This window comes from Inquilinus limosus DSM 16000 (assembly GCF_000423185.1).
GTDB classification, from domain to species: domain Bacteria; phylum Pseudomonadota; class Alphaproteobacteria; order DSM-16000; family Inquilinaceae; genus Inquilinus; species Inquilinus limosus.
This window is the reverse complement of sequence record NZ_KE383988.1, coordinates 1-56,544: the sequence shown is the minus strand read 5'-3', so window position 1 is coordinate 56,544 and position 56,544 is coordinate 1. Positions and strand designations below refer to the sequence as shown.

Below are 56,544 nucleotides of genomic sequence, written 5' to 3'. Positions count from 1 at the left end.
CGATCTCGCCATGGTCCTGGCGCCGCTCGGAATGGCCGACGATGACATGGCTGCAGCCGAGATCGGCCAGCATCCGCGCCGCGATGTCGCCGGTATGGGCGCCGTCCCGCGCGCTGTGGCAGTCCTGGCCGCCGACCAGGAGGCCGCTGCCCTGCACCGCGTCGGCGATCGGCGCGATCAGCGTCGCCGGCGGGCAGATCAGCAGGTCGAAAGCCGGATCGACGGTGCGGGCCAGCCGCAGGGCGAGGTCGCGGGCCAACGCCGTGCCCTCGTTGCGCAGCAGGTTCATCTTCCAGTTGCCCGCGATCAGCTTGCGCGCCATCGACCTCTCTCCGGCTGGTCCTCGATGTTGCCCTTCATGTACCAACCCGAGCGCGGCGACGCCACAGCACTCCTTGTGCATTGCTGCCCGGGAAGGCCGCACCTATGATGCGCGGCCCAACCGCCCGGGAGACCGGCGCGGCCTCGCCCTTTGTTTACGGTCGTCATGCTGCAGATCCTCCGCCACAAGGCCGGCTCCATCATCGTCAAGGTGCTGTTCGTCCTCCTGATCCTGAGCTTCGCGGTCTGGGGGATCGGCGATATCTTCCGCAACCGGGGCCAGTCCGACACCGTGGCCACGGTGGCCGACCAGACGATCAGCCTGCAGCAGCTCGACAGCCAGTTCCGCTCCCTGGCCCAGAGTCAGCAGCTGCCGCTGTCGGTCGCCCAGCAGCTCGGCCTGCCCCGGCGGGTGCTGGACAACATGATCTCCGGCATGCTGTACGACCGGCTCGCCGCAGATCTGGGCTACGACCTGTCGAACGAGGCGGTCGCCGACGCGGTGCGCGTCGATCCGCGGTTCCGCGACCCGGCCACCAACCAGTTCAGCCGCGACCGCTTCCTGCAGCTGCTGCAGTCGGCCGGAACCAACGAGGCCGCCTTCATCGCCTATCAGCGCGGCCAGATGCAGCAGCAGCAGGTGATGCGGGCGCTGTTCAGCGGCGCCGAACCGCCGCAGGCGCTGGTCGACCCGATCTACAAGTACCGCCGCGAGACCCGGGTGGCGGACACGATCACGCTGCGCAACGCCGACCAGAGCAACGTGCCGCAGCCGACCCAGGCCGATCTCGAGGCCTATCACAAGGAGCACGGCGACAAGTTCCAGTCGCCGGAATACCGGACGCTGAGCATCGTGCTGCTGAACACCGACGAGTTCGCCAAGGACGTCACGGTGTCCGAGGACGAGGCGCGCACCGCTTACGATAAGAACCAGGCCACTTATCAGAAGCCGGAGATGCGCCGCTTCGACCAGGTGATCGCCCCGACCAAGGATCTGGCGGAGCAGATCGCCACGGCGGTGCGCGGCGGCAAGCCGGTGCAGCAGGCGGTGGACGAGTCCGGCAACGCCGCGGTCAAGCTGATCCCGGTCGACTTCACCGCCAAATCGGCGATGCCGATCCCGGCCTTGGCCGATCCGGGCTTCACCCTGTCCGAGGGCCAGGCGACCGACCCGGTGCAGTCGCCCTTCGGCTGGCACGTGCTGGTGCTGACCGGCATCCAGCCGTCCCGCACCGTGCCCTTCGAGGAGGCGCGGGCCGAGATCGAGACCCAGCTGAAGCAGAGCAAGGCGGCCGACGCCCTCTACGACGCTGCCAACAAGTTCGAGGATGCGCTGGCCGACAACGTGCCGATCGACAAGGCGGCGCAGGAATTCGGCTTCACCGTCACCGCCGTCCCGGCCGTGGCCCAGGACGGCACGACCCAGAGCGGCCAACCGCTGCCGCCGCTGCCGGGCCAGGCGCAGATCCTGCAGGCCGCCTTCCAGCTGCAGCAGGGCGATGTCAGCCCGATGGGCACGATCGACGACAAGACCTCCTTCATCGTCCGGGTCGACGGCATCGTGCCGCCGGCGACCGAGCCGCTGGCCAAGGTGCGCGACGAGGTCGCCGCCGCCTGGACCGAGCAGAAGCAGGCCGAGGCGAGCGCTGCCCTGGCCGCCGACATCGCCAAGCGCCTCGCCGCCGGTGAGGCCGCGGCGGATGTCGCCAAGGCGGTGGGCGGGCAGTACGCCGAGAGCCCGGCGCTGCTGCGCGACGGCAGCAACGCCGGCGCCCTGCCGGCGGCGCTGGTGCGCGACCTGTTCGCCGCCCAGGTCGGCGGCACGGCGACGGCGGAGACCCCCGGCGGCCGGGTCGTCGCCCGCGTGGCCAAGATCGAGCCGGCCAAGCCGGACCCGGCGGCCGAGGCGGCGGTGAAGCAGGACCTGCGGCGCGGCCTCGCGGTCGATGTCGGCGGCGGCCTGGACCAAGCGCTGCGCGCCCGCTATGGAGTGACCATTGACGAGGCGGTCCTCGCCCGGCTGAACTACCAGGAATGATGTCGATGCTCCCCCTCGCGGCGTCGCTGCGCCCCCTCGCCGGATCCCGTCCGGCGGCCCCGTCCTCTCCGCGCGGAGAGGCAAAGGGCTGGCGCTGGGCGGCCGGCACGAGGGGCTCGGCCTGGCGGAATCGGGCGGGTGCGTGGGAGCGATGGCGTGGCGGCGACCGTTCCGCCCTCGCCGATCCCTTCCCCATCGCCACAGGTCACCGCCATGCCGGATTCCACGGCTTTTGACGCCTTCGCCGACACCTACCGCGCCGGCAAACCCCAGGTCGTCTGGACCCGCCTCGTCTCCGATCTCGACACCCCGGTCTCGGCCATGCTCAAGCTGGCCGGGGACGAGCCCTATTCGTTCCTGCTCGAATCGGTCGAAGGCGGCGCCGTCCGCGGCCGCTACAGCGCCATCGGGCTGCGCCCCGACCTGATCTGGCGCTGCCGCGGCGACGTGGTCGAGATCAACCGCAAGGCGCTGTCCGACCTCGATACGTTCGAGCCGGTCGCGCAGAAGCCGCTCGACAGCCTGCGCGGCCTGATCGCGGAATCGCGCATCGACCTGCCCCGCGGCTTCCCGCCGCTGGCCGCCGGGCTGTTCGGCTATCTCGGCTACGACATGGTCCGGCAGATGGAGAGTCTGCCGGACGCCAATCCGGACACGCTGGGCGTGCCGGACTCGATCATGATCCGGCCGACCATCGTCTGCGTCTTCGACACCATCGCCGACGTCGTCACCATCGTCACCCCGGTCTTCCCGGACCCGGCGGCGACGGCGGAACAGGCGCATGAGGCGGCCTGCGAACGGCTGTCGGACGTGGTCGCGGCGCTCGAATCCAGCCTGCCGCACCGCGAGGCGGCGGCCGAGGGCACGCTGCCGGCCCTGCCCGAGCCGAGCTCGAACATGACGCGCGAGGAGTATCACGCGATCGTCGAGCGGGCGAAGGAGTACATCCGCGCCGGCGACATCTTCCAGGTGGTGCTGTCGCAGCGCTTCTCGCTGCCCTTCGCCCTGCCGCCCTTCGCACTGTACCGGGCGCTGCGGCGGCTGAACCCGTCGCCCTTCCTGGTGTTCCAGAACTTCCGCGATTTCGCGATCGTCGGGTCGAGCCCGGAGATCCTGGTCCGGCTGCGCGACGGCGAGGTGACGATCCGGCCAATCGCCGGCACCCGCCCGCGCGGCGCCACGCCGGAGGAGGATGCGGCGCTGGAGCAGGACCTGCTGGCCGACCCGAAGGAGCGCGCCGAGCATCTGATGCTGCTCGACCTCGGCCGCAACGATGTCGGCCGGGTGGCGCAGATCGGCACCGTCAAGGTGACCGATCGTTTCATCATCGAGCGCTATTCCCACGTCATGCACATCGTTTCCAACGTCGTCGGCCGGATCGCGCCGGACAAGGACGTGGTGGCGGCGCTGGCCGCCGGCTTCCCGGCCGGCACGGTCAGCGGCGCGCCGAAGGTGCGGGCGATGGAGATCATCGACGAGCTGGAGGTAGCGCGGCGCGGCGTCTATGCCGGGGCGATGGGCTATTTCGGCGCCAATGGCGACATGGACACCTGCATCGCGCTGCGCACCGCGGTGGTGAAGGACGGCACCCTCTACATCCAGGCCGGCGGCGGCGTCGTCGCCGACAGCAGCCCGGAGGGTGAGTACCAGGAGACCCGCAACAAGGCGCGGGCGCTGGTGCGCGCCGCCGAAGATGCGGTACGCTTCGCCAACCGGCCGCGCAACGGCAACCGGCCCATGGGACATGTCTAGAGATCGCAGCCTTTCGCAGCAGCATCGCCCCCTGCTGCATCGATGGTGAGGCCGGCCGGATCCCCGCCGCTCCTCTCCATTCCTTTGCCTCGAAAGGGCGACTCCCATGCTTCTGCTGATCGATAACTACGACAGCTTCACCTACAACCTGGTGCATTACCTCGGCGAGCTCGGGGCCGATACCGATGTCCGCCGCAACGACGCGCTGACAGTCGACGAGGCGCTGGCGCTGCGGCCGGACGGCATCGTCATCTCGCCCGGCCCCTGCGACCCGGACAAGGCGGGCATCTGCATGGATCTGATCCAGGCCGCCGCCGGCCGGGTGCCGGTGTTCGGCGTCTGCCTCGGCCACCAGGCGATCGGCCAGGTCTTCGGCGGCCGGATCGTGCGCGCGCCGGAGCCGATGCATGGCAAGATCAGCCGCGTCCACCACCATGGCGGCGGCGTGCTGGCCGGGCTGCCGGATAATTTCGAGGCCACGCGCTACCACTCGCTGACCATCGCGCCCGGCAGCATGCCGGACGAGCTGGAGGCCACGGCCTGGACCGAGGACGGGGTGATCATGGCGCTGCGGCACAGGACCCTGCCGATCCACGGCGTGCAGTTCCATCCGGAAAGCATCGCCTCGCAATACGGCCACAAGATCCTGCAGAACTTCCTGGCCATCGCGGAACGGCGGAACGCGGCATGACCACCGGCATCGACAGCCTCAAGCCGTTCGTCGCCAAGGCCGCCCTGGGCCGGCCGCTGGACGCCGCCGACGCCCGCGCCGCCTTCGAGATCATCATGTCCGGCGAGGCGACGCCGGCGCAGATCGGCGGCTTCCTGATGGCCCTGCGCGTGCGCGGCGAGACGCCGGAGGAGATCGCCGCCGCCGCCCGGGTGATGCGCGACAAGGCGGTGACGATCGACGCGCCGGAGGGCGCCATCGACTGCTGCGGCACCGGCGGCGACAATTCCGGGTCCTTCAACGTCTCGACCGCGGTCTCCTTCGTCCTGGCCGGCGCCGGGGTGCCGGTGGCCAAGCACGGCAACCGCGCCGCCTCCAGCCTGACCGGCGCCGCCAACGTGCTGGCCGAGCTGGGGGTCAATGTCGAGGCGCCGCCGGAGGTGATGCGCGATGCGCTGTGGGAAGCCCATATCGGCTTCCTGTTCGCGCCGCTGTACCACAGCGCCATGCGCCATGTCGGCCCGGCGCGGCAGGAGCTGGGCACCCGTACCATCTTCAACCTGCTCGGGCCGCTGGCCAACCCGGCCGGGGTGAAGCGCCAGCTGCTCGGCGTCTTCGCCGAGGCGTGGGTCGAGCCGGTGGCGCAGGCGCTGAGCCAGCTGGGCAGCGAGACCGCCTGGGTGGTGCATGGCAGCGACGGGCTGGATGAGATGACGACCACCGGACCGACCGCGGTGGCCGAGCTGCGCGGCGGCCAGATCCGGCGCCTGACGGTGACGCCGGAGGATGCCGGGCTGCCCCGGGCCACCCCGGACCAGCTGAAGGGCGGCGATCCGGAGACCAACGCCGCCGCACTGCGCGCGGTGCTGGGCGGCGCCCGCGGCGCCTACCGCGACATCGTGCTGCTGAACGCCGCAGCCTGCTTCATCGTCGCCGACCGTGTCTCTACACTGACCGACGGCGCCGCGCTCGCGGCCCGCATCATCGACGACGGATCGGCCGCCCATGTGCTTGAGCGGCTGGCCCGGATCACCAGCCAGGGAACGGCATGAGCGACACCCTCGCCCGCATCGTCGCCGACAAGCGCAGGCATGTCGAAGTCCGCAAGGAAGCGGTGCCGCCGGCGGAGATCGGCCGGCTGGCGGATCTGGCCGACCGGGCCGTACCGCCGCGCGGCTTCCTGGCGGCGCTGCAAAGGGCTCGGTCCGAAGGCCGCTACGGCCTGATCGCCGAGATCAAGAAGGCCTCGCCCTCCAAGGGGCTGATCCGGCCGGATTTCGACCCACCCGCCCTCGCCCGCGCGTACCGCGACGGCGGCGCCACCTGCCTGTCGGTGCTGACCGACGCGCCCTATTTCCAGGGCGCCGACGAATACCTGACCGCCGCGCGCAACGCCGTCGACCTGCCGGTGCTGCGCAAGGACTTCATGATCGATCCGTACCAGGTCGTCGAGGCCCGGGCGCTGGGCGCCGACTGCATCCTCTTGATCATGGCGGCGCTGGACGACGCCACCGCCCGCGAGCTGGAGCAGGCGGCGATCGACAACGGCATGGACGTGCTGGTCGAGGTGCATGACGCGGCGGAGCTGGACCGCGCGCTGACGCTGCGCTCGCCCCTCATCGGCATCAACAACCGCAACCTCAAGACCCTGCAGGTCGACCTCGCCACCACCGAGGCGCTGGCGGCGCAGGTGCCGGCCGACCGGCTGCTGGTGGCCGAGAGCGGCCTGTTCACCCCGGCCGACCTGGCCCGGATGGCCCGCGTCGGCGCCACCACCTTCCTGATCGGCGAAAGCCTGATGCGCCACGCCGACGTCGCCGCCGCCACCCGCGCGCTGCTGGCGCGTGATGAAAGGTCGAGCGCTGCATGACCGGGCCGCAATCTTCTCAGGATCGAGCTGGCCTAACCCTTTGTGTCGCCTCTCCCGCGGGGAGGGAGAGGTCGGACGCCCGCCAGAGCGTCCGGGTGAGGGCTGGCACTGGCCTCGACAAAGGGCCCTCACCCGGAGCCGCTTCGCGTCTCCGACCTCTCCCGCAAGCGGGAGAGGCAACGCGGTGTGCAGGGTGGGCTCCGTGACCAGCGGCCTGACCCATTTCGACGCGGCCGGGCAGGCGCGCATGGTCGACGTCTCCGACAAGGAGGCGACGGTGCGGATGGCGCGGGCCGGCTGCCGGGTCGAGATGAAGCCGGAGACGCTGGCGCTGATCGCCTCCGGCGGCCACGCCAAGGGCGACGTGCTGGGCATCGCCCGCATCGCCGGCATCATGGCGGCCAAGCGCACCGCCGACCTGATCCCGCTGTGCCATCCGCTGCCGCTGTCCAGCGTCGAGCTGGCGCTGCGCTGCGATGCCGAGCACAGCCGGGTCGAGATCGAGGCCACGGTCAAGGTCACCCACCGCACCGGGGTGGAGATGGAGGCGCTGACCGCCGCCTCGGTCGCCGCCCTGACCGTCTACGACATGTGCAAGGCGGTCGACCGCGGCATGGTCGTGACCGATCTGCGCCTGCTGCACAAATCCGGCGGCCGGTCCGGCACCTATGAGGCCGCGCCGTGATCCCGGTCGCCGAGGCCCGCGCCCGCGTCCTTTCCGCCTTCTCCGCCCTGCCGGCGGAGACCGTGCCCCTGCCCGCCGGTCTGGGGCGGATCCTGGCCGAGCCGGTGGCGGCGCGGCTGACCCAGCCGCCGCTCGACGTCTCGGCCATGGATGGCTGGGCGGTGCGGGCCGCCGATGTCGCCACGGTGCCGGCGACGCTGCGCGAGATCGGCCGCGTGCCGGCCGGCGGCCGCTTCGAGGGCTCGGTCGGGCCCGGGCAATGCGTCCGCATCTTCACCGGCGCGCCGCTGCCCGACGGCGCCGATGCCGTGGTGCTGCAGGAGGATTCGGACGCCGAGGGCGACGGGGTCACCGTGCGCGAGGGCGTCGCCGCCGGCCGCCACGTGCGCAGAGCCGGACTCGACTTCCGCGCCGGCGACGTGCTGCTGCAGCCCGGCCGGCGCCTCACCGCGCGCGACATCGGCATCGCCGCCTCGGCCAACCATCCCTGGCTGCGGGTGCGCCGCCGGCCGCGCGTGGCGGTGCTGGCGACCGGCGACGAGATCGTTCTACCGGGCGAGGCGCTGGGGCCGAGCCAGATCGTCAGCTCCAACAGCCACGCCCTCTCCGCCCTGATCCGCAGTTGCGGCGGCGAGCCGGTCGATCTCGGCATCGCCCGCGACGACGCCGAATCCCTGACGACGTTGGCCGCCGGCGCCCACGGCGCCGACCTGATCGTCACCACCGGCGGCGCCTCGGTCGGCGAGCACGACCTGGTCCGTTCGGTCCTGGGCGAGCGCGGCCTGACCCTGGATTTCTGGAAGATCGCGATGCGGCCGGGCAAGCCGCTCATCTTCGGCCGGCTCGGCGACACGCCGCTGCTCGGCCTGCCCGGCAACCCGGTCTCGACCATGGTCTGCGGCTGGCTGTTCCTGCGCCCGGCGCTCTGGGCTCTGCAGGGGGCCGAGGCGCCGGAGAACCGAATCACCGCGACGCTCGGCCGCGACCTGCCGGCCAATGACCGGCGCGAGGATTATCTGCGGGCGCGGATCGAGCGGACGGCTTCGGGATACGTCGCCACCCCGTTCCCGACCCAGGACAGTTCGATGCTGTCGCTGCTGGCCGCGGCCGACGGGCTGGTCGTCCGCCCGCCGCACGCGCCCGCCGCGGCGCGGGGCGAGACCGTCGAGGCGGTGCTGTTCGGCGACGGGATCTGACCCGGTGATCGTTACAAGGAAGTAAAGAACCTGCTGCGACACAGTTAGACGCTTGTGTTTTTGTTTTGTTCCTCCTATCTTCTCCCTCAGGGATTCGGCCGCGCCGCGGCCTTTGCGAACGGAGGAAGCCTTGCTGACGCGAAAGCAACAGGAGTTGTTGTTGTTCGTCCACCGCCGCCTGGAGGCGGACGGCGTCAGTCCCTCCTTCGATGAGATGAAGGATGCTCTCAATCTCAAGTCGAAATCGGGCATTCATCGACTGATCACGGGCCTCGAGGAGCGCGGTTTTATTCGGCGACTGCCGCATCGGGCGCGGGCGCTGGAGGTGCTGCGCCTGCCGGAATGCCTGAAGACGGACGCGCCCTCCACGGCCCCGGCCGAGGACGACAACGTCGTCCCCTTCCGGCCGCCGCGGTCGGACGCCGCCCTGCCTGGCCGCAAGCTGGAGCGCGCCGATCTCGCCGGCCCTGAGCATGGCGTCCGCCTGCCGCTCTATGGCCGGATCGCGGCCGGCATGCCGATCGAGGCGCTGCGCGACCATTCCAACTACGCCGAGATCCCGGCGTCGCTGCTCGGCCCGGGCGAGCACTATGCGCTGGAGGTCGCCGGCGACAGCATGGTCGAAGCCGGGATCCTGGACGGCGACACCGTCATCATCAAGCGCTGCGACGCGGCCGATGCAGGCACCATCGTCGTCGCCCTGGTCGACGAGAACGAGGTGACGTTGAAGCGGCTGCGGAAGAAGGGCAGCTCGGTCGGTCTCGAGGCCGCCAACTCGGCCTACGAGACCCGCTATCTGACGCCCGACCGCGTCCGCATTCAGGGCCGCCTGGTCGGGCTGCTGCGGACCTATTCCTGACAGGCTGACCGTCCCGCCGCGAGCGGCCGGGACGGTCCTCCCGATTGATTCCAGGTGTTGCCGAAATCCGGTTTGTTCGGCCATCTGTGCAGCGTTCTGTCGAGACCAGAAAGCCTGGGCATGACTCTGCATCGATGGGTGGTCCGCCTGCTGGCATTGATCCTGTCTAGTGCCGGTGCCCTTGCCGGCGCGCCGGCCGAGGCGGCCGGCACCTACCGCACCTCCGGCGACTGCGACGGCTTTCCGAAGGTCTCGCTTCGCACCCCGCCCGGGCTCTGCGTCGGCCTGGTCGCGACCAGGCTCGGCTTCGCGCGGGGCGTGGCGGTGATCGGCACCGACATCTATGTCGCCGACATGGGAAGCTGGGAGAAGGGCCGCGGCCGCCTGCTGCGGATCCCCGACGGCGGCCGCGCGGCGCCGCAGGTTCTGCTGACCAGGCTGGATCGGCCGAACGCCCTGGTGCCGGCCGGGGACGGCCGGCTGCTCCTGGGCCTGGCCGGCCGGGTGGTGGCCGTCGACCCGCAGGCGGAGCAGCCGGCGGCGACGCTGCGCGACGTCGTGATCGGCCTGCCGAATGACGGCCGGCATCCGCTGTCGGCTCTGGCTCTGGCGCCGGACGGCGCGCTCTTCGTCAATGTCGGCTCCGCGACCGATCATTGCGAGCGCGACGACGACTCGGCCCCGGATCCCGCCAAACCGTGCCCGGAGACGGAAAGCACGCCCCCGCGCGGCAGCGTTCTGCGCCTGGCGCCCGACGCCTTGCCCGCGGATGCACGCAAGCTCGCCCCCTTCGCACGCGGCCTGCGCAACAGCATGGCACTCTGGGTGCTGCCGAACGGCACGCCGCTGGCCCTGGTGAATGCGCGGGACGCCATCGACCAGGCCGACCCGAAGCTGTCGGACGAAGCGCTGCCGCACGACTTCTACGCCGTGCTGCGTGAAGGCGCCGACTATGGCTGGCCGTATTGCTATGACGAGCGGCGGCCGAGCCCCGAATACCCGCGCTTCGATTGCGGCAAGACACAGGCGCCGACCTTGCTCCTGCCGCCGCACGCCGCCCCGCTCGGCATGCTCGTCTATCGCGGATTGACGCTGCCCGGGCTCGATGGACGGCTGCTGATGACCTATCACGGCTATCGCGACACCGGGCACCGTGTCATGACGTTGGCGATCGACGATCAAGGAACGCCGCAGGGCGAGCCGCAGCCGCTGGTCTGGGGCTGGGACGCCGCCAAGGGCGTCCGGCCGCAGGGCGCGCCGCTCGGGCTCGCCGAGATGGCCGACGGCAGCGTCCTGATCACCGAAGACCACAACGGCACGCTGCTGCGGCTCGCCCGCGCCCGGCCCGACTCGCCTTGATCGGGCGACCTTCCGGGCCGGAAAGCCTCCGTTTCGGAGGCGCACCGTGAGCGGCCGGGCCGGGCAGCGGCCCCCCCGGTCGGAGCGGGTCACGGCACAGCAGGTCGCCGAGGCTGCCGGCGTCTCGATCTCAGCCGTCTCCCGGACCTTCACCAAGGACGCCAGCGTCTCGCCCCGGATGCGGGCCCGCGTGCTGACTGCGGCGAAGGCGCTGGGCTATCGCCCCAACCAGCTGGCGCGCAGCCTGATGACCGGCCGGACCGAGCTGGTCGGGCTGGTCTCGAGCCATTTCGCCAACCCCGCCTTCATGGATGTGTTCGACCTGTTCACGCGGGAATTGCAGCGCCGCGGGCTGCGGCCGCTGATCGCCAACCTGTCGGACGACGGCGGCGCCGATTCCGCGCTCGACATGATGCTGCAATACAGCGTCGATGCGGTGCTGATCGCCACCTCCGCGCCGCCGGAGGGCTTCGCCGACTCCTGTGCCCGCGCCGGGCTGCCGGTGGTGCATGTGTTCGGCCGGGCCGGGCCGGAGACGCCGGTGCCGGTGGTGACGGTCGACAACGCCGCCGGCGGACGCCTGGCCGCCGAGGCGATGCTGGTGCGCGGCCTGCGGCGCCTGGCCTTCCTGGGCGGCGCTGAGACCGACTCGTCCTCCATCGATCGCGCCGCCGGCTTCACGCAGCGCCTCGCCGAGGCCGGCCTGCGGCCGGTGGCCTCGGCGTTCGCCGGCGACTACTCGCATGAGCACGGCCGATGCGGCATGCACGCCCTGCTCGACCGCGACCGGCCACAGGCGGTGTTCTGCGGCGACGACATCCTGGCGCTCGGCGCCATCGACGCCTGCCGCGAGCGCGGGCTCGTGGTGCCGGGGGAGATCGGCGTGGTCGGATTCGACGACATGCCTCTCGCCGCCTGGCCCGGCTATCGCCTGACCACGATCCGCCAGCCCATGGCTGAGATGGTGCGCCACGCCATCGACCAGATCGCCGCCCGTCTGGCCGATGCCGATCACCGGATCCAGGGCCGGCTGTTCGATATCGCCCTGGTGGAGCGCGGCAGCCTCTAAGGACCGGTCCGCAGCCCCTCCAGGCACCGCATCAGCTGCCTAGCGCAGGCTTCCAGCGGCGCCGCGTCCTGCTGCGCCTTGGCCTGCGCCATCGCCCCGGAATAGGCGGCGACGATGAAGGCGGCGAGGTCGTCCGCATCCGCTGCCGCCAGTCGGCCGGCCGCCTGGTCGGCCCGCAGCCGCTCCGCGATCGCCGTCCGCCAGGCCTCGAACACCGCCTGTGTCGCCGCGCGGAACTCGGGATCGGCCAGCGACAGCTCCAGCGCCAGATTGTTCAGCGGACAGCCTGCGACGGCGCCGCGCTGCCGCAGCCCCGCGGCGATCCGCTCGAACACCCCGGCGATGCCCTGCAGCGCGTCCGGCGCCGCGCGGACGGGCTCGATCCAGGTCTCCTCCACCTCCCGCGCCACACGGTCGTGGATGACCGCGAGGCCGAGCGCCTTCTTGGTCGGGAAGTGATGGTACAGCGCGCCGCCCGTCACCCTGGCCTCGCGCATCAGCTCATGCATGCCGGTGACCTGATAGCCGCGGGACTGGAACGCCTCCGCCGCAACGTCCAGCAGGCGCCGCCGCATCCCTTCGGGGTCGTAGCTGCGCTTCCGCGTGTTTCCGCTCGCCGTCTCGGTCATGCCGCGACCCTAGCATATTGACTCAACCGGACAATCAGTCTGCTTTAGAACCGGACAACCGGTCTGTTTTCAGGGAGACGCATGGTGGGAGCGATTCGGAGTTTCAGCCCGATCGTGGAGCTGCGGCGCTACACGCTGCGTCCCGGGCAGCGCGAGGCGCTGATCGCGCTGTTCGACCGGGAATTCGTCGAGACGCAGGAGGCGGTCGGGATCGACGTCATCGGCCAGTTCCGCGACCTCGACGCGCCGGACCATTTCGTCTGGCTGCGCGGCTTCCCGGATATGCATTCACGGACGGAAGCGCTGCGCGCCTTCTACGGCGGACCCGTCTGGCAGGCGCACCGCGACGCCGCCAACGCCACCATGATCGATTCGGACGACGTCCTGCTGCTGCGGCCGGCGCATCCGGAAGCGGGGTTCCGGCTCGACTGCGACCGTCCTGCCCCGGGTCAGGGCGCGCTTCCCGGCGGGATCGTCGTGGCCACCATCTGGCATCTCGACCCGGCGGCAGAGGCCGGATTTCCGAAGGTGTTCGAGACCGTCCTGACCCCCGCGCTGCGCGATACCGGCGTACCCATCCTGGCGGCCTTCGTCAGCGAGCACGCCGAGAACGGCTTCCCGGCCCTGCCGGTTCGTGCGGACGCCCGGGTCTTCGTCTGGTTCTCCCGCTTCCCCGACCGGGCGGCCTATGATCGCCACGCTGCCCTCGCCCCCGGCTTCGCCGCGGCGCTATGGCCGCATCTGGCCCGGCCGCCCGAGGTGGCGCTGCTGTCGCCGACGGCGCGGTCGCGGCTGCGCTGACCCTCAGACCTCCGCGATCCGCACCCAGGCGCGCTCTCGGGCCGAGCGCAGGGCGGCGGCCACGACCCGGTCCACCTCCCAGCCGTCGCGGAAGGTCGGCCAGACCGGGTGGCCGGTCGCCACCGCCTCCAGGAAGTCGCGCGCCTCGATCGCGATCTGCTCGTTGTAGCCGGTGCCGTGGCCGACGCCCTGGTTGAAGGCCAGGTAATCGGGATGCGACGGTCCCGTCAGCAGGCGCTGAAAGCCTTGGCGCGCCGCCGGTCGCGCGGCGTCGTAGAGCCACAGCTCGTTCTGGTTCTCCTGGTCGAAGGCCAGGGCGCCCTTGGTGCCGGTGATGCGGTAGGTGTAGCCCATCTTCCGCCCGGCGGCGACGCGGCTGAAGCTGAGCGAGCCGGTGGCGCCGCTGACGAAGCGCAGCAGCATCTGGCCTTGGTCGTCGTTCTCGACCCGCTCCTCGCCCTCAGGCCCCGGACGCACCGGCTGGATGATGTCCAGATCCGCCACCAGCGACTCGATCGGCCCGACCAGCCGCAGGCAGGCATTGATAATGTGCGGGGCGACGTCGCCCAGCGCCCCGGCCTCGGTGCCGGTGGCGATCCGGGTTCGCCAGGAGGCCGGCGCCCGCGGGTCGTGCAGATAGTCCTCGACATGCTCGGCCGTGACCTGGATCACCTCACCGATCTCGCCGGCATCGATGATCTGCTTGGCCAGCTGGCTGGCCGGGGTTCGAATGTAGTTGAAGCCGACCATGGCGGCGACGCCCGCTTCCTCCGCCGCCTCCACCATCGCCCGGGATTCGGCCGGGTCACAGCCCAGCGGCTTCTCGCAGAACACCGGCTTGCCCAGACGCAGCGCCTCGGTCGCCATCGCCAGGTGGGTGCGCGGCGGGGTGGCGATGATGACGGCGTCGACCGCCGGATCGGCCACCAGCGCCCGCCAGTCCGCGGTCGAGCGGTTCCAGCCCCACGCCTCGGCGTGCCTGGCCGCGCCCTCCTCCGTGGTGCTGCAGATCATCTCGCAGACCGGGATCAGCGGCGGCTGGAACGCCGTGCGCACCAGCTGCAGGCCGATGGTGTGGGCCTTGCCCATATAGCCGGCGCCGATCAGCCCGATCCGCAGCGTTCCCGTCATTTGAACCTCCCTGGCCCGCCCGTTCTCCCGACTCTATCGGCCTTCACCCGATTTGCAAGCGCTTGCAAATCGGCTACGCTGCATCCGAGAAAGGGAGGAACGGCATGAAGACCTTTACCCAGGATACGCTGGACCCGGAGATGATCGTCGGTGAGCTGCTGGACGGCCCGGGCACGGTGCTGCTGCGCGGCCTGTTCACCCCGGCGGAGATCGCCGAGGCGCGCGCCGTGGTGATGCGCGAATCCGAGAGCGGCGCCCCCAAGGTCACGCATTTCCAGGGCGCGGCCGAGCAGGAAGGCCGGATCGACCTGCAGCGGCGGGTGTGGAACCTGCTGGCCAAGGGCGAGGTGTTCTCGCGCATGGCGGCGCATCCGGCGCTGATGGCGGTGATGCGGGCCTTCCTGGGCAGCGAGTTCATCATGGGGTCGATCGCCGCCAACCGCATCCTGCCCGGCGGCCCGGGCCAGGAGCCGCATATCGACTATCCCTACTGGGACATGCACAAGCCGGAATCGCATCCGGTCCGGATCAACGGCTCCTTCCCGCTGAACGCCCAGGCGACGATCCTGCTGGACCCCTTCACCGAGGAGACCGGCGCCACCGCCTATGTGCCGGGGACACAGAAGGCGCTGCGCTACCCGGCCGAAAGCGACCGCTTCCACGAGCGCTGCGCCCGCATGCTGGGCGAGCCGGGCGACACTGTCGTGTTCTTTGGCGCGGTCTGGCACTGCGCCATGCCGAACCGGTCGCGGCAGGACCGGTCGGCCATCCTGATCCAGTACCTGCCGAAGTTTGTGAAGCCGATGGAGGACATGCCGGCCGCCCTGCCCCGTGCCTTCGTCGAGCAGGCCAGCCCCGACCTGCGCCAGCTGCTGGGGCTGAACTACCCCTATCCCGAGGTGCTGGACGCGGCCAAGGCCGGCAACGCCGAAGGCCGGATGATGGCGACGACGCGCTGACCGGTCACTCGGGCGCCGCCGCGCGGAACGGCGCCGGGGCCCAGGGGCGGTCGCCGACCGCCTCGGCCACCGTGGCCACCTCCGGCTCCGGGCCGGACAGATCAACGGCGATGCCGCCGGCGCGGCGCAGGTCGAAGCGGTCCCAGACGCCGAAGCGCGGCCGGCACCAGCGCGGCGCCACCAGATCGGTGATCACGAGATCGGCACCGGCGCAGTCGTCGTCGAAGCCCTCGCCGCCGCGGGTGAAGGCGACGGTCCTGTCGCCGAAGCGGTAGACGCAGCCGCGCGGGTCGCAAGCCAGCCGCCCGCCGGCCGCAGCGCCCTGCGGCAGCCAGGGCGCGTCCTCCGCCGCCGCCTCGGCCCGCAGCCAGATCTCGCGGATGAAGCGCTCGCTGCGGCGGGTCGAGAAGGCGAGGCTCCCGTCCGGCACCCGCACCGCCGCCAGCCGGCCGGTGGCGTCGACCAGGATCTGCGGCTGCGGCGCCGACAGCGCCGCCGCCAGGATTGCCGGCAGGGCGAGCAGCCCCAGCAGGCGCAGCCGCCCCGCGGCGAGGCAGAGCCACAGCCCGCCGACCGCGCCGGCGACCAGCCCCCAGGCCGGGATCGCCGGCACCGCGAAGGCGGCCAGCGGCCAGGCGGAAACAGTGTTCGCCACCCACAGCATCGCCTCGATGCCCCAGCCCAGCAGCGGCAGCACCAATCCGTCGAGGCCCAGCAGCATGGCCGGATAGGCCAGCAGCACGCAGGGCATGATCCAGAGCGAGGTCAGCGGGATCGCCATCAGGTTCGCGGCCACCGCCAGCGGGGCGAAGCGCTGGAAATGGAAGATGGCGAAGGGCGTGGTCGCAATCGTGGCGACCAGCGTGGTCAGCACGATGCCGCCGAGATAGAGCAGGACGCGGCGGGCGGGCCCGGCCTCGCCCCGCCATCGGGCGAGATGCGGCCGCAGCGCCTCATAAGCCGCGATCAGCGCGATCACCGCGGCGAAGGACATCTGGAAGCTCGGTCCCGGCAGGGCTTCGGGCACGGTCAGCAGGACCACGGTGGCGGCCAGGGCGACCAGTCGCATCGAGATCGCCACCCGGTCGGCCATCACCGCCAGCAGCACCACGCCGGTCATGACGCAGGAGCGCACGGTCGGCACCGAGGCGCCGACCAGCACGGTGTAGACGATGATGCCGAGGAGGGCGACGCCGGCCGCCCATTTCTTGATCGGCCAGCGCAGAGCCACCGGCTCGACCAGCGCCAGTCCCAGCCGGATGCCGCCGAGCAGCAGGATCGCCACCAGGCTGATATGAATGCCGGAGATCGACAGCAGATGGGCCAGGCCGGAATCGCGCATCGCCTCGTTGGCCTGGTCGCTGATCCCGGCCCGCTCGCCGGTCAGGAAGGCGACGGCGATGGCGCCGGCGTCGCCGCCGATCTGTGCCCGCACACGGGCGGCGATGCCGTCCTGCAGCCGGGCCAGGCCGGACGGCGCCGGGTCGACGGCATCCAGCCGCTCCACCCGCCCCATGGCGAAGCCGGTGCCGCCGATCCCCTGGAAGAACAGCTGCCGCCGGAAATCGAAGCCGCCCGGATAGGCCGGGCCGTCCACCGGCGCCAGCGTCGCCCGCACCCGGATCCGGTCCCCGGCCGCGGGTGCCTGCTCGGCGCCGAGCAGCCGCAGCCGCACCGCCGCCGGGGTCGCCTCCGGCGCCAGCCCCTCCACGGCAAGATCCCCGAGCACCACGCGCACGCCGTGAGGGAGCAGATCGATGCTTTCGACCGTTCCGGTGACGAGGCCGCGATGCTCGCGGTCGAGCAGCGGCGCCATCACCATCCGGGTGCGCAGCTCCGCTGCCAGGAAGCCGACCGCGACCGCCAGCAGCAGCGCGGCGAAGCACAGCGCCCGCGGCCGCCGGCGCAGCAGCAGGGCGAGCAGGCCGGACAGGACCAGCGCGGCCAGCCCAGCGGCTAGCGGCGGCTCCGACGGCAGGGCGAAATAGACGCCGATGCCGGTGCCGAGGCCGCAGGGGACCAGCAGCACCAGCCGGCGCCGCACGCCGCCGGCCAGTGCATCGAACATCCCCGCCCAATCCGGCCGGGCGATCCGCCATCCGCCGGGGCCGAGCCGCCGCAGCGACGCCCGCACGGACTTCGGAACTCCGACCGATGCCCCCGCATTAGCCATGGGCCGAAGGCCTATGCTATGGACCTCTCGCATTCATCGTAGCAGCCCCTGTGGAATTTGGCCCATGACGGTCGTGACCCGTTTCGCCCCCTCCCCGACCGGCTACCTGCATATCGGCGGGGCCCGGACGGCCCTGTACAACTGGCTCTATGCCCGCCACCACGGCGGCGTCTTCCGCCTGCGCATCGAGGACACCGACCGCGCCCGCTCCACCGAAGACGCGGTCCGGAAGATCATCGACGGGCTGGCCTGGTTCGGGCTGGACTGGGATGGCGAGATCGTGTCGCAGTTCGAGCGGCGGGAACGGCACGCCGCCGTGGCCCGGCAGCTGCTGGCCGAGGGCAAGGCCTATCACTGCTGGCTTTCGCCGGCGGAGCTGGAGGCGATGCGCGAGCGGGCCAGGGCCGAGGGCAAGCCGCTGCACACCTACACCAGCTACTGGCGCGACCGCGACCCGGCCGAGGCGCCGAAGGGCGTCGACCCCGTCATCCGGCTGAAGGCGCCTCGGACCGGCGAGACCACGGTCGAGGACAAGGTCCAGGGTCAGGTCACCGTGCGCAACGACCAGCTCGACGACATGGTGCTGCTGCGCGCCGACGGCACGCCGGTCTACATGCTGTCGGTGGTGGTCGACGACATCGACATGGGCATCACCCAGATCATCCGCGGCGACGACCACCTGACCAACACCTTCCGCCAGGTCCAGCTGTACAACGCGATCGGCGCCGCCCCGCCGGCCTTCGCCCATATCCCGCTGATCCACGGGCCGGACGGAGCCAAGCTGTCGAAGCGGCACGGCGCGCTCGGCATCGAGGCCTATCGCGACATGGGCTACCTGCCGGCGGCGCTGCGCAACTACCTGCTGCGGCTCGGCTGGGGCCATGGCGACGACGAGGTGATCCCGACCGAGAAGGCGATCGAGTGGTTCGACTTCGACGGCGTCGGCCGCTCGCCCTCGCGGCTGGACTTCGCCAAGCTGGAGAACCTGAACGGCATCTACATGCGCGAGACGCCGGATGCCGAGCTGGTGGAGCGGATCACGCCGAATCTCGAGACCGCGCTCGGCCGCTCGCTCGGCGATGCCGACCGCGCCATCCTGCTGCTCGGCATGAACGGCCTGAAGCAGCGGGCCAAGACGCTGGTCGAGCTGGCCGACAGCGCGCTGTTCTATCTTCGCTCCGGCCCGCTGCCGATGAACGAGGCGGCGCAGAAGATCCTGACCGGCGACGCCCGCGCTCTGCTCGGCCGGCTGCTGGCGGCGCTGTCCGGCCTCGCCGACTGGACCGAAACGGCGCTGGAGGCCGAGGTTAACCGCTTCGCCGAGGCCGAGGGGCTGAAGCTGGGCAAGGTCGCCCAGCCGCTGCGCGCCGCATTGACCGGATCGAACGTCTCCCCGGGCATCTTCGAGGTCGCCGCGATCCTCGGCCGCGACGAGACGCTGCGCCGGATCCACGATGCTGTCGGCGCCTCTGAGGAAGCACCAACAACAGGTTGATCTGGCTGCACAATTCGGAAGGAGCCTAAAAAACAGGCGATCGAAATCCGTCGTCGGGAGGACCCAAGTCGCGTTGATCTTGCTCCGCCGGCCGACTATCCTCGCGACCGACGGAGCGGATGATCTGCGTTTCCAGTACGAAGCCCCCGCTCAAGGACATCGTCATGCCCGATACGAAGACCCCCGTGGCGCAGAAGACCGTCACGCTGACCGACAACTCGACCGGGAAGTCGGTGGAGTTGCCCGTGATCGACGGGACCATGGGCCCGAGCGTCATCGACATCCGCAAGCTGTATGCGGAGACCGGGATGTTCACCTACGACCCAGGCTTCACCTCGACCGGCTCCTGCGACAGCCAGATCACCTTCATCGACGGCGACGAAGGCATCCTGCTGCACCGCGGCTACGCCATCGACGACCTGGCGGAGAAGAGCAACTTCCTCGAGGTCTGCTACCTCCTGCTCCATGGCGAGCTGCCGAATGCGGCCCAGGCGGCGGAGTTCGAGCACACCATCACCCGCCACACGATGGTGCATGAGCAGATCCACCACTTCTACCGCGGCTTCCGCCGCGACGCCCACCCGATGGCGGTGCTGTGCGGCGTCACCGGCGCGCTGTCGGCCTTCTATCACGACTCGACCGACATCCATGATCCGCGCCAGCGCGAGGTCGCGTCGCACCGGCTGATCGCCAAGCTGCCGACCCTGGCCGCGATGGCCTACAAGTACTCGATCGGCCAGCCCTTCATGTATCCGCGGAACGACCTCAGCTTCGCGGAGAACTTCCTGTACATGACCTTCGCCGTCCCGGCGGAAGAGTACAAGATCAACCCGGTCCTGGCCCGCGCCATGGACCGGATCCTGATCCTGCACGCCGATCACGAGCAGAACGCCTCGACCTCGACCGTCCGCCTCGCCGGCTCCAGCGGCGCCAACCCCTTCGCCTGCATCGCCGCCGGCATCGCCTCGCTGTGGGGTCCCGCCCATGGCGGCGCCAACGAGGCGGTGCTGAAGATGCTGGGCGAGATCGGCACCAAGGACCGCGTCGGCGAATACGTCAAGCGGGCCAAGGATAAGGACGATCCGTTCCGGCTGATGGGCTTCGGCCACCGCGTCTACAAGAACTACGACCCGCGCGCCAAGGTGATGCGCGCCACCTGCTATGAGGTGCTGGGCGAGCTCGGCATCAAGGACCCGCTGCTCGACCTCGCCATGGCGCTGGAGAAGATCGCGCTCGAGGACGAGTACTTCGTCGAGCGCAAGCTGTATCCGAATGTCGACTTCTACTCGGGCATCATCCTGAAGGCGATGGGCTTCCCGACCAGCATGTTCACCGTGCTGTTCGCGGTGGCGCGCACCGTCGGCTGGATCGCGCAGTGGACCGAGATGATCGGCGACCCGCACCAGAAGATCGGGCGGCCGCGCCAGCTCTTCACCGGGCACACGCCGCGCGATTTCGTTCCGCTGAGCGAGCGTGGCTAATCGAGGCACCCAGATCGACCGCACCGGCCCGCGCGCCACGGGGCGCCCGGGCCGGCCGGTCGGCATTTCGACCATGCCGCGGCCGGTGCCGCGGGCCGCGAACTCGAATCGGCCCCCGCTGCGTGCCGTGCTCCGCTCCGCCGCCGCCATCCTCATGGTTCTCGCCGGGGCGGCGCTGCTGACCTATCTGTTTTCCTGACCGGCGCCGGGCCTCCGTCGCCCCTGCCGGATCACGTCCAGGACCACCTGGGCCGCCCGGTCGCCGGGCACGGCGCCGTCCGGCAGCAGCATCATCTTCGCCACCTCGTCATAGGCCGCGCGCTGCGCCGCCGCCACCGCCGGATCGGTCAGCAGTCGGTCGACCGCGGCGGTCAGCTTCTCCGCCGTGCAGTTCTCCTGCAGCAGCTCCGGCACCGCCGGGTGGTCCAGCATGATGTTGACGAGGTTGGCGTATTTCGTCGTCAGCATGCGCCGGACGACGAAGGCCGAGACCGGATTGACGCGATAGGCGATCACGCTCGGCACCCGGGCCAGCCCCAGCTCCAGCGCCACCGTGCCAGAGGCGGCGAGCGCCGCATCGCTGGCGGCGAAAGCGTCGTATTTCTCGGCGTCACCCTCGATCACGATCGGGTCGCCGGGCCAGGACCCGACCGCCTCGCGCACCGCCGCCGCCACGGTGTCGACCGTGGGCACCGCAAGGCGCAGCCCGGGATGCCGGGAAGCCAGCGCCCGCACCGTCTCGCCGAAGACCGGCAGCAGCCGCTGGATCTCGCCGCGCCGGCTGCCGGGCAGAACGGTCAGCAGCTTGGCCTCCGGCGCGATGCGGTGCGTCTGGCGGAAGCGGGCGCCATCCCCCTGCCCCGCCGCTGTCTCGATGATCGGATGGCCGACATAGGTGGTGGCCAGCCCCTCACGCTCGAACCAGGGCGGCTCGAAGGGCAGCTGCACCATCAAATGGTCGACCAGCTTCGCCAGCTTGCGCGCCCGGCCCGGCCGCCAGGCCCAGACCTTGGGCGCGACGAAATGCACGATCGGGAAGGTCCGGTCCGCCAGCCGCGCCGCCACCCGGGCGTTGAAGGCGAGGCCGTCGATCGACACCATCGCATCCGGCTTCGCGGCCAGCGCCGCCTCGGCGGTGCGGCGGATCCGGTCGAACAGCCGCGGCAGCTGCGGCACCAGCTCGACCGCGCCCATCACCGCGATGTCGGCCAGCGGGAACAGGCTCTCCAGCCCTTCCGCCGCCATCCGGGCGCCGCCGACGCCGCTGAAGCGCACGCCGTCGCCGCAGCGCCGCTTCAGCGCCGTCATCAGGCTGGCGCCCATCAGGTCGCCCGAGGGCTCGGTCGCCACCAGGAAGATGTGAGGCGCCATCACTCGCCCTCCGCCAGGCAGAGCACGAAAAGGCCATGCCGGTCGGCCGCCTGCCGCACCGCCTCGACGTCGATGATCATGGCGCCGCCGGCCTCGACCACGATGCCTCTGAGGCCTGCGGCGGCGGCGAGCTCGACCGTGGTGACGCCGATCGTCGGCGGATCCAGCCGGACATCCTGCTGCGGCTTCTTGGCCTTGACCAGAACGCCGCCCGGGCCGGGGCGGGCCAGCGGGCCGCAGCGGCGCAGCATCGCGTCGGTGCCCTCCGCCGCTTCGACCGCCAGGACGTAGCCATGCTGCACCACCGCGCCCTGGCCGATGTCGAGCCGGCCGATCTCACGCGCGATCTCCCGCGCCTTGGCGATATCGGCCTGCGCCATCTCGTCCGGCGCCGCCCTGGTCAGCAGGCCGGGCTTGGCCAGGAAGTCGTCGATCACCTCGTGCAGGGCGACGAGGTGGAATCCCTCATCCTGCAGCACCCGGCGCAGCGCGGTCAGCAGCGCATCGTCGCCGAGCGAGGAGAAGCCGATGCGGCTGAGGATCCGAACCGCCTTGAAGTCCGGCATCAGCTCGAACAGGCTCGGCCGGCGGATGTTGCCGACCGGGCACAGGGTCATGGCGCCCCGGCGCTTCAGCTCGTCGATCCAGCGGCCGGCGGCGCCCAGCCGGGTCCAGAAATGCGGAATCCCATCGCCCTCGACCAGGGCCGGGTCGGTCATGCCGCGATAGGCGACGACGACGAAATCCCGCCCGGCCTGGCGGCACGCCTCGACCAGCCGCCCGGGCAGCGGGCCCGCGGCGGCAAGAATGCCGAGCTTATCCGGCATGCCGTCGGCGGGCGGGTTGCATCACGTTGCGGCCGGCATCGGCGTCGATGAAGGCCAGGATGCGCTGCACCACCTCGTTGTCGCCGAACTTCTCGCGCGTGGCCTCGACGCGCTCGGCGAACTGGGCGTCGCCGTCGAACAGCGTGCGGTAGGCGGCCAGCAGCGACTGGATCTGCGGCTTGGTGAAGCCGCGGCGCTTCAGCCCGACCAGGTTCAGCCCGTTCAGCGTCGCGGTTTCGCCGATCGCCAGGCCGAAGGGGATGATGTCGTTGCGCACCGGCGTCATGCCGCCGATGAAGCAATGCGCGCCGAGGCGGATATGCTGGTGGATGGCGCTGTTGCCGCCGATGATGACGTGGTCCTCGATCGTCACATGGCCAGCCAGGACGGCGTTGTTGGCCATGATGATGTTGCTGCCGAGGATGCAGTCGTGCGCGACATGCGTGTTCACCATGAACATGCAGTTGTCGCCGACCACGGTCTTCATCTTGTCGCCGCGCGTGCCCGGATTCATGGTCACGTGCTCGCGGATGACGTTGTTGGCGCCGATGATCAGTTGCGACTTTTCGCCGGCGAATTTCAGGTCCTGCGGCGGCAGGCCGAGCGAGACGAAGGGGAAGATCCTGGTCTTCGGGCCGATGCTGGTGCGGCCGGCGACGACGACATGCGAGATCAGCTCGACCTCGTCGCCGAGTTCGACCTCGGGGCCGACTGTGCAGAACGGACCGATCCTGACGCCGTCCCCGAGCTTCGCCGCGGGGTCGACCAGGGCCATCGGGTGAATGATAGCAGAACTCATAGATCGTCCATGATCATGGCGGCGAATTCGGCCTCCGCCACCAGCGTGCCGTCGACCTTCACCTCGCCGGAGAACTTCCAGACGTTGCGGCGCTGCTGCAGCTTGCGGACATGGACCCGCAGGCTGTCGCCCGGCGTCACCGGACGGCGGAAGCGGGCGCTGTCGACGGTCATGAAATAGACCAGCTTGCCCTTGGCCTCCTCGCCCAGCGTCGCCACCACCAGCACGGCCGCGGTCTGCGCCATGGATTCGACGATCATCACGCCCGGCATGACCGGGTAGCGGGGAAAGTGGCCCTGGAAGAAACCTTCGTTGATGGTGACGTTCTTGATCCCGGTGCAACTCTCGTCCGGCACCACATCGACCACGCGATCCACCAGGATCATCGGATAGCGGTGCGGGATCATCTCCATGATCTTGAGGATGTCCAGCTGCGACACGTTGTTCTTGTCGCTGGCGGCTCCGTCCATCTCAGTCGCCCTTCCCTTCGGCTAGACGCGCTAGCATGACCTGCTGCCGGAAAAACTGCCGTTTCGGAATCGCGGGCGAACCCACCACCTCCGCGCCGGGGTCGACGTCGCGCATCACCCCCGCATTCGCGGCGATCCTTGCCCCCGCACCGATGGTGAGATGGCCCGCGACACCAGCCTTGGCTGCCAGAACGGCGAAATCGCCCAACTTGGTGCTCCCCGCCACGCCTGCCTGCGCGACGATGACGGCGCCTCGTCCGACCTGCACGTTGTGCCCGATCTGGACCAGATTATCAATCATCGCTCCCCGGCCGATCACCGTGTCCGGGCCGGCACCGCGGTCGATGGTGGAGTTGGCGCCGATCTCGACATCATCCTCGATGATGACCCGGCCGAGCTGCGGCAGGCGGACATGGCCCTCGGCATCCATGGCGAAGCCGAAGCCGTCCTGGCCGATGCGGGCGCCGGGATAGATCGTGACCCGCGCGCCGACCAGGCAATGGCTCAGCGACGCCCCCGCCCCGACGACGCTGCGCTCGCCCAGCACCACGCCCTCGCCGATCACGGCGTTCGGGCCGATCCGGCAGCCCGCGCCGATCTCGGCCCCCGCCTCGATCACGGCCCCGGGAGCGATCTCCACCCCCTCGCCGACCACCGCGGTCGCGTCGACGACGGCGGAGGCGGCGATGCCGGGCCGTGCCGCCGGCGCCGGGAAGAAGGCCTGGGCGATCAGCGCATAGCCCTTGTAGGGCTTCGGCGTCAGCAGCAGCGCCATGTCGGCCGGCGCCCGGTCGGCCAGGGCCGGCGCAACCACGCAGGCCCCCGCCCCGCTGGCGGCGAAGGCGTCGACATATTTGCGGTTGTCGAGGAAGCTGATGTCGTCGGGACCGGCCGTGTCGAGCGGCGCGACGCTGGCGATCGGCCGGTCCGGGTCAGCCCCGGGCGCCAGGGTCGCGCCGGCGATCTCGGCCAGGCGGCCGAGCGGGAACGGACCGGCGCTGCGAAAGAATCGCGGATCGGGCATGGGCGCTCTCTCTGTTCACGGCTGGCGGATGGCGGCCATACGCCCGTCCACCAGCCGGGGTCGCGCCCCGGGCGTGAACTCGAGGCGCTGATCAACGAAAGCGGCGCCGGCTCTCACCGGCGCCGCGGATGCCGCGCGATCACGGAAGCGGACCGGCGCCGCAGCAATCAGAAGCGTGTGCCGAAGCTGATGTGGAGCTGCTCCTGCTTGTCGTAGTCCCGCTTGGCGAAGGGATAGGCATAGTCGAGGCGGATCGGGCCGAAGGGCGAGGCCCAGGAGATGCCGACGCCGGCCGAGGCGCGCAGCGCCGCGTCGTCGACAACGCCAGAGCCGGTGTCATCCGTCCCCCACAGCGTGCCGACATCGGTGAAGGCATGGCCCTGCAGGGCGAACTCGCTGGGCAGGCCGAGCGGGAAGCTGAGCTCGACCGAGCCGAGGGCGAAGTTGTTGCCGCCCAACGCGTCCTTGTCCTCGGAGTCGAGGTCGCGGGGGCCGAGACCGCCGGTCCGGAAGCCGCGGAAGGAATTGCCGCCCAGGAAGAAGCGGTCGTTGATCCGGACATCCTCGCCGAGGCCGATGATGTTGCCGACCTGGCCGCCGACGTTCAGCACCATGGACTCGGTGACCGGATAGTACCAGTCGGCGCTGAGCTGGGTCTTGAAGTAATGCACGTCGCCGCCGAGGCCCGCGACTTCGTTCGACAGGGTGATCCGGTAGCCGTCGGTCGGGTTGATGCGGCTGTCCAGCCGGTCGTAGGTCAGCGTCTGCTGCACCGCGGAGGACAGCGTGTTGCCCTCCTGCTCCTTGATGAAGCGCGAGGCGTCGTCGTCGACGTCCGAGATCTGGCGGTAGTTCATGCGGTAGCGCAGGGTCTGCCGCAGGTTCTCGGACAGCGGATAGCCCATGCGCAGCGCGAAACCGGTATTGGTCTCGTCGTAGGAGCTGAAGCTCTGGTTGTCGCGGGTGGTGCGGAACAGGTCGAAGCCCGCCGCCAGGTTCCGCCCGAGGAAATACGGCTCGGTGAAGCTCAGATCGATTTCCGAGCTGATGCCGCTGAGCGAGGTCGACAGCCGCAGGTCTTGGCCGCGACCGAGCAGGTTGCGCTCGCGGACCGTGACGTTGCCGAGCGGACCGTCGCTGGTCGAGTAGCCGACACCGAGCTGCAGTTCGCCGGTCGACTGCTCGGTCACCGCGGTCTGGATCACCGTCTGGTCCGGGGCCGATCCCGGGGTCGGCTTGATGTCGACCCTGCCGAAGAAGCCGAGGTTGCGGATGTTGGTCTCGGACTTCTTCAGCCGCGAGGCGTTGAACGGGTCGCCTTCGGCCAGCTCGAACTCGCGGCGGATCACCTCATCGGCGGTGCGGACGTTGCCGCTGATGTCGATCCGCTCGACGAAGACGCGCGGGCCTTCGGAGATCTCGTAGGTGATCGCGATCAGCTGTTCGTCGCGGTTGCGCTGCACCCGCGGCTGAATGTCGACGAAGGCGTATTGCCGGTCGCCCAGATAGGTGGTCAGGGCCTGGATCGAATCCTCGACCGCCTTGCTGGAGTACCAGTCCCCCTCATGGCTGACGATGACGGTCTGCAGCTCCTCCGGCGTCACGCCCGGCAGGGCGCTGTTGACGTCGATCTTGCCGAACTTGTAGCGCTCGCCCTCATCGACCGTGAAGGTGATGAAGAAGCCCTCGCCGTCCGGCGCCAGCTCCGACACCGCGGAGACCACACGGAAATCCGCATAGCCGCGGTTGAGGTAGAAGCGGCGCAGCATCTCCTGGTCGACGGCGAGGCGATCCGGATCATAGGTGTCGTTGGTGGCCAGGATGTTCCACCACTCGGTCTCCTTGGTCAGGATCTCGTCGCGCAGCTCGCTGTTGGAGAAGGCGCGGTTGCCGACGAAGTTGATCCGCTCGATCCTGGCGAGGTCGCCCTCCCGGATCTCGAACACCAGGTTCACGCGGTTCTGGTCGAGCTGGATGATCTTCGGTTCGACCGCGACCGCGAAGCGGCCGCTGCGGCGATAGAGCTGCTGGATGCGGTCGGCGTCGCTCTGCGCCTTGGTGCGGGTGTACACCTGCCGCGGGCGCTCCTCGATCTCCGAGGTCAGCCGCGCGTCGTCGAAGCGGTCGTTCCCTTCGAACGCGATCTCGTTGATGATCGGGTTCTCTTCGACCGTCACCACCAGGCTCGATCCCTCGCGCCGGATCTGGACGTTGGAGAACAGGCCGGTGGCGAACAGGCTCTTGACGGATTCGTCCACGCCCTGGTCGCTGTACGGGTCGCCCGGCTTGATCGCCATGTAGGAGATCACCGTGGCCGGCTCGATCCGCTGCGACCCTTCGACCTTGACGTCGGCGACGGTCCCGCCGCGGGTCTGCGCCGGCGCGGCCATCGGCGCCGTTCCAAGAGCAACAGCCGCCACGGCCGCGAGCCAGAGTCGGGAGGTCACGGTCGACATCGGTTTCTGCTTTCCCCTCAAACTCACACCCAGCCCTCCCGTCCCCGAGCGAGCGGGTGCGAGAGGTTTGACGAACGACCGCCGCCCCCACCACCAGCGGCAGCGGATCGCGGCGAGTCTCCCCCGCCACGATCCGGTAACACGGCCCGGCTCAGGACACCAAGCCTTTGAAAAAGGCCACAACCTTGAGTTGGACCAGGTCGTTCCAGGTCGCGAAGAGCATCAGGGTTAATACCAAAGCAAGCCCAAGGCGGAAACCGTATTCTTGGGCTCGTGCACCGAGCGGACGGCCGCGGATCGCCTCGATCGCGCAAAACAGCAGATGGCCGCCGTCGAGCATCGGGATCGGCACCAGGTTGATCAGGCCGAGATTGATCGACAGGATGGCCATGAACCAGAGCAGCGCCACCACGCCGACCTGATAGACCTCGCCCGACATCTGGGCGATCCGGATCGGGCCGCCGAGATCCTCGGTGCCGCGCTGGCCGGCGACCATCTCGCCGAGCGCCGAGGCGGTCATCGACACGATCGCCCAGCTCTCGCTGACCGACATCCGCGCCGCCTCGGCGATGCCGTAGGGACCGGTGTCGGCGGCGATGCCGAGCCGCCAGATCGTCGCGGTGCCGCCGTCGGTGGTCGGCACCGTCTCCTGCCGCGGCGTCAGGTCGAAGCTCAACGCCTCGCCGTCGCGCTCGACGCCGAGCGTGACGGCCTTGCCGTTGCCGTTGCGGATGGCGACGCCGAGTTCGGCGAAGCGGTCGACCGCGTTGCCGTCGACGCTGGTGATCCGGTCCCCCGACCGGATCCCGGCCTCGGCCGCGGCGCCGCCCGCCGACACCTCGCCCACCACCGCCGGCGGGAAGGGATGGCCGCCGACCAGGAACAGGAAGAACAGCGCGACGATCGAGAACAGGAAATTCGCGATCGGCCCGGCGGCGGCGATGGCGGCGCGCTGGCCGACCGGCTTGTGGTGGAACGACACCGACCGCTGCTCATCGGTCATGCCGTCCAGGGCCGCGGTCGCCGGGCTCGACGCCGCGTCGGCGTCGCCGAACATCTTCACATAGCCGCCGAGCGGGACGACGCTGAACTTCCAGCGGGTACCGTGCCGGTCGTTGAAGCCGAACAGCTCCGGCCCGAAGCCGATCGAGAAGGTCTCGACCCGCACGCCGTTGCGGCGGGCGACCCAGTAGTGGCCGAACTCGTGCACGAAGACGAGGACGGTCAGCACGACCAGGAACGGGATCAGATAGGTGAACAGCGTCATGCGTACCTCTTGCCGAGGGGCTATGTAGGCCCGCTCGCCCGCAAATCAAAGCGCAGCGGCGTGCCGTCGCGCCTCGGCGTCGATGGCGAACACCTCGTCCAGAGTCGCCACAGCTTGTGCCGGAATCATGGCAAGGGTGCGCTCGACGATCCGCTCGATGTCGAGAAAGCCGATCCGCCCGGCCAGGAACGCCGCCACCGCCACCTCGTTGGCGGCGTTCAGCACGGTCGCGGCTGAGCCACCTTGCCGCAGGCATTCCCGGGTCAGCCGCAGCGCCGGGAACCGCTCCGGATCCGGCGCCTGGAAGTCGAGCCGGGCGATCTGGGTCAGGTCGAGCGCGGCGCAGGGCGTCGCCATCCGCTCCGGCCAGGACAGCGTATAGGCGATCGGCACCCGCATGTCGGGCACGCCGAGCTGGGCCAGCACCGAGCCGTCGGCATAGTCGACCAGGCTGTGGATCACCGATTGCGGGTGGACCACGATCTCGATCCGATCCTCCGGCATGGCGAAGAGATGCGAGGCCTCGATCAGCTCCAGCCCCTTGTTCATCAGGGTGGCGCTGTCGACCGAGATCTTGGCGCCCATGCTCCAGTTCGGATGGGCCACCGCCTGGGCCGGCGTCGCCGCCGCCATCCGCTCGCGGCTCCATTCCCGGAACGGCCCGCCCGAGGCGGTCAGGATCAGCCGCCGCACCTGGGCGCCGGGCTGGAACACCTGGAAGATGGCGTTGTGCTCGCTGTCCACCGGCAGCAGCGTGGCGCCGTGCCGCCGCACCTCGGCCATCATCAGCTCGCCGGCGCAGACCAGGCACTCCTTGTTGGCGAAAGCGACGACGGCGCCGCGCCGGATCGCGGTCAGGATCGGCTTGAGGCCGGCGGCGCCGACGATCGCGCCCATCACCCATTCGGCCGGCCGGGCGGCGGCGGCCACCACCGCCTCGGCGCCGCCCGCCGCCTCGACGCCGCTGCCGGACAGCGCCGCCTTCAGCGCCGGATAGGCCGCCTCGTCCGCCACCGCGGCATAGCGCGCGCCGAGCTGCCGGGCGATCGCCGCCAGCCGCTCGGCATCCCGGTTGGCGGTCACCGCCTCGACGGTGAAGCGCTCCGGCGAACGGCCGATCAGGTCGACGGTGCTGGCGCCGACCGAGCCGGTGGCGCCGAGGATGGTGACGGAGCGGGGATTATCCGGGGACGGTGCCGATATCATCTGAAGGATGCATCCAAGAGAACGGTGAAGACGGCGAAGACCGGCGCCGCGGCCAGCAGGCCGTCGATCCGGTCGAGCACGCCGCCATGGCCGGGAATGAGGTTGCCGCTGTCCTTGACGCCGTAATGCCGCTTGACCGCGGACTCGGCAAGGTCGCCGGCCTGGGCCACCACGGCCAGCAGGGCGGCGCCGGGACCGGCGAGCAGGGCGGCGCCGGCGCGGTGCAGCACGGCGATCGCGGCGCCGCCGGCCAGGGCGGCCAGGCCCGCTCCGCCGACCAGCCCGGCCCAGGTCTTCTTCGGGCTCAGCCGCGGCGCCAGCTTCGGCCCGCCGATCCAGCGGCCGAAGACGTAGCCGCCGATATCCGTGGCCCAGACCACCAGCAGCAACCAGATCACCGGCTGCCAGCCGTCCTGGCGCAGATGCAGGAGGGCGACCACGGTCAGGCCGAGATAGGGCAGCCCCAGCGCCGGCATCCGGCCGGGCGTCCCGAGGCGCAGGTTGACGGCGATGTCGAGTGCCACCGTCGCCACGGCCAGCACCACGAGACCGGCGACCGAGCCGGCCCAGGCCGTGGCGATGGCCACCGCGAGGATGCCGAAGCCGGCGCCGGCACGGACCCAGCCGGGCGGCGGCCGGCGCAGCACCAGCCGCAGCCACTCGTCGACGCCCAGCACGGCCAGCAGAGTGACGATAAGCGCGAACTCCCAGCCGCCGATGACGACGACGGCCAGGATCAGCGGTCCGAGAACGAGGCTGGAGAGGATCCGCAGCGCGAGGTTGCTGCGCTTACTGGGCACCGACGGCGCCATAGCGACGTTCCCGACGCCGGAACTCGGCGAGGGCGGCCTCGAGGTCGGTATGGCCGAAATCCGGCCACAGCGTGTCGATGAAGACCAGCTCGGCATAGGCCGCCTGCCACAGCAGGAAGTTGCTGATCCGCTGCTCGCCGCTGGTGCGGATGATCAGGTCGGGGTCGGGCAGGTCGGCGGTGAACAGCCGGCTGGCGAACAGGTGCTCATCGACCGCCTCCGGCGCCAGCGTGCCGGCCGCCACTTCACGCGCCACCCGCCGCGCCGCCTCGGTGATCTCCTGCCGCGCGCCGTAGCTGAGGGCGACGGTGAGGTTGAGCCGGGTGTTGCCGCGGGTCAGCGCCTCGCTCTCGGCCAGCAGATCGACGATGTCGGGCGCCAGCCGGTCGCGGTCGCCGATGAAACGCAGCCGCACCCCCTTCTCGTGCAGGGTCCTGAGCTCCCCGCGCAGGAAGAAGCGCAGCAGCTTCATCAGCTCGCCGACCTCGAGGATCGGCCGGCGCCAGTTCTCGGTCGAGAAGCCGAACAGCGTCAGATAGCCGACGCCGAGCTCGATCGCCGCGTCGATCGTGCGCTGCACGGCGTCGATGCCCTTGCGATGGCCGACCGTGCGCGGCAGGCCGCGGCCGGTCGCCCAACGCCCGTTGCCGTCCATGATGATCGCGACATGGAGCGCGGGCTGGTCCTCGGCCTTGGGGGCGAAACGGTGCATCCCGCTGCTCAGACGTGGAGGATCTCTTTTTCCTTTTGCGCCGCCAACTCGTCGATCTCGCGGATATGACGATCGGTCAGGGCCTGGATCTTGTCGGCCAGGCGCTTGTGCTCGTCCTCGGAGATCTCATGGTCCTTCTCGGCGCGCTTCAGCGCGTCCATGCCGTCGCGGCGGACGTTGCGCACCGCGACGCGGGCGGCCTCGGCGTATTTGCCGGCGACCTTGGTCAGCTCGCGCCGGCGCTCCTCGCTCAGCTCCGGCAGCGGCACGCGCACGGTCTGGCCCTCGGTCTGCGGGTTGAGGCCGAGTCCGGAATCGCGGATCGCCTTCTCCACCGCCTTGACCGCGCTGCGGTCCCAGACCGAGACGGTCAGCAGCCGCGGCTCCGGCACGCCGATGGTACCGACCTGGTTCAGCGGCATCTGGGCGCCGTAAACATCGACCGTGATCGGCTCGAGCAGGCTGATGCTGGCGCGGCCGGTGCGGAGACCGGCAAGATCCTTGCGCAGAGACTCCAGAGCGCCCGCCATGCGGCGGTCGATGTCGTCGAGATCGGCTTTGGCCACGCTCAGCCCTCCTCGGTCACGATGGTGTAGCGTCCCTGCCCTGCGACCACCTCAGCGAACGCACCATGTTCGTTGATGGAGAAGACCAGGATCGGGATCTTGTTTTCACGGGCCAGCGAGATCGCCGCATGATCCATGACGCGGAGATCTTTCGCCAGCACATCCATGTAGGTCAAGCGATCGAAACGCTTGGCGCCGTCCACCCGAAGGGGGTCGGCGTCGTACACGCCGTCGACCTGCTTGCCCATAAGAAGGGCGTCGCAGCCCATCTCCGAGGCGCGCAGGGCGGCTCCGGTGTCGGTGGTGAAGAACGGGTTGCCGGTGCCGGCGACGAAGATGACGACGCGGCCCTTCTCCATGTGCCGGATCGCCCGGCGCCGGATATAGGGCTCGCACACCGTCTGCATCGGGATGGCCGAGACCACGCGGGTGTGCAGGCCCTTGTGCTCGCAGGCGCTCTGCAGCGCCAGGCCGTTCATCACCGTGGCCAGCATGCCCATGTAGTCGGCGGTCGCCCGCTCGATGCCGGAGGCGGCGCCGCTCATGCCGCGGAAGATGTTGCCGCCGCCGACCACCATGCAGATCTCGACGCCGAGGGCGTGGACCTGGGCGACGTCATCGGCGATGCGGTCCACCATCTTCGGGTCGATGCCGTAATCCTGGTCGCCCATCAGGGCTTCGCCGGAAATCTTCAACAGCACCCGTCGATACTGGGCCGCCTTCGCCATGTCGCTTCACTCCCTCAGCGCCGCGGATCTGGTTGCGGGGTCAGCGGCCCAGCGTGGCCGCCACTTCCGCCGCGAAATCGCCCTGCTCCTTCTCGATGCCCTCGCCGAGAACGAAGCGGACGAAGCCGGTCACGGCGACCGGGGCGCCGACATCCTTGGCGGCATCCTCGATCACCTTGCGGACCTTGCTCTCGCCGTCCAGCACCCAGACCTGCTCGTGCAGCACCACTTCCTCGTAGTACTTGCGCAGCCGGCCCTCGACCATCTTCTCGATGATCGCCTCGGGCTTGCCGCTGGCGCGGGCCTGCTCGACCAGGACGGCGCGCTCGCGGTCGAGGGCGGACGGGTCGACATCGGCGATGTGCAGCGCGTCCGGCCGGGCCGCCGCGACATGCATCGCGACCTGCTTGCCGAAGGCCTCGAGCCTGGCCTTGTCGCCGGCCGACTCCAGGGCCACCAGCACGCCGATCTTGCCCAGGCCCGGGGCGACGGGCCCGTGGATATAGGCGGCGACGACGCCGTCCGACACCGACAGCGCGGCGCTGCGGCGCAGGCTGATGTTCTCGCCGATCGTGGCGACCAGCTGGGTCACCTCCTCGGCAACGGTGCGGCCGGTGCCGGGGTACTGGCTGGCGGCCAGGGCTTCGACATTGCCGTCCGCCTTCAGGGCGAGGCCGGCCAGGGTCGAGACGAGGCCCTGGAACTTGTCGTTGCGCGACACGAAGTCGGTCTCGGAATTGACCTCGACCAGCGCGCCCTTGGTGCCCTCGACGGCGGCGCCGACCAGGCCCTCGGCGGCGACGCGGCCGGCCTTCTTGGCCGCAGCCGCGAGGCCCTTCTTGCGCAGCCAGTCGACCGCGCCCTCGAGGTCGCCCCCGCTCTCGCCGAGGGCCTTCTTGCAGTCCATCATGCCGGCGCCGGTCTTCTCACGAAGCTCCTTCACCAGCGCTGCCGTGATCTCCGCCATATCGTCCTCGCAATCCGTTCGTTCGGCGCCGCGCCCCCATGGTCGCAGGCGCCCTCATCGAAAGAAAGGGGCGGCTTTCGGGCCGCCCCTGGTTCGCTCTCGGCTCAGGCGGCCGGCTGTTCCGCCTCGCCGGCCTCGCCCGCCGGCGGCGGCAGGGCCTCCTCGGCCGGCGCCTCCTCCATCGCGCCGACATCGGCGCCGCTCGCGGTCATCTCGGCCTGGATGCCGGCGATGACGGCGCCGGAGAACAGCTCGCAATAGAGCTCGATCGCGCGCAGCGCATCGTCGTTGCCCGGCACCGGGAAGGTGATGCCGTCGGGGCTGGAGTTGCTGTCCAGCACGGCCGCGACCGGGATGCCGAGCTTGGCGGCTTCCTGGACCGCGATCCCTTCCTTGTTGGTGTCGATGATCACCAGGATATCGGGCAGGCCGCCCATGTCGCGGATGCCGCCCAGCGCCTTCTCGAGCTTGTCGCGCTCGCGGGTCAGGGTCAGCTGCTCCTTCTTGGTCAGGCCGACCGCGCCCTGGGCGAGCTGCTCATCCATCTCCTTCAGGCGGCGGATCGACTGCGACACCGTCTTCCAGTTGGTCAGCATGCCGCCGAGCCAGCGATGGTTGACGTAGTACTGGCCGCAGCGCTTGGCGGCGTCGGCGATCTTATCCTGCGCCTGGCGCTTGGTGCCGACGAACAGGACGCGGCCGCCATTGGCGACGACGTCGCGAACCGCCTCGAGCGCCCGGTGCAGGAGCGGCACGGTCTGCTCGAGATCGATGATGTGCACGCCGTTGCGCACGCCGAAGATGTACGGCGCCATCTTCGGGTTCCAGCGGCGGGTGTGGTGGCCGAAATGCGCGCCGGCTTCGAGGAGCTGGCGCATGGTGAAGGTCGGCGTAGCCATGGTCGGAAGGTCCTTTTTCCGGTTGTTCCGCCGCGGGCCTTGCCCCCGCCGCACCGCGGATTGCGGAGACGGCGAAAGGCACCGGAGCGACCGAACCACTGCCGTGGCCGGCCGCGATGCCCGCGTGTGGGATTGACGACGGCGCGGTTGATACGCCCTGCGCCCGGGAAATGCAAGCCGGGCGATCGACCGCGCGCGGAGTGATACGGCGCCTGCCGGGCCGAACCCGGCCGGCGCAGCTCAGGCGCTGCGGCGGTCCGGCCAGACGAAGCGCGAACGGTAGCGCTGCGCCCGGCGGGCACGGAGCTCCGCCAGATCGTCGACCGGCGCGGCTTTGGCCTGGGTCTGCGCCGAAGCGGGCGCGGCCGCGGCCGGCTCGGACCAGCAAGCGGTGAGCCTGCCGCTCTCGGGGTCGCGGGTCCAGCGCAGCCGGATCGGCTCCTCGTCCCGGATCGGGTCGTGGCGCAGGTCGCGATTGCGGAACCGCGGCTGGGCGGCCAGCGCCTCGGCCCGCGGCGAGATCACGCCGCCCAGCGCCAGGCGCAGGCGGCGATCGAAGCAGGAGAGAAAAGCGAGGTTCATCGTTCGCTCCCTTCCGCACGCGGCGGACCGGGGCGAACGGCGTTCCGACCCTAGGTCCGGCTCACGCCATCCACCCGGCTGCCGCCGAGTGTGATCCAGTGATGTTCGGGCGACGTCGCTGCAGCCGGAATGGCCTTGGCGACGCCACGACTAGGGTGGTCGTCCATCTGTCTCTCGTTGTGAGATTGGCGCCGGGCGGGCCTGGGCTCATCCGGCGTCGCAGGCCATGTATGCCCGCAACCCGACCGAGTCAAGACGAAAGCGAAAACGGCGGAAAACCCGGGCCGGATCGATCCCGGATCCGGCCGAGCCCCTCGGTCTCCGGCATCCCGACAGCCGGAGTCGCCGCCTGAGGCGATCCGGCGCGGGTGCCGGAGTCCGTTCCATGGACCAATGGAACGAACCTCCGGGCCTGCTCCATTGTTTCTTCTGCATGGTCCGTGCGAACCGCAACGGACCGGCCGATCGGGCGCGACGTCCGGTCACCCGCAGACTTGGCCAGGAGGTCGCCCAATGCGCATCCTCTTCCCGTTCGTGGCCACGCTCGCCCTCGCCGCCGGCAGCGTGGCCGCCCATGGTCCGGCGGCGTGGATCCAGAACGGTCAGTACCGAAGCCTCTCCGGCTCGCACGAACAGTGCTGCGGTCCGCACGACTGCTTCGCCTATGCGTCCCGCGATGTCGAGGTCCGGCCAGACGGATACATGATCCGGCCGCTCGGCATGCTGATCCCGACCGATCAGGCCCAGTTCAGCGAAGACCAGAACTACTGGATCTGCCGCAAGCCGGACGGTTCGATGCGCTGCTTCTTCATCCCGAACGTCGGCGCCTGACGCCGGGCCCGCGATCGCACGGCGGGCCCTGGCGAGGAGACGTGCCATGACCGTGTCCTCTTCCTGCCGCCGCATGGCCGCCGCGGGCGTGGCGGCGCCGTTCCTTCTCATCGCCGCGGCCGGGGCGCAGGCGGCGCTGCCGCCCTATTGGCAGCGGCTGCGGGAGATCCAGGCGATCCTGGACAGCAACGAGCTGGCCCAGAAGCTGCGCGACACGCCGATCGACCGGATCGAGCGCCCGGGCGAGGATCTCTACCGGATCCAGGCCGGCCCCTGCACGCTCGACATCCGCATCGTCGACGACCCCGCCGGCAGCACCCGGCCGGCGGTGCCGGGACCGCGCCGCTTCCACATCGAAGCCGGCGAGGCCACCTGCCGCTGATCGCACGGAACCGGTACGGCGGCGGCCGCGTTGGCCGGGTGTGCAAACGGAGGTGCCCGGCCCATGCACGCCTATTCCGTGCGGATCAACCCCGCCCGCCGCCAGGACCCGCTGTGGCGCGCAGTGGACCCGGAGAACGGGGCGGATTTCCTGAAGGACATGCTCGTCTTCGCGGAGGACGAGGAGGATGCCCTCCGCTATCTCGACCGGACGTTCCTGGCCACCGGCTTCTCCCCCGACAAGCCGCCCCTGCGCGAAACCGGGACGCCCTGGCACGCGCCCGAGCTGGTCCACATCGAGGCCGCGCCGGAATTCGACCCGATCGCCCGGACCGCCGGCCGCAGCCACGTGGCCCGGCGCGAGGGCCTGCTGAGCAATCCGAACCGCAATCCGCTATAGGGGGCCGCCGCCGATGCGAGGAGGCGCAGCCGGGGATCGCCCTCCATACGCGACGGGGTTCGCGACGCTCGGGCGCGAACTGACGGGCGAGGTGTTGAGGGTCGATGCGGGTGTGCCTGCCTGGCTGACGGGGAGCCTGATCCGCACCGGGCCGGCGCGCTTCGAGGTCGGCAGCCGATCCTATGAACACTGGTTCGACGGGCTCGCGATGCTCCATCGTTTTGCCTTCGCCGATGGTCGGGTCACCTATTCCAATCGATACCTGCGCTCCAAAGCCTATTGCGAAGCCATGGCGGGGGGACGCATCACCCGGTCCGAGTTCATGACCGACCCCTGCCGGACATTGTTCGGCCGCGTCATGAGCCTGTTCAGGACGGAGCTCACCGACAACGCCAATGTCAACGTCGCGATGCTCGACGGCGAGATCGTGGCCTTGACAGAGACGCCGCTCCCGGTCCGCTTCGATCCCGAGACGCTCGAGACATTGGGCGTGCCTGATTACGGCCCGTCGGTCGGCGGCCAGCTTTCCACCGCCCATCCGCACTATGACGGCCGGCGCGGCTTCTCCTATGTCGTCATGTTCGGGCGTCGCAGCACCTATCGCCTGTTCGTCGACGAGGGAGGCCGGCGGAAGGTGCTCGCGGAGTTGCCGGCCGAGAGACCCGCCTACATGCATTCCTTCGGCATGTCGCAGCGATATCTCGTGCTTGCCGAGTTCCCGTTCCGGGTCAATCCGCTGCGCCTCAAATTCTCCGGCCAGCCCTTCATCCGCAACTACCGCTGGGAGCCCGAGGCGGGTCTGCGCTTCACGGTGATCGAGAAGGCCAGCGGCGCGGTCGCAGCGCGGGCGAAGGGAGCGCCCTGTTTCGCCTTCCACCATGTCAATGCGCACGAGGTGGATGGCGCCGTCATGGTCGATCTGGCGGCCTTCCCCGATCCCGACATCATCGAGCGTCTGCGGCTCGCCCGCCTGCGCTCCGGCGAGCCGATCGAGGCCTTGGCCAGGCTCAGACGCTACCGGGTGCCGCTGGGGAACGGCGCGGCCGGGGAAGCCCGCGCCTCTGACGAGCCCCTGAGCGACGCCCCGATCGAGCTGCCGCGGATCGACTATGCGCGCCGCGCCGGCCAGCCGCTGCGCTGTGTCTGGGGCGTTGGCCTGACCAGGCCCGGCGATTTCATCGACAACATCACCAAGATCGAGCTTTCCACGGAGCCGGGCGTGTCCGGCAGGCATGTCACCTGGCACCAACCGGGTTGCTATCCGGGGGAGCCGGTGTTCGTTCCCCGACCCGGCGGAGTCAAGGAGGATGACGGCGTCCTGCTCTCGGTGGTGTTCGACTCCTCGACGGAGTGCTCATTTCTGCTCGTGCTCGACGCGGCAACGCTTGCTGAGCGCGCCAGGGCCTTCGTGCCGCACGCCATACCGTTCGGCTTTCACGGCAACCACTTTCCCGGCGTTTAGGGTGGAAGACCCGCGGTCTCGGCTTAAGCCGATTTGTGCATCGCCGTGAACGTCGCCTTGTACTGCTCGCGCAGCGCCGCCTTCTGCACCTTGCCCATGGCGTTGCGCGGGATCTCCGCCACCACGAACACGGCCTTGGGCTGCTTGAACCGGGCGAGCTGGTCCTGCAGCGCCGCCTGGATCGCGGCGGGGTCGAGCGGCGCCGCGCCCGGCCGCATCTTCACCACCGCCGCCACCGCCTCGCCGAAATCCGGATGCGGCAGGCCGATCACCGCCGATTCCTCGACGCCCGGGATGGCGTCGATCAGGCTCTCGACCTCCTTCGGATAGACGTTGAAGCCGCCGGAGATGATCAGGTCCTTGGCGCGGCCGACGATCGAGACGTAGCCGCGGTCGTCCACCAGCCCGACATCGCCGGTGATGAAGTAGCCGTCGGCCCGGAACTCGGCCGCGGTCTTCTCCGGCATCCGCCAATAGCCCTTGAACACGTTCGAGCCCTTGACCTCGATCACGCCGATCCCGCCCGGCGGCAGGGCGCGCCCGTCCTCGCCCACGATGCGGAGCGACACGCCGGGCAGCGGGAAGCCGACCGTCCCCGCCCGCCGCTCGCCATCGAGCGGGTTCGAGGTGTTCATGTTGGTCTCGGTCATGCCGTAGCGCTCCAGGATGGTGTGGCCGGTGCGCTGATGGAACTGCTCGAAGGTGTCGGCCAGGAGCGGCGCCGAGCCGGAGATGAACAGCCGCATGTGCCGGCACAGCTCGGCGGTGAGGCCGGGCTGCTCCAGGAGCCGGGTGTAGAAGGTCGGCACCCCCATCATCGTGGTGGCCTTCGGCAGCAAGCGCAGCACTTCCGCCGCATCGAACTTGGGCAGGAACAGCATGGTCGCCCCGGCCAGGAGGGCGCAGTTGGTGGCGACGAACAGGCCGTGGGTGTGGAAGATCGGCAGGGCGTGCAGCAGCACGTCGTCCGGCCGGAAGCCCCAATAATCGTGCAGGGTCAGGGCGTTCGACAGCAGGTTGTCGTGGCTGAGCATCGCCCCCTTGGAGCGGCCGGTGGTGCCCGAGGTGTAGAGGATCGCGGCCAGATCGTCCGGCCCGCGCGGCAGCGTCGCGAACGCCTCCGCCTCCCCCGCCGCGGCCTCGGCCAGGGTCCCCTCCCCGTCCGTCCCGAGCGTCAGCACCGCCCGGGCGCCGGCCGGCCGGGCCACCGCCTCGATCTCGGCTAGCCGCGCCGGCTGGCACACCGCCAGCGCCGGCTCGGCATCGCCGGCGAAATAGGCGACCTCGCCCTTGGTGTAGGCGGTGTTGAGCGGCAGGTAGATCGCCCCGACGCGCAGGCAGCCGAGATAGAGCGCCACAACCTCCGCCGACTTGTCGACCTGCACCATCACCCGGTCGCCCGGCGCCACGCCCAGCCGCCGCAGCAGATTGGCGTAGCGGGCGGAGGCCGCCTCCAGCCCGGCATAGGAGATGCGGCGTCCGTCGGCGAGCTCCAGCGCCGACTTGGACCGGTCGGCGGGGAAACGGGCGGACAGGGCGTCGTAGAGATTGGTCATTCGGCTCGCCGGGTCAGAGATAAGGCTTCAGCTGGCGCGCCACCGCGCGGCTCGTCGCCACCTTCCCGGCATTGACGAAGGCCTCGTGGTTCCGCTCCAGCTCGGCCGGATCATAGAGGTAATTGACCAGAAGTCCCCAGCCCTGCTCCAGCCCCTTCGACGAGGTGTCGCCGGCCCAGTTGAGCCGCTCCAGCCGGGCGCCGTTGCCGAGATGGAAGCGCGCCACCGGATCGACCGGCCGGCCGTTCGGCCGCAGCTCGGCGGCGAGATAGCGGGCGCAGAGGCCGAGCAGCGCGGTCTTGAGAGCCTTGTCGCCGCCGACCGCGTCGAGCCCGCCCTCCTCGAGCGCCGGCAGCAGCGCCTCGGCTGCCGCCAGCACCGCCGGATGCTCGTGCTGCGGCGCCGCCGTCTCCAGCCAGTGCCGGAAGCCGGGGATCGGCGACAGGGTCGAGAAGGTGGTGAGGTTGGGCAGGGTCTGCTGCAGGTCGGCGACCACCTGCTTCAGGAGGAAGCTGCCGAAGGAAATGCCGCGCAGCCCCTTCAGGGTGTTGGTGATCGAATAGAAGATCGCGGTGTCGGCCGCCGCCGGGTCGCCGATCGGGGCCTTGGGGTCGAGCAGCGGCGCGATCTCCCCCGCCAGGCCGCGCACCAGCGCCACCTGGACGAAGATCACCGGCTCGTTCGGCAGGGCCGGATGGAAGAAGGCGTAGCAGCGGCGGTCCTCGGCCAGCCGCCGGCGCAGGAACTCCCAGCCCGGGATGGCGTGCACCGCCTCGTACTGGATCAGCTTCTCCAGGATGATCGCCGGCGTCTCCCAGGTGATCCGGCGCAGCTCCAGGAAGCCGCCGGAGAACCAGGAGGTCAGGACGTGCTTCAGGTCGGCATCCACGATCCGCAGCTCCGGCTTGCCATCGGCGAGGTCGAGCGCATCCGCGCGCAGCGCGATCACGAACTCCGTGCCCTCGGGCAACATGTTGATCCGGCGCAGCAGTTCCTGCCGCGGCGGCTCCGCCGCCTCGGCCAGGGCCAGGGCGCCGGCGGCGCTGGGCTCGGCGACGAAGGCCCGGGCGGCGGCGGCGATCGCCGCGTGGTCAGGCCCGAACTCCCGCGCCAGCATGGTGAAGAACGCCTCCCGCCCGGCCGCGTCCAGGCCGCGATAGAGGGCGACCAGCTCGCGCGCCAGGGCGATCCCGGAGGCCTCGCCGCGCTCGGACAGCAGCGCGCGGCAGATGCCGCCGAGATCCCGCGGCATGGGCCGGCCGCGGCCGAAGGCGAAGAGCTCGAGGCCGCGATCGGCGATCGAGTTGATGAGGTCGGTGATCTGCATGAGAGGCCCGTTCCGCTTCCACCAGACCGTGTCAGGCTAGAGTGCTTCCGGTCCGCAGGACAATCTCGCCCCGTGCATGCCGGCGATCCGGTTGGGGCCGGCCGCAAACAGAAAGGGCGGCGCCGATGGCGCCGCCCTTCCCTGCGGTGACCCGGTCCGGCGTCAGTTGCGCCGGCTGATGACCACCAGCGAGGCGGCGGAGACCGCCAGGTTCTGCACGATCGAGCCGACGTCCCGGACCAGCCGGTACAGGTCGAACGGGGTCAGGTCGCGCGGCACGATGATGACCGAGCCGGGCGGCACCCTGACCGAGCTGTAGCTCCAGGACGACAGGTCGAGCGGCTGCGACTGGCCGTTCGGCATGACCACGAAGGCCCGGCCCGGATCCGCCGACTGGGTCGTGCCGCCGGCGAAATCGACGTAGTCGTCGGCCGTCAGCTTGCCGTCGTACTGGACCGTGCCCGGATTGAGCACCTCGCCGGAAACGGTGACGAAGAGCGGCCGCTTCGGCACGTAGAGCTGGTCGCCCGCCTCGAGCGTGAAGTCGAGCTCCGGCCTGGCCGCCAGCACGGTCGGATCGGCTTCGATCACCACCCGGCCGGCGGCCGGGATGGTCTTCAGCTCCTGAACCAGGCTCTGGATCGCCGGCAGGGCCGCGGCGGGGTTGCCGCCACCGCTGCCGCTGCTCTGGGCCTCCTGGATCAGCTGCGGCAACCCGGCCTGGATCTCGCGCGCAGTGCGCTCAAAGCCCTGCTGCTGCTGCTGCCGCACGGCTTCACGGGTGAACACCGCCCCGTAGGGGAAGGCCTGGTTGGTGTAGCCGCCGGACCGCTGGATCAGCTGCAGCAGCGTCTCGCCGCGGCGGATCACGTAGCGGCCGGGATGGGTGAACTCGCCGGCCAGAGTGACCGTCCCCTCCTCGCGCAGCTGCGGGTTCTGCGGGACGCGGACGCTGTCGCCGGGGTTCAGCTTGATCGACGCCGTGGTGGCGCCGAGGCTCTGCACCGACCGCCAGGAGCCGGCGAGGTTGGACGAAGACAGGGTGGAGAAATAGCCGACCTCGATCGCGCGGCGGTCGGCCTCGACCGTCGTGCCGCCGGCGATGTCGAGCACGGTGGCGAGCGAGGTGCCCGGAATGATCGGATAGCTCCCCGGGACCCGCACCTGGCCTTCGAGCGAGACGACATGCTCGATCACGAAGGGCAGCAGGTCGGGAAAGTCGTCGAAGATCTGCGGACAGGCGCGGTTCACCTCCAGCGGGCCGCCGCGAATGTTCTGGAAGGTCTGCCGCGCATTGCGGAAGCGGCCGGTCGAATCGTTCCGCACCGCCTCCGCCAGCGACCGCAGCCCGAGGCAGCTGCCGCTGACCTGAGTCGCCGGCGGCAGGCCGGCAGTCAGCGTCTGGTTCTGGGCCTGGACGTTCTGGGACACGTCCGGCGCCGCCGACCGGGCCTCCGCCGGCGCCTGACCCGCGAGCATCGTCTGGACGTCGTCCGAGCCGAGATAGCGGATGTCCTCGCGCGACAGCACGATCAGCTTGTCGCGGTCGCGCAGGCGGATGTTGCCGCCGCCCCGCAGCGCCACGGCCAGGTTGACCGGCTGGAATTTGCGGATCCGCGTGTTCGGGTCGGTGGTCTGGATCACGCCGAACGGCAGATAGGCGTCATCGGCCAGGATCGGCGGATCGGACAGCAGCGCGCGCAGGGTCGGCGCGCTGCTGAGCGGCCGGACGCCGGAGACGGTGACGTTGCCGGTGATCGAGACGCTGCCGACACGCAGATCCTGGGCCAGCGTCACCTGGATGATGTCGCCGGTCTGCACCGGCACCGCCGTCTGGCCCGACAGGTTCTGGACCTGGTCCTGGCCGTTGCGGTCGAGCCGCAGCAGGTTGAACCGGTTGCCGGAGGGGCGGATCGGCCCGCCGGCATAGTCCAGCATCTCGGCCACGCTGAGCGGCCCGGCGGCGTCGGGCGGCATCTCGAAGATGCCGGGCCGGACCACATCCCCGGCGACCGCGACCGTGCGCCCGACCGTAGGAATGGAGATCCGGTCGCCGTCCTGCAGCAGGAGGTCGGCCTCGTTGCTGTAGCCCATCAGGAAGCCGTAGATGTCGACCACCTTGGTCTGCCCCTGACGGATCAGCGCGACCGTGCGCAGCGACCCCGTCTTCTTGATGCCGCCGGCGGCGGTCAGCGCGTCGACCAGCGTCGAGAAGCTGGTCAGGGTCTGGGTGCCGGGCTTGGCGATCTCACCGGTCAGCGTCACCGAGATCGCGCGGACGTCGCCGAGCGACACGAAGGCCTCGGTGCTGACGTAGTTCTCGCGCACCCGGGTCTCGATCTCGCGGCGCAGGTCGCCGAAGGAGCGGCCGGCCGCCGGGATCGGCGGCAGGTCCTGCAGGATCAGCCGGCCCTCGCGGTCGACGGTCGCGCTGATGCCCTGGTTCACCTGGCCGCGCAGCGTGACCACGACCTGGTCGCCGATGCCGATGATGTAGTTCTCGCTGACCGCGCCGCTGACCACCTGGCTGGCCACCGCCCCGCCGGCGAAGACGTCATAGCCGAACTGGCTGATGTCGCCGCTCAGCCGCCGCTGGTAGTCGGCCTCGATGCGCGACACCGGCGCGGCGGAAACGATCGACGGCGGCAGGCCCGGCGAGACCACCGTCGGCTCGGTCACCTGCGCCGGCGTCGTCGACGGGACGCGCGGGGCGCTCGGGATCGTCGTGCCTTGCGGCTCGATCCCCTGCTGCTGCAGCTGCGACGGGCTGATGCCCAGCTGCTGCAGCTGGTCGACCAGCGCATTCATCTGAGCATGGCCCGCGACCGGGGTCAGCACCAGGACGCCGCAGGCCAGGAGGGCCGGGCCAATGCCGTAGCGAAGGGTCCATCGGAGTCGACGCGCCTCGCCCTGCCGGTCGCGGCGACGTTCACTATGCACAGGCTTCATGGTCCCCCGCTTCTGACGTCTCAAATGCCCGATCGCAGCGTTGATCGAGCCAACGCCCCCAATGTTTCATCTTCTGAACGATCTGGCCGGCAAAGAAAACCCGAATCAATCCCTTGCCCCCTCACCCTGATACGCAGGCTTCGATCGGACCGTCGCCCTGGCCGCGAATCTTCTTCAGCCGCTGCAGCACCCGGCAGGCATAGGCGAACTGCCGGTCCGGATCGCTCGAATGATAATGCGCGATCGCTTCCAGCCAGTTTCCGTACCGGTTGAACAACCGCCTGAGGAAATACGCGCCGTAGATCACGTTGTATCGCGGCTGAAAGATCAACGTGTAGTCGGGCAGCGTCTGCTTGTGATAGCGCAGCGAGATCTGCATGCAGCCGACATCGATGTTGGGGCTGTCGCCGCCGCCGTTATCCTCGATCGCCGCCTTCATGGCGGCCAGGCTGCTCGGAAACATCGGCGTGCCGCCGATGTTCAGGGCCCAGGGATAGGGATCGCCGCGGCCGCCCGATTCGGTCTGCGCGATCGCCAGCAGCATGCCGTGCGGGATGCCGAAGGCTCCCTCCATCGCCAGGATATAGGGGGTGCAGCTCTCCTGCGCCCGCGCCGGCCCGGCCGCTGCGGCCAAGCCGAGCAGAAGCGTCGCGAGCCCCGCGATCCGACCGAATCCCCTCACCAAAGCAACCGGCTTCCCCCGCCAATCGACGCATCGCTTCTAGCACACCGCACCGATTCGGCAGAATAGCCGGCAATTCAGACCGACAGGCCGGCGCGGACGATCATGCGGCACGGGTTGTAGGCGATACGGTAGGACAGCTCGGCCGGGTCGGCGATGTCCCAGAACGCCAGATCGGCCGCGAGCCCAGGCGTCAGCCGGCCGCATTCCTCGGCCAGACCCAGCGCCCGCGCGGCATTGCGGGTGACGCCGGCCAGCGCCTCCTCCGGCGTCAGCCGGAACAGGGTGCAGCCCATGTTCAGCATCAGCAGCAGCGAAGTGGCGGGCGAGGTGCCGGGATTGTTGTCGGTGGCCAGCGCCATCGGCACGCCGTGCCGCCGGAACGCCGCCACCGGCGGCACCCGGGCCTCGCGCAGGAAGTAGAAGGCGCCGGGCAGCAGCACCGCGACGGTGCCGGCCCGGCCCATCTCCTTCGCCCCGGACTCGCTGGTGTATTCGAGATGGTCGGCCGACAGCGCCCCGAAGCGGGCGGCCAGCGCGGCGCCGTCCTGATCGGAGAGCTGGTCGGCGTGCAGCTTCACCGGCAGGCCCAGCGCGCGGGCGGCGCGGAACACACGCTCGACCTGCGCCGGCGAGAAGGCGATGGTCTCGCCGAAGGCGTCGACCGCGTCGGCCAGGCCGTCCCGGGCGATCGCCGGCAGCATCTCCTCCACCACCCGGTCGACGTAGCGGTCGGGATGGTCGCGGTCCTCCGGCGGCACCGCATGGGCGCCGAGGAAGCTCCGCCGGACCCGGATCCCGGTCTCCCGCCCCAGCCGGCCGGCGACGCGCAGCATCTTCGCCTCGGTCGCGAGGTCGAGCCCGTAGCCGGACTTGATCTCGACGGTGGTGACGCCCTCGGCCGCCAGCGCGTCGAGCCGCCGTCTGGCCGAGGCCAGCAGTTCCTCCTCGCCGGCGGCGCGGGTGGCGGCGACGGTCGAGACGATGCCGCCGCCGGCGCGCGCGATCTCCTCATAGCTGGCGCCGTGCAGCCTCATCGCGAATTCGCGGGCCCGGTCGCCGCCGTGCACCAGGTGGGTGTGGCAGTCGATCAGCCCGGGCGTGACCCAGGCGCCGGCCGCGTCTTCCACCGCCGCGGCCAGGCGGTCGGGCGCGCCCGGCAGATCCGCCTGCCGCCCGACCCAGGCGATGCGGTCGCCCTTGGTCGCGATCGCGCCCTCCGGGATGGCGCCGTAGCCGTCGCCGTCCATGGTCGCCAGCCGGGCGTTGATCCACAGCCGATCCCACATGCCTCTTTCCCTTCGCCGAACCGGGCCTATGCTGCCGCACCGCGTTTCATCTCACGGGATGCCGCCCCTTGACCACGCGCTATTTCGCCGAGACCGCCCTTCTGGCCGATGGCTGGGCCGACGATGTCCTGATCGAGATCGACGCCAAGGGCGACATTTCCAGCGTCGCGGCCGGGGCCGGGCGCGGCGACGCCGAGGCGGTCGCCGGCGTCGTCCTGCCCGGCATGGCCAATCTGCACAGCCACGCCTTCCAGCGCGCCATGGCCGGGCTGGCCGAGACCGCCGCCGGCCCGGGCGACGATTTCTGGAGCTGGCGCGAGCAGATGTACCGCTTCGTCCGCGTGCTCGACCCCGACCAGGTCGAGGCGATCGCGGCCCAGCTCTATGTCGAGATGCTGAAGGCCGGCTACACCTGCGTCGCCGAGTTCCACTACCTGCACCACCAGCCGGACGGCGCCCCCTATGCCGATCGGGCGGAACTGTCGCGCCGGGTGATCGCGGCGGCCAAGGCAACCGGCATCGGCATCACCCATCTGCCGGTCCTCTACGCCACCGGCGGCTTCGGCGGTCAGCCGGCCGGCGAAGGGCAGCGCCGCTTCCTGAACGATGTCGACGGCATCCTCGACATCGCCGCCCGGCTGCGCGCCGACCATGCCGGTGACCTCGACGTGCGCATCGGCATCGCCCCGCATTCGCTGCGCGCGGTGACGCCGGAGATGCTGGCGGCGGTCGTGGACGGGACCCGGGCGGCCGATCCGGCGGCGCCGATCCACATCCACATCGCCGAGCAGGTGAAGGAGGTCGAGCAGTGCCTGGCCTGGAGCGGCACCCGGCCGGTCGAATGGCTGCTGGGCCACGCCGCGGTCGACGGCCGCTGGTGCCTGGTCCACGCCACCCACCTGACCGGGGCGGAGACCGCGGCCCTGGCCGCCAGCGGCGCGGTCGCCGGGCTGTGCCCGACCACCGAGGCCAATCTCGGCGACGGGCTGTTCCCCCTCGCCCCCTACCTCGCCGCCGGCGGCCGGCTCGGCATCGGCTCGGACAGCCACATCTCCGTCGGCGTGATCGAGGAGCTGCGCTGGCTGGAATACGGCCAGCGCCTGGCGCACCGGAAGCGCGGCATCGGCGCCGGGCCGGGCCGGCCTTCGGTCGGCGCCACCCTGTTCCAGGCCGCGATCGACGGCGGGGCCCGGGCGGTCGGCCGCGCCTCGGGCCGGATCGAGGCCGGAGCCCGGGCCGATCTCGTGGTGCTGGATCCGGATCATCCGGCGCTGGTCGGCCGCCGCGGCGACGCCCTGCTCGACAGCTTCGTCTTCGCCGGCAACGAGTCGCCGATCCGCCACGTCATGGCGGGAGGCCGCTGGCGCGTCCGCGACGGCCATCATGCCGACGAGGCGGCGGTGGCGGCGCGCTACCGGAAGGTCATGGCGGCGCTGCTGGCCTGACGGGGCAAACAAAAGCGGGCCCTGGAGAACCGGGGCCCGCGAGGTGAACAGGGAGGCTCACTCGAGCGGGAGACGCTATCGAGCTGTCCTCAATATAGCCGGCTTGCCGCCGGCCTGCTGTGACGTACGTCACGCCGGACCGATCTTCACCGTCAGCCGGGGATCGCCGCGGCCGGGGTCGCCGGGACCGTGAAGACCTGCCCGGGATAGATCAGGTCTGGGTCGCGGATCTGCTGCTGGTTGGCCTGGTAGATCACGGTGTAGCGCGGCCCCTGCCCGTAGACCCGGCGGGCGATCCGCCACAGGCTGTTGCCGGGCTGGACCACGACCCGCCCCTCGGCCACCGCGACCTCCGCCGGCGTGGCCCGATGGAACGGGGTCTCGGCACGCGCCGTCACCTTGCCGGCGGCGTCGAGCTGGTCGGCCCGCAGGCGGTAGACGCCCGGAGGGATCGTCCCCTCCGCCTGGATGCGGAACACCCCGCGCGCATCGACACGGCCTTCGCCGGCCGGCCGGTTGTCGAGATAGAGCCGGATGCCGGCGCCCGCCCGGCCGCGGCCGCTGACGATGACGGCGCCGCCTTCGCCATAGTCGATGACGTCGATGGACAGCGCCGCGCCGGCCGCGCCCGGCGGCGCGACCGCCGGCGCCTGCAGCACGGTGGAGGCGCCCTGCCCCTGCTGCGGCGTCAGCATCACCAGGGGACCGCCGCCGCTGCCGGCCGCCGGCCGGCCGGCGATGTCGCGGCCGCGCTCCGGCACCACCACCGTCGCCATCTCGGCGGAGGCCGCGCCGCCGTCGGCCAGGCGCAGCGAGAGCTGATGGTCGCCGGCCGCGATCGGCGCGTCCGACAGGAACACCCAGTTGCCGGAGTTGTCCGCCTGGACCGATCCGATCTGCCGGTCGCCATCCATCAGCAGGATGCGGGCCCCGGCCGGGCCGCGCCCGGCGATGGTGACGCCGCCGTCGGGGTTCACCCGGACCGCGTCGAAGCCCAGCGCGGCCTGCCCGGCGGCGTTTCCGGCCGCGCCCTGCGGCGACTGGGCCGAGGCGTCGGGCTGCGGCGGCGGCGCATCGTCCCGGCTTGCGGCCGGTGCCGGCGCGGTCCCGGCCGGCGCGCTTCCCGTTCGGGGCGGTTCGTCGAACCCGCCCCCGAGGACCCGCGGAGAGGGGGCGGCGATCGATCCGGGCGAGGGCTCGAACACGGAAGCCGGCGGCGCGGCAGGGGCCACCGCCGCATCGGCCCGGGCCGTTGCCGCGGGGGCAGCCGGCTGCTGCGTCGCCGCGGGCGGCGGCGTCACCGCAGGCGGCGGCGCGGCCGGAGTGATCGCAGCCGCAGAGCTCACGCTCGGCGGCGTCGCGTCCTGGCGGGGCGGCCCGGTGAATTCGACCACGGCGAGGATGGCCGCGAGCACAGCGACCGCGGCACCGCCGATCAGCAGGAGTTTCTTCAACGCTCGAACCGCCCCGATATTATTCGCGCCAAATTATCCGCGCCGTCACCGACTCGCAACAAACCGCTGATCCGCCCGCATCGAAACTTGCCCCGGCGGCGATCCCTTCCTAATGTCGCGCGCCGGTTCAGCCGGCCTCGTACCCGACACCTCCGTGCGATCATGGCCGATATCCGTTCCCTCTGCGTCTATTGCGGCTCCTCCTCCCGCGTCGATGAGCGCTACAAGACCGCCGCCGCGCGCCTCGGCGCCCTGATCGCCGCCCGCGGCCTGCAGCTGGTCTATGGCGGCGGCCGGGTCGGGCTGATGGGCATCGTCGCCGATGCCGCGCTGGGCGCCGGCGGCCGGGTGGTCGGCATCATCCCGGAGCATATCCAGGCGCTGGAGGTCGAGCACACCGGCCTGACCGAGCTGCATGTCGTCGACAGCATGCACACGCGCAAGCGGATGATGTTCGACCGGTCCGACGCCTTCATCGTGCTGCCGGGCGGCCTGGGCACGCTGGACGAGACCTTCGAGATGCTGACCTGGCGGCAGCTGAAGCTGCACGACAAGCCGGTCGTCTTCGTCGACATCGACGGCTATTGGCGCCCGTTCCTGCGCCTGGTCGACCACATGGTCGCCCAGGGCTTCTGCCGGAAGGAGCACCGCGACCTGTTCCAGGTGGTCGAGACCGTCGAGGAGGTGTTCGGCGCCATCGCCGCGCCGCAGCCGATCGCCGGCCGCGCCAGCGACAAATGGGTGTAGGCGCCGCGCCGGCCGCGCCTTTCGTCGTCGCCGGCCGGGTGCTATAAGCCCGGCCATTCCTGTCCGAAGCGGAAAGATCCCGACATGGCCAAGATCAAGGTCAAGACCCCGGTCGTCGAGCTCGACGGCGACGAGATGACGCGCATCATCTGGCAGTTCATCAAGGACAAGCTGATCCTGCCGTATCTCGACATCGACCTGCGCTATTACGATCTCGGGATCGAGCACCGCGACCAGACCGACGACCAGGTGACGATCGACGCGGCCGAGGCGATCAAGCAGTACGGCGTCGGCGTGAAGTGCGCCACCATCACCCCCGACGAGGCGCGGGTGAAGGAGTTCAACCTCAAGAAGATGTGGAAGTCGCCGAACGGCACGATCCGCAACATCGTCGGCGGCACCATCTTCCGCGAGCCGATCATCTGCCGCAACGTGCCGCGCCTGGTGCCTGGCTGGCGCAAGCCGATCGTGGTCGGCCGCCACGCCTTCGGCGACCAGTACCGCGCCACCGACCTCAAGGTCCCCGGCCCCGGCACCCTGACCATGACCTACACCCCGGCCGATGGCGGCCAGCCGATCGAGCTGGAGGTGTTCAAGTTCCCGGGCTCGGGCGTCGCGCTCAGCATGTACAACCTGGACGAGTCGATCCGCGGCTTCGCCCAGTCGTCGCTGAACTACGGCCTGCTGCGCAACATGCCGGTCTATCTGTCGACCAAGAACACGATCCTCAAGGGCTATGACGGCCGGTTCAAGGACATCTTCCAGGAGGTGTACGAGGCCGAGTTCAAGGAGCGGTTCGAGAAGGCCGGCCTGACCTACGAGCACCGTCTGATCGACGACATGGTCGCCTCGGCCCTGAAGTGGGAAGGCGGCTTCGTCTGGGCCTGCAAGAACTACGACGGCGACGTGCAGTCGGATTCGGTGGCCCAGGGCTTCGGCTCGCTCGGCCTGATGACCTCGGTGCTGCTGACGCCGGACGGCAAGACCGTGGAGGCCGAGGCGGCGCACGGCACGGTGACCCGCCACTACCGCGAGCACCAGAAGGGCCGCGCCACCTCGACCAACCCGATCGCCTCGATCTTCGCCTGGACCCAGGGCCTGACCTACCGCGCCCGCTTCGACGAGACGCCGGAGCTGCTGCGCTTCGCCCAGACGCTGGAGAAGGTCTGCGTCGAGACGGTCGAGGCCGGCCACATGACCAAGGACCTCGCCATCCTGATCGGGCCGGACCAGCCCTGGATGACGACCCAGCAGTTCCTGGACAAGCTGGACCAGAACCTGCAGGCATCGATGGGCTGACGCCCCAGCGCCCAGCCGAAACGACGAAAGGCCGGCTCGCGCCGGCCTTTCTGCTTTTCGGCGTGATCCCGGTCAGGGGCCGATCACGTTGTCGATCGACAGCCCCTGAATCACCGCCATCAGCGGCACGTCCCCGCCGTTCACCGCGCAGACGCCCCCCTGGATCAGGTGATTGGCGCGCTCCAGGTCGAAGACGCCGCAGCGTTCGCCGGAGCCGGTCAGGGTGATGATCCGGTACTGCGCGAGATAACCGTTTACGGTTGTGCGGTCGCCCCGCACGACCGTGAACCCGGTCGCCTTGAAAGCTTCCTGAACCCATCTCGACAGCGAACCGATGCGATCGGAATCGCGCCAGTGGTAGCCGCCGGGCAGGCGCGCCCAATCCACGAAGGCGAAGAGCTCCTTCGTGGAGAATGTCGCCGTGTCCGATCGGACGGTTCCGCTGCCCTCGGACGCCATCCTCTCGTTGTGCTTCGCGTTCTCGGCGGCAACCCCGGCCAACGGTCCCGACACGAACCGGATCGGCGAGTCCTCGGCCCAGGCAGGCCCGGAGAACGCCGCGGCGACAAGGATTCCCGCCGTACACCGCATCAATCGATTCAACATGCTCCCCCTCCGCACGACTGGACAAAGCCGGGCCGCCCGGGTGACGGCCCGGTCGTTTCACGTCGATGGCTCAAGGCCCGATCACCCCGTCGATCGAGATTCCCGCCATCACTTCCTGGACCGTGAACGGGCGGGTGAACGGCGCGCAGGCGAAGCCCGAAATCAGGTGGTTCCTGCGCATCAGCGCGAAGACGCCGCAGCGGCGATCGATGCCGATCAGGCTGATCTTCCGGTACTGGGCGAGGTAGCCGTTCACCGTGATCCGGTCGCTCTCAAGGATGGTGAAGCCAGTGGCGTCGAAGATCTCCTTCACGCTGTCCGACAGGCTGGCGACGATGTTGTCGTCCTGCCACCGGTAGTGGCCGCCCAGGCGAGACCAGTCGACATAGGCCAGCATGGGGCCGGACTTGAACACCGCGGTGTCGGTCTTCACCGCCCCGAAGGCGGAGTGCGCGAGCGTCTCCTCCTTGTGCTTGACGTTCTCCGCCGCGGCGCCCTGGAGCGGCCCCGAGACGAAGCTGATGGGAGACTCTTCGGCCAGCGCCGGCCACGAAAACATGGCCGCGGCGATCACGCCCGCGGCACACCGCATCATTCGATCGAACATGTTCCCCCTCCGCCCATGTCTGAACCGGTGCGGGCCGCCAGGGCGAACGGCTCCGCCCGTCTGGCTCCGCTTCAGGGACCGATCACACCGTCGATCGAGAGGCCCTGCAGAATGGCGAGGATCGGCACGGCCTGATCTTCCGTCCGGCAGGCGAAGCCGATGATCCTGCTCTTCACCCGCCGCAGTTCGAAGACGCCGCAGCGCCGCGGCGAGCCGGTGAGGCGAATGTCGCGGTACTGCGCCCGGAAGCCGTTGACCTCCCCGTAATCGCCCGACACGACAGTGGCACCGGCCGCGTCGAAGACCTGCCGGACATCCTCCGTCAGCCCGTTCAGGCCCGAGTCCTGCCAGGCGTAGTAGCCGCCCAGCCGGGACCATTTGACGTAGGCCAGCAGCCCGCCGGCGCGGAACACCGCGGATTCCGACACCTTGGTGCCGCCCTCCGCCAGATTGTTGTCCTGGTCGCGCTTCACCTCCTCGGCCGCGGCCCCGGAGAGCGGCCCCGACACGAAGGCGATCACCGACGGTTCCGCCCGGGCCGGCAAACAAAACGCCGCCAGGGCAAGCAGCCCGGCGGCGCAGGATGAAATGCCTCGCTTCATCAAAATCCCCCGGAATATCCGGAAGGAATTAATGCCGGAGCTGCGGCCGATTGGCGAGAAAATTCGTCAAATCACCGGCAACTCACGCCCGCAGGATGGCGCGGTCCTCGTCGCGCCGCTTGCCGGGCGGCTGGTAGGCGATCGCGGCGTGCTCGGCACAGTACGGCAGATTGCCGTGCGAGGCCTTGCCGCAGAAGTGGAAATCCTTGTCGCGCGGATCGCCGATCGGCCATTTGCACATCCGCTCGGTCAGGTTGAGGATGGTGGCGCCGCCCGACCTCCGCTCCGGCTCCGGCTTGGCCGGGACCTTCTGCACCGCCGGCGGGGCAGCTTCGGCGGCGACGGTGGCCGCCTCCTCCTCCTCGCCCTCCTTGCGCTTGATCGGCGAGGGCCGGCCGGACAGCTCCAGCCGATGGGCCTTGCCGATCACCGCGTTGCGAGAGACGCCCCCCAGGATCTCGGCGATCTCGCTGGCACTCTTCCCGTTTCCCCAGAGCTGGCGCAGCTGCGCCACTCGTTCTTCGGTCCAAGACATCCGCTTCTCCCAAGATCACGCGCAGTGGCTGCGCGTACCACATATTGCGGCTTCATCCACGGACGCTACCACATCCGGGACAGTCGCGACAGATCCTTTCAAACCCCTCCGGTCAGGCGGCGAGCGCCGCCTCGACCGCCGCGAGCGCTTCACCGGCGCGGGCCGCATCCGGCCCGCCAGCCTGCGCCATGTCCGGGCGACCCCCACCGCCCTTTCCTCCCGCGGCTTCGGCCGCGGCGCGCACCAGTGCCACCGCATCGAACCGCGCGGTCAGATCCTCGGTCACCCCGACGCAGACCGACAGCTTGCCCTCGGCCCGGCCGATCAGCGCGATCACGCCGGAGCCGAGCTGCTTCTTCAGCGCATCGGCCATCGGCTTCAGCTCGCGCGCCGGCAGGTCGTCGAGGATCCGGCCGGTGAACTTCACCCCGCCGATCTCCTTGACCTCGGGCGCGGCCCCGCCGCTGCCCGCCGTCGCCAGCTTGCGACGGAGGTCGGAGACCTCGCGCTCCAGCCGCCGCCGCTCCTCGACCAATGCGGCGAGGCGCGCCGGCAGCTCGTCCGGCGTCACCTTCAGCGCCGCGGCGGCGTCGGTCAGCAGCGCGTCGCGATGGGCGGCGTAGGCCACAGCACCCTCGCCGGTCACCGCCTCGATCCGGCGGATGCCGGCGGCGACCGCGCCTTCCGAGACCAGCCGGAAGGCGCCGATGTCGCCGGTGCGGGCGACATGGGTGCCGCCGCACAGCTCCTGCGAATAGACCCTGTTGCCGTCCTGGCCCATGCCGACGACGCGCACCGTGTCGCCGTATTTCTCGCCGAACAGCGCCATGGCGCCGGCGGCGATCGCGTCCTCCGGCGTCATCAGCCGGGTGGTGACCTCGGCGTTCTCGCGGATCCGGGCGTTGACCTCGGCCTCGACCGCGGCGATGTCCTCGGGAGTCAGCGGCCGCGGCTGGCTGATGTCGAAGCGCAGCCGCTCCGGCGCCACCAGCGAGCCCTTCTGGGTGACGTGCTCGCCCAGCCGCCGGCGCAGCGCCGCGTGCAGCAGATGGGTGGCCGAATGGTTGGCCCGCAGCGCGCCGCGGCGGGCATGGTCGACCTTGAGCTCGACCGCCTCGCCGACCTTGAGCGTGCCGGCCTCGACCGTGCCGATATGGGCCCACAGCACGCCGGCCTGCTTCTGCGTGTCGCGCACCGCGACGGTGACGCCGCCCGGCGCCGTGATGGTGCCGGCATCGCCCATCTGGCCGCCGCTCTCGGCGTAGAACGGGGTCTGGTTGACCACGACCACGACCTCGCTGCCCGGCCCGGCCTGGTCGACGACCTGGCCGTCGACCACCAGCGCGGTGACGACGCCCTCGGCCACCTCGGTCTCATAGCCAAGAAATTCAGTGGGTTCGAGCTTTTCCTTCAACTCGAACCACAAGGCGCCGGTGGCTGCCTCGCCGGAGCCGGCCCAGTTCTTCCGGGCCTCGGCGCGCTGCCGCTCCATCGCCGTCTCGAAGCCGGCGGTGTCGACCGTGCGGCCCTGGCCGCGCAGCACGTCCTGGGTCAGGTCGAGCGGGAAGCCGTAGGTGTCGTACAGCTTGAACGCCACCTCGCCCGGCAGCGCCTGGCCGGAGCCGAGCCGGCCGGTCTCCTCCTCCAGGAGGCGCAGGCCGCGGTCGAGGGTCTGCTTGAAGCGGGACTCCTCCAGCTTCAGCGTCTCGGTGATCAGAGCCTCGGCCCGGACCAGCTCGGGATAGGCGGTGCCCATCTGGCGCACGAGGGCCGGCACCAGCCGGTACATCACCGGGTCGCGCGCGCCGATCAGATGGGCGTGGCGCATGGCCCGGCGCATGATCCGGCGCAGCACGTAGCCGCGGCCCTCGTTCGACGGCATGACGCCGTCGGCCATCAGGAAGGAGGTGGCGCGCAGATGGTCGGCGATCACCCGGTGGCTGATCTTGTGCGGGCCATCCGGGTCGCTGTTGGTGGCATCGGCCGAGGCCTCGATCAGGGCCCGCATCAGGTCGATGTCGTAGTTGTCGTGCTGGCCCTGCAGCACGGCGGCGATGCGCTCGAGCCCCATGCCGGTGTCGATCGAGGGGCGCGGCAGGTCGACCCGCGTCTCCTTGGTGACCTGCTCGTACTGCATGAAGACGAGGTTCCAGATCTCGATGAACCGGTCGCCGTCCTCGTCCGGGCTGCCCGGCGGGCCGCCGGCGATGCCGGGGCCATGGTCGTAGAAGATCTCCGAGCACGGCCCGCAGGGGCCGGTGTCGCCCATCGCCCAGAAATTGTCCGAGGTCGGGATGCGGATGATCCGCTCCTCCGGCAGCCCGGCGATGCGGCGCCACAGCCCCGCCGCCTCGTCGTCGGTGTGGAACACCGTAACCAGCAGCTTGTCCTTGGGCAGGCCGAATTCCCTGGTGATCAGGCTCCAGGCCAGATCGATCGCCCGCTCCTTGAAATAGTCGCCGAAGGAGAAGTTCCCCAGCATCTCGAAAAAGGTGTGGTGCCGGGCGGTGTAGCCGACATTCTCGAGATCGTTGTGCTTGCCGCCGGCGCGGACGCATTTCTGCGCCGTGGCCGCCCGCTGATAAGGCCGCGTCTCCATGCCGGTGAAGACGTTCTTGAACTGCACCATGCCGGCATTGGTGAACAGCAGCGTCGGGTCGTTCCGCGGCACCAGCGGGCTGGACGCCACCACCTCGTGGCCGTTCTCGCCGAAGAAGTCGAGGAAGGTGGAACGGATGTCGTTGACGGTCTGCATCGCGGGTGGGGTCGGCCTGGACTGTCTTGGGCGGATGCGGCCCCGGGGAACCGGACGGCCGAGCCGACGCTTGTAGCGCGCCGGGGCGACCGCTGTCCAGGAAGGCGCATGGCGAAAACCGTCCCGGCCGCCACCGGACCCGAGATATCCTCATCTAAAATCTCAGGATTGGCAATCAGTTTATTGTTATCAATGAGCAAACAAGATTATTGCAAATGTCCGGATCGTTTAGGTCGCGCAGGATCGAGGCCGGAGTTTCCAGCGCGGGCGAAATCGGTCGATCGGGTTCGCGACGGCGGCGGTCGTCAGGCCCGCCGAGGGCGAGCCGAACCTGCGCATTTCTTTCGCCCGTCACCCGGTGTCGGGTGCGGGCTTCGGGTCGTCGACATAGAGGCCGAGGCCGAGGGAGCGGCAGAGGCGGTCGGCGGTGGTGGCGGTGGTCT

General features: G+C 70.3%; 52 protein-coding genes (1 of these 52 only partly in view). 22 read left to right on the top strand and 30 right to left on the bottom strand.

Annotation, left to right across the window (positions count from 1 at the left end; all coding sequences use genetic code 11):
- Nucleotides 1-322, bottom strand: partial view of a triose-phosphate isomerase gene (gene tpiA / locus G537_RS0134415; RefSeq protein WP_026873901.1) — the 5' end (the start) only. It extends 434 nt beyond the left edge of the window; the window shows 322 of its 756 coding nt (coding positions 1-322); the start codon lies at nt 320-322; its stop codon lies off the left edge, out of view.
- Between the two features lie 165 nt (nt 323-487).
- Here tpiA and G537_RS0134410 point away from each other — a divergent pair, with 165 nt between their 5' ends.
- The 10 genes from G537_RS0134410 (at nt 488) to G537_RS41535 (ending at nt 11,819) form a co-directional block, all read left to right on the top strand.
- Entirely contained in the window at nt 488-2,359 is a 1,872-nt protein-coding gene (locus G537_RS0134410) for a peptidyl-prolyl cis-trans isomerase (protein ID WP_026873900.1), read from the top strand.
- Between the two features lie 213 nt (nt 2,360-2,572).
- The gene (gene trpE, locus G537_RS41540; protein WP_051249489.1) at nt 2,573-4,111 is read left to right on the top strand and encodes an anthranilate synthase component I; all 1,539 of its coding nucleotides are present in this window, start codon (nt 2,573-2,575) and stop codon (nt 4,109-4,111) included.
- Between the two features lie 106 nt (nt 4,112-4,217).
- Nucleotides 4,218-4,802 (top strand): anthranilate synthase component II, encoded by a 585-nt coding sequence (locus tag G537_RS0134400; RefSeq protein WP_026873899.1) that lies wholly within the window; start codon nt 4,218-4,220, stop codon nt 4,800-4,802.
- A complete protein-coding gene (gene trpD / locus G537_RS0134395; protein ID WP_026873898.1) occupies nt 4,799-5,833 on the top strand; it encodes an anthranilate phosphoribosyltransferase in 1,035 nt (344 codons plus the stop codon). The genes G537_RS0134400 and trpD overlap by 4 nt, the downstream gene beginning before the upstream one ends.
- Nucleotides 5,830-6,651 carry an indole-3-glycerol phosphate synthase TrpC gene (gene trpC, locus G537_RS0134390; RefSeq protein ID WP_026873897.1) on the top strand — a complete coding sequence of 274 codons (822 nt, stop codon included), beginning with the start codon at nt 5,830-5,832 and terminating at the stop codon, nt 6,649-6,651. Before trpD ends, trpC begins: the two co-directional genes overlap by 4 nt.
- Before the next feature lie 202 nt (nt 6,652-6,853).
- Nucleotides 6,854-7,336 carry a cyclic pyranopterin monophosphate synthase MoaC gene (moaC, locus tag G537_RS45320; protein WP_026873896.1) on the top strand — a complete coding sequence of 161 codons (483 nt, stop codon included), beginning with the start codon at nt 6,854-6,856 and terminating at the stop codon, nt 7,334-7,336.
- Nucleotides 7,333-8,532, top strand: a complete 1,200-nt coding sequence (locus G537_RS0134380; protein WP_026873895.1) for a molybdopterin molybdotransferase MoeA — start codon at nt 7,333-7,335, stop codon at nt 8,530-8,532. Before moaC ends, G537_RS0134380 begins: the two co-directional genes overlap by 4 nt.
- Before the next feature lie 130 nt (nt 8,533-8,662).
- Complete coding sequence (gene lexA / locus G537_RS0134375; protein ID WP_026873894.1) at nt 8,663-9,391, top strand: transcriptional repressor LexA; 729 nt, start codon at nt 8,663-8,665, stop codon at nt 9,389-9,391.
- Nucleotides 9,392-9,511: 120 nt separating this feature from the next.
- Nucleotides 9,512-10,750 (top strand): PQQ-dependent sugar dehydrogenase, encoded by a 1,239-nt coding sequence (locus G537_RS0134370; protein ID WP_034854005.1) that lies wholly within the window; start codon nt 9,512-9,514, stop codon nt 10,748-10,750.
- Between the two features lie 46 nt (nt 10,751-10,796).
- A complete protein-coding gene (locus tag G537_RS41535) occupies nt 10,797-11,819 on the top strand; it encodes a LacI family DNA-binding transcriptional regulator (RefSeq protein WP_051249488.1) in 1,023 nt (340 codons plus the stop codon).
- On the opposite strand, the gene G537_RS0134360 is transcribed toward G537_RS41535, so the two are convergent.
- Entirely contained in the window at nt 11,816-12,448 is a 633-nt protein-coding gene (locus G537_RS0134360; protein WP_026873892.1) for a TetR/AcrR family transcriptional regulator, read from the bottom strand. The two genes, G537_RS41535 and G537_RS0134360, sit on opposite strands and share 4 nt — an antisense overlap.
- A gap of 81 nt (nt 12,449-12,529) precedes the next feature.
- Between G537_RS0134360 and G537_RS0134355 the strand changes: the two genes are divergently transcribed.
- A complete protein-coding gene (locus tag G537_RS0134355) occupies nt 12,530-13,249 on the top strand; it encodes an NIPSNAP family protein (RefSeq protein WP_026873891.1) in 720 nt (239 codons plus the stop codon).
- Between the two features lie 3 nt (nt 13,250-13,252).
- On the opposite strand, the gene G537_RS41530 is transcribed toward G537_RS0134355, so the two are convergent.
- Nucleotides 13,253-14,380, bottom strand: coding sequence for a Gfo/Idh/MocA family protein (locus G537_RS41530; protein ID WP_034854002.1), 1,128 nt, complete (start codon nt 14,378-14,380; stop codon nt 13,253-13,255).
- A 104-nt stretch (nt 14,381-14,484) separates the two neighbouring features.
- Between G537_RS41530 and G537_RS0134345 the strand changes: the two genes are divergently transcribed.
- Nucleotides 14,485-15,339 (top strand): phytanoyl-CoA dioxygenase family protein, encoded by an 855-nt coding sequence (locus G537_RS0134345; RefSeq protein WP_026873890.1) that lies wholly within the window; start codon nt 14,485-14,487, stop codon nt 15,337-15,339.
- Nucleotides 15,340-15,343: 4 nt separating this feature from the next.
- On the opposite strand, the gene G537_RS41525 is transcribed toward G537_RS0134345, so the two are convergent.
- Nucleotides 15,344-17,407: a ComEC/Rec2 family competence protein gene (locus tag G537_RS41525; RefSeq protein WP_051249487.1), complete on the bottom strand. Its 2,064-nt coding sequence runs from the start codon at nt 17,405-17,407 to the stop codon at nt 15,344-15,346.
- 169 nt (nt 17,408-17,576) lie between these two features.
- Here G537_RS41525 and gltX point away from each other — a divergent pair, with 169 nt between their 5' ends.
- From gltX to G537_RS0134325, 3 genes are all read left to right on the top strand, one after another.
- A complete protein-coding gene (gene gltX, locus G537_RS0134335; RefSeq protein WP_026873889.1) occupies nt 17,577-19,007 on the top strand; it encodes a glutamate--tRNA ligase in 1,431 nt (476 codons plus the stop codon).
- Nucleotides 19,008-19,171: 164 nt separating this feature from the next.
- Nucleotides 19,172-20,488 (top strand): citrate synthase, encoded by a 1,317-nt coding sequence (locus tag G537_RS0134330; RefSeq protein WP_026873888.1) that lies wholly within the window; start codon nt 19,172-19,174, stop codon nt 20,486-20,488.
- Nucleotides 20,481-20,687, top strand: coding sequence for a hypothetical protein (locus G537_RS0134325; RefSeq protein ID WP_026873887.1), 207 nt, complete (start codon nt 20,481-20,483; stop codon nt 20,685-20,687). Before G537_RS0134330 ends, G537_RS0134325 begins: the two co-directional genes overlap by 8 nt.
- On the opposite strand, the gene lpxB is transcribed toward G537_RS0134325, so the two are convergent.
- The 15 genes from lpxB to G537_RS0134250 all read right to left on the bottom strand — a co-directional run bounded on the left by lpxB (nt 20,672) and on the right by G537_RS0134250 (nt 35,174).
- The gene (gene lpxB / locus G537_RS0134320; protein WP_026873886.1) at nt 20,672-21,859 is read right to left on the bottom strand and encodes a lipid-A-disaccharide synthase; all 1,188 of its coding nucleotides are present in this window, start codon (nt 21,857-21,859) and stop codon (nt 20,672-20,674) included. The genes G537_RS0134325 and lpxB overlap by 16 nt on opposite strands.
- Nucleotides 21,859-22,686, bottom strand: a complete 828-nt coding sequence (locus G537_RS0134315) for an LpxI family protein (protein ID WP_026873885.1) — start codon at nt 22,684-22,686, stop codon at nt 21,859-21,861. The genes lpxB and G537_RS0134315 overlap by 1 nt, the downstream gene beginning before the upstream one ends.
- Nucleotides 22,676-23,485: an acyl-ACP--UDP-N-acetylglucosamine O-acyltransferase gene (gene lpxA / locus G537_RS0134310; RefSeq protein ID WP_026873884.1), complete on the bottom strand. Its 810-nt coding sequence runs from the start codon at nt 23,483-23,485 to the stop codon at nt 22,676-22,678. The genes G537_RS0134315 and lpxA overlap by 11 nt, the downstream gene beginning before the upstream one ends.
- Nucleotides 23,482-23,955, bottom strand: a complete 474-nt coding sequence (gene fabZ, locus G537_RS0134305; RefSeq protein ID WP_026873883.1) for a 3-hydroxyacyl-ACP dehydratase FabZ — start codon at nt 23,953-23,955, stop codon at nt 23,482-23,484. The genes lpxA and fabZ overlap by 4 nt, the downstream gene beginning before the upstream one ends.
- A gap of 1 nt (nt 23,956) precedes the next feature.
- Nucleotides 23,957-24,979 (bottom strand): UDP-3-O-(3-hydroxymyristoyl)glucosamine N-acyltransferase, encoded by a 1,023-nt coding sequence (lpxD, locus tag G537_RS0134300; protein WP_026873882.1) that lies wholly within the window; start codon nt 24,977-24,979, stop codon nt 23,957-23,959.
- Nucleotides 24,980-25,146: 167 nt separating this feature from the next.
- Nucleotides 25,147-27,435 (bottom strand): outer membrane protein assembly factor BamA, encoded by a 2,289-nt coding sequence (bamA, locus tag G537_RS0134295; protein WP_034853999.1) that lies wholly within the window; start codon nt 27,433-27,435, stop codon nt 25,147-25,149.
- Nucleotides 27,436-27,586: 151 nt separating this feature from the next.
- The gene (gene rseP, locus G537_RS0134290; protein WP_026873880.1) at nt 27,587-28,702 is read right to left on the bottom strand and encodes an RIP metalloprotease RseP; all 1,116 of its coding nucleotides are present in this window, start codon (nt 28,700-28,702) and stop codon (nt 27,587-27,589) included.
- 45 nt (nt 28,703-28,747) lie between these two features.
- The gene (locus G537_RS0134285; protein WP_026873879.1) at nt 28,748-29,908 is read right to left on the bottom strand and encodes a 1-deoxy-D-xylulose-5-phosphate reductoisomerase; all 1,161 of its coding nucleotides are present in this window, start codon (nt 29,906-29,908) and stop codon (nt 28,748-28,750) included.
- Nucleotides 29,905-30,708, bottom strand: a complete 804-nt coding sequence (locus tag G537_RS0134280) for a phosphatidate cytidylyltransferase (RefSeq protein WP_245579202.1) — start codon at nt 30,706-30,708, stop codon at nt 29,905-29,907. Before G537_RS0134280 ends, G537_RS0134285 begins: the two co-directional genes overlap by 4 nt.
- The gene (locus G537_RS0134275) at nt 30,698-31,432 is read right to left on the bottom strand and encodes an isoprenyl transferase (RefSeq protein WP_026873877.1); all 735 of its coding nucleotides are present in this window, start codon (nt 31,430-31,432) and stop codon (nt 30,698-30,700) included. The genes G537_RS0134280 and G537_RS0134275 overlap by 11 nt, the downstream gene beginning before the upstream one ends.
- Nucleotides 31,433-31,440: 8 nt before the next feature.
- The gene (gene frr, locus G537_RS0134270) at nt 31,441-31,962 is read right to left on the bottom strand and encodes a ribosome recycling factor (RefSeq protein WP_211230622.1); all 522 of its coding nucleotides are present in this window, start codon (nt 31,960-31,962) and stop codon (nt 31,441-31,443) included.
- Between the two features lie 38 nt (nt 31,963-32,000).
- A complete protein-coding gene (gene pyrH / locus G537_RS0134265; protein ID WP_026873875.1) occupies nt 32,001-32,726 on the bottom strand; it encodes a UMP kinase in 726 nt (241 codons plus the stop codon).
- A 40-nt stretch (nt 32,727-32,766) separates the two neighbouring features.
- Nucleotides 32,767-33,693, bottom strand: a complete 927-nt coding sequence (gene tsf, locus G537_RS0134260) for a translation elongation factor Ts (RefSeq protein ID WP_026873874.1) — start codon at nt 33,691-33,693, stop codon at nt 32,767-32,769.
- Nucleotides 33,694-33,797: 104 nt separating this feature from the next.
- Nucleotides 33,798-34,592, bottom strand: coding sequence for a 30S ribosomal protein S2 (gene rpsB, locus G537_RS0134255; RefSeq protein ID WP_026873873.1), 795 nt, complete (start codon nt 34,590-34,592; stop codon nt 33,798-33,800).
- 240 nt (nt 34,593-34,832) lie between these two features.
- Nucleotides 34,833-35,174: a hypothetical protein gene (locus tag G537_RS0134250; RefSeq protein WP_026873872.1), complete on the bottom strand. Its 342-nt coding sequence runs from the start codon at nt 35,172-35,174 to the stop codon at nt 34,833-34,835.
- 513 nt (nt 35,175-35,687) lie between these two features.
- Between G537_RS0134250 and G537_RS41520 the strand changes: the two genes are divergently transcribed.
- The 4 genes from G537_RS41520 (at nt 35,688) to G537_RS0134230 (ending at nt 38,248) form a co-directional block, all read left to right on the top strand.
- Nucleotides 35,688-36,005 (top strand): hypothetical protein, encoded by a 318-nt coding sequence (locus tag G537_RS41520; RefSeq protein ID WP_051249486.1) that lies wholly within the window; start codon nt 35,688-35,690, stop codon nt 36,003-36,005.
- A gap of 46 nt (nt 36,006-36,051) precedes the next feature.
- Nucleotides 36,052-36,387 (top strand): hypothetical protein, encoded by a 336-nt coding sequence (locus tag G537_RS0134240; protein WP_051249485.1) that lies wholly within the window; start codon nt 36,052-36,054, stop codon nt 36,385-36,387.
- 63 nt (nt 36,388-36,450) lie between these two features.
- Complete coding sequence (locus G537_RS0134235; RefSeq protein WP_026873870.1) at nt 36,451-36,786, top strand: hypothetical protein; 336 nt, start codon at nt 36,451-36,453, stop codon at nt 36,784-36,786.
- Between the two features lie 13 nt (nt 36,787-36,799).
- Nucleotides 36,800-38,248, top strand: coding sequence for a carotenoid oxygenase family protein (locus G537_RS0134230; protein ID WP_026873869.1), 1,449 nt, complete (start codon nt 36,800-36,802; stop codon nt 38,246-38,248).
- Between the two features lie 23 nt (nt 38,249-38,271).
- Here G537_RS0134230 and G537_RS0134225 read toward each other — a convergent pair whose 3' ends face one another.
- The 5 genes from G537_RS0134225 to hutI all read right to left on the bottom strand — a co-directional run bounded on the left by G537_RS0134225 (nt 38,272) and on the right by hutI (nt 46,051).
- Nucleotides 38,272-39,804: a malonate--CoA ligase gene (locus G537_RS0134225; RefSeq protein WP_034853997.1), complete on the bottom strand. Its 1,533-nt coding sequence runs from the start codon at nt 39,802-39,804 to the stop codon at nt 38,272-38,274.
- Nucleotides 39,805-39,817: 13 nt separating this feature from the next.
- Nucleotides 39,818-41,131, bottom strand: a complete 1,314-nt coding sequence (locus G537_RS0134220; RefSeq protein WP_026873867.1) for a malonyl-CoA decarboxylase — start codon at nt 41,129-41,131, stop codon at nt 39,818-39,820.
- A 162-nt stretch (nt 41,132-41,293) separates the two neighbouring features.
- A complete protein-coding gene (locus G537_RS41515) occupies nt 41,294-44,080 on the bottom strand; it encodes an SLBB domain-containing protein (RefSeq protein WP_081689240.1) in 2,787 nt (928 codons plus the stop codon).
- A 121-nt stretch (nt 44,081-44,201) separates the two neighbouring features.
- Nucleotides 44,202-44,654, bottom strand: coding sequence for a lytic transglycosylase domain-containing protein (locus G537_RS41510; protein WP_281171525.1), 453 nt, complete (start codon nt 44,652-44,654; stop codon nt 44,202-44,204).
- Between the two features lie 185 nt (nt 44,655-44,839).
- A complete protein-coding gene (gene hutI / locus G537_RS41505) occupies nt 44,840-46,051 on the bottom strand; it encodes an imidazolonepropionase (RefSeq protein ID WP_034853996.1) in 1,212 nt (403 codons plus the stop codon).
- A gap of 68 nt (nt 46,052-46,119) precedes the next feature.
- Between hutI and G537_RS0134200 the strand changes: the two genes are divergently transcribed.
- Complete coding sequence (locus G537_RS0134200) at nt 46,120-47,496, top strand: formimidoylglutamate deiminase (protein ID WP_026873866.1); 1,377 nt, start codon at nt 46,120-46,122, stop codon at nt 47,494-47,496.
- Nucleotides 47,497-47,648: 152 nt separating this feature from the next.
- Here G537_RS0134200 and G537_RS44175 read toward each other — a convergent pair whose 3' ends face one another.
- Entirely contained in the window at nt 47,649-48,950 is a 1,302-nt protein-coding gene (locus G537_RS44175) for a LysM peptidoglycan-binding domain-containing protein (protein ID WP_051249482.1), read from the bottom strand.
- 162 nt (nt 48,951-49,112) lie between these two features.
- Here G537_RS44175 and G537_RS0134190 point away from each other — a divergent pair, with 162 nt between their 5' ends.
- Both G537_RS0134190 and G537_RS0134185 read left to right on the top strand, forming a co-directional pair.
- Nucleotides 49,113-49,697 (top strand): LOG family protein, encoded by a 585-nt coding sequence (locus G537_RS0134190; protein WP_026873865.1) that lies wholly within the window; start codon nt 49,113-49,115, stop codon nt 49,695-49,697.
- A gap of 84 nt (nt 49,698-49,781) precedes the next feature.
- A complete protein-coding gene (locus G537_RS0134185) occupies nt 49,782-50,996 on the top strand; it encodes an NADP-dependent isocitrate dehydrogenase (protein ID WP_026873864.1) in 1,215 nt (404 codons plus the stop codon).
- A gap of 72 nt (nt 50,997-51,068) precedes the next feature.
- Here G537_RS0134185 and G537_RS0134180 read toward each other — a convergent pair whose 3' ends face one another.
- From G537_RS0134180 to alaS, 5 genes are all read right to left on the bottom strand, one after another.
- Nucleotides 51,069-51,602 carry a hypothetical protein gene (locus G537_RS0134180; protein WP_155888915.1) on the bottom strand — a complete coding sequence of 178 codons (534 nt, stop codon included), beginning with the start codon at nt 51,600-51,602 and terminating at the stop codon, nt 51,069-51,071.
- A 70-nt stretch (nt 51,603-51,672) separates the two neighbouring features.
- Nucleotides 51,673-52,209, bottom strand: a complete 537-nt coding sequence (locus tag G537_RS0134175) for a hypothetical protein (RefSeq protein WP_026873862.1) — start codon at nt 52,207-52,209, stop codon at nt 51,673-51,675.
- Between the two features lie 71 nt (nt 52,210-52,280).
- The gene (locus tag G537_RS0134170) at nt 52,281-52,811 is read right to left on the bottom strand and encodes a hypothetical protein (RefSeq protein WP_155888914.1); all 531 of its coding nucleotides are present in this window, start codon (nt 52,809-52,811) and stop codon (nt 52,281-52,283) included.
- 82 nt (nt 52,812-52,893) lie between these two features.
- On the bottom strand, nt 52,894-53,346 hold the full coding sequence (locus G537_RS0134165; RefSeq protein WP_026873860.1) for a GcrA family cell cycle regulator: 453 nt from the start codon (nt 53,344-53,346) through the stop codon (nt 52,894-52,896).
- Nucleotides 53,347-53,458: 112 nt separating this feature from the next.
- Complete coding sequence (alaS, locus tag G537_RS0134160; protein ID WP_026873859.1) at nt 53,459-56,101, bottom strand: alanine--tRNA ligase; 2,643 nt, start codon at nt 56,099-56,101, stop codon at nt 53,459-53,461.
- Nucleotides 56,102-56,544 lie beyond the last annotated feature (443 nt).

Excerpts from the sequence above, each read along its gene's own strand:
- G537_RS0134410 (WP_026873900.1), top strand. The coding sequence starts at position 488 with ATGCTGCAGATCCTCCGCCACAAGGCCGGCTCCATCATCGTCAAGGTG.
- trpE (WP_051249489.1), top strand. The coding sequence starts at position 2,573 with ATGCCGGATTCCACGGCTTTTGACGCCTTCGCCGACACCTACCGCGCC.
- G537_RS0134400 (WP_026873899.1), top strand. The coding sequence starts at position 4,218 with ATGCTTCTGCTGATCGATAACTACGACAGCTTCACCTACAACCTGGTG.
- trpD (WP_026873898.1), top strand. The coding sequence starts at position 4,799 with ATGACCACCGGCATCGACAGCCTCAAGCCGTTCGTCGCCAAGGCCGCC.
- trpC (WP_026873897.1), top strand. The coding sequence starts at position 5,830 with ATGAGCGACACCCTCGCCCGCATCGTCGCCGACAAGCGCAGGCATGTC.
- G537_RS0134370 (WP_034854005.1), top strand. The coding sequence starts at position 9,512 with ATGACTCTGCATCGATGGGTGGTCCGCCTGCTGGCATTGATCCTGTCT.
- G537_RS0134360 (WP_026873892.1), bottom strand. The coding sequence starts at position 12,448 with ATGACCGAGACGGCGAGCGGAAACACGCGGAAGCGCAGCTACGACCCC.
- G537_RS0134355 (WP_026873891.1), top strand. The coding sequence starts at position 12,530 with ATGGTGGGAGCGATTCGGAGTTTCAGCCCGATCGTGGAGCTGCGGCGC.
- G537_RS41530 (WP_034854002.1), bottom strand. The coding sequence starts at position 14,380 with ATGACGGGAACGCTGCGGATCGGGCTGATCGGCGCCGGCTATATGGGC.
- G537_RS0134345 (WP_026873890.1), top strand. The coding sequence starts at position 14,485 with ATGAAGACCTTTACCCAGGATACGCTGGACCCGGAGATGATCGTCGGT.
- G537_RS41525 (WP_051249487.1), bottom strand. The coding sequence starts at position 17,407 with ATGTTCGATGCACTGGCCGGCGGCGTGCGGCGCCGGCTGGTGCTGCTG.
- gltX (WP_026873889.1), top strand. The coding sequence starts at position 17,577 with ATGACGGTCGTGACCCGTTTCGCCCCCTCCCCGACCGGCTACCTGCAT.
- G537_RS0134330 (WP_026873888.1), top strand. The coding sequence starts at position 19,172 with ATGCCCGATACGAAGACCCCCGTGGCGCAGAAGACCGTCACGCTGACC.
- lpxB (WP_026873886.1), bottom strand. The coding sequence starts at position 21,859 with ATGGCGCCTCACATCTTCCTGGTGGCGACCGAGCCCTCGGGCGACCTG.
- G537_RS0134315 (WP_026873885.1), bottom strand. The coding sequence starts at position 22,686 with ATGCCGGATAAGCTCGGCATTCTTGCCGCCGCGGGCCCGCTGCCCGGG.
- lpxA (WP_026873884.1), bottom strand. The coding sequence starts at position 23,485 with ATGAGTTCTGCTATCATTCACCCGATGGCCCTGGTCGACCCCGCGGCG.
- fabZ (WP_026873883.1), bottom strand. The coding sequence starts at position 23,955 with ATGGACGGAGCCGCCAGCGACAAGAACAACGTGTCGCAGCTGGACATC.
- lpxD (WP_026873882.1), bottom strand. The coding sequence starts at position 24,979 with ATGCCCGATCCGCGATTCTTTCGCAGCGCCGGTCCGTTCCCGCTCGGC.
- bamA (WP_034853999.1), bottom strand. The coding sequence starts at position 27,435 with ATGTCGACCGTGACCTCCCGACTCTGGCTCGCGGCCGTGGCGGCTGTT.
- rseP (WP_026873880.1), bottom strand. The coding sequence starts at position 28,702 with ATGACGCTGTTCACCTATCTGATCCCGTTCCTGGTCGTGCTGACCGTC.
- G537_RS0134285 (WP_026873879.1), bottom strand. The coding sequence starts at position 29,908 with ATGATATCGGCACCGTCCCCGGATAATCCCCGCTCCGTCACCATCCTC.
- G537_RS0134275 (WP_026873877.1), bottom strand. The coding sequence starts at position 31,432 with ATGCACCGTTTCGCCCCCAAGGCCGAGGACCAGCCCGCGCTCCATGTC.
- frr (WP_211230622.1), bottom strand. The coding sequence starts at position 31,962 with ATGGCGGGCGCTCTGGAGTCTCTGCGCAAGGATCTTGCCGGTCTCCGC.
- pyrH (WP_026873875.1), bottom strand. The coding sequence starts at position 32,726 with ATGGCGAAGGCGGCCCAGTATCGACGGGTGCTGTTGAAGATTTCCGGC.
- tsf (WP_026873874.1), bottom strand. The coding sequence starts at position 33,693 with ATGGCGGAGATCACGGCAGCGCTGGTGAAGGAGCTTCGTGAGAAGACC.
- rpsB (WP_026873873.1), bottom strand. The coding sequence starts at position 34,592 with ATGGCTACGCCGACCTTCACCATGCGCCAGCTCCTCGAAGCCGGCGCG.
- G537_RS0134250 (WP_026873872.1), bottom strand. The coding sequence starts at position 35,174 with ATGAACCTCGCTTTTCTCTCCTGCTTCGATCGCCGCCTGCGCCTGGCG.
- G537_RS41520 (WP_051249486.1), top strand. The coding sequence starts at position 35,688 with ATGCGCATCCTCTTCCCGTTCGTGGCCACGCTCGCCCTCGCCGCCGGC.
- G537_RS0134240 (WP_051249485.1), top strand. The coding sequence starts at position 36,052 with ATGACCGTGTCCTCTTCCTGCCGCCGCATGGCCGCCGCGGGCGTGGCG.
- G537_RS0134235 (WP_026873870.1), top strand. The coding sequence starts at position 36,451 with ATGCACGCCTATTCCGTGCGGATCAACCCCGCCCGCCGCCAGGACCCG.
- G537_RS0134230 (WP_026873869.1), top strand. The coding sequence starts at position 36,800 with ATGCGAGGAGGCGCAGCCGGGGATCGCCCTCCATACGCGACGGGGTTC.
- G537_RS0134225 (WP_034853997.1), bottom strand. The coding sequence starts at position 39,804 with ATGACCAATCTCTACGACGCCCTGTCCGCCCGTTTCCCCGCCGACCGG.
- G537_RS0134220 (WP_026873867.1), bottom strand. The coding sequence starts at position 41,131 with ATGCAGATCACCGACCTCATCAACTCGATCGCCGATCGCGGCCTCGAG.
- G537_RS41515 (WP_081689240.1), bottom strand. The coding sequence starts at position 44,080 with ATGAAGCCTGTGCATAGTGAACGTCGCCGCGACCGGCAGGGCGAGGCG.
- G537_RS41510 (WP_281171525.1), bottom strand. The coding sequence starts at position 44,654 with ATGGAGGGAGCCTTCGGCATCCCGCACGGCATGCTGCTGGCGATCGCG.
- hutI (WP_034853996.1), bottom strand. The coding sequence starts at position 46,051 with ATGTGGGATCGGCTGTGGATCAACGCCCGGCTGGCGACCATGGACGGC.
- G537_RS0134190 (WP_026873865.1), top strand. The coding sequence starts at position 49,113 with ATGGCCGATATCCGTTCCCTCTGCGTCTATTGCGGCTCCTCCTCCCGC.
- G537_RS0134185 (WP_026873864.1), top strand. The coding sequence starts at position 49,782 with ATGGCCAAGATCAAGGTCAAGACCCCGGTCGTCGAGCTCGACGGCGAC.
- G537_RS0134180 (WP_155888915.1), bottom strand. The coding sequence starts at position 51,602 with ATGTTGAATCGATTGATGCGGTGTACGGCGGGAATCCTTGTCGCCGCG.
- G537_RS0134175 (WP_026873862.1), bottom strand. The coding sequence starts at position 52,209 with ATGTTCGATCGAATGATGCGGTGTGCCGCGGGCGTGATCGCCGCGGCC.
- G537_RS0134170 (WP_155888914.1), bottom strand. The coding sequence starts at position 52,811 with ATGAAGCGAGGCATTTCATCCTGCGCCGCCGGGCTGCTTGCCCTGGCG.
- G537_RS0134165 (WP_026873860.1), bottom strand. The coding sequence starts at position 53,346 with ATGTCTTGGACCGAAGAACGAGTGGCGCAGCTGCGCCAGCTCTGGGGA.
- alaS (WP_026873859.1), bottom strand. The coding sequence starts at position 56,101 with ATGCAGACCGTCAACGACATCCGTTCCACCTTCCTCGACTTCTTCGGC.